Here is a 49,364-nt window from a genome sequence, read left to right on the forward strand (position 1 = left end):
GTCGTGTCGAGCGCGGCGTCATCAAGGTCGGCGAAGAGATCGAAATCGTCGGTATCGTCGACACCGTGAAGACCACCTGCACCGGCGTGGAAATGTTCCGCAAGCTGCTGGACCAAGGTCAAGCTGGCGACAACGTCGGCCTGCTGCTGCGCGGTACCAAGCGTGAAGACGTCCAGCGTGGCCAAGTGCTGGCCAAGCCGGGCTCGATCAAGCCGCACAATCACTTCACCGGCGAGATCTACGTGCTGTCGAAAGACGAAGGCGGTCGTCACACCCCGTTCTTCAACAACTACCGTCCGCAGTTCTACTTCCGTACCACCGACGTGACCGGCTCGATCGAGCTGCCGGCCGACAAAGAAATGGTGATGCCGGGCGATAACGTGTCGATCACCGTCAAGCTGATCGCCCCGATCGCGATGGAAGAAGGTCTGCGCTTCGCAATCCGCGAAGGTGGCCGTACCGTCGGCGCCGGCGTGGTTGCCAAGATCATCGCCTAAGCAGTAACAGCTTCACACCGGGAGGGACATTCCTGTTCCTCCCAACAATAGAGTATTGCGCGGTGCAGCCGCACCGCGTATAATGCTCGATTCAGCTAGCAGTTTTTGTAGGGGAGTAGCTCAATTGGCAGAGCGTCGGTCTCCAAAACCGAAGGTCGCGGGTTCGATTCCCTCCTCCCCTGCCACCGAATTCGGTGCCAGGCACCCGAAAGTAAATAAGTATGTCTAATCAATCCGTGCAAACCGTCAGCACCTCGAACGACAAGTTCAAGGTTGCGCTGGCAGTGGTTGCTACGATTGCAGGCGTGGTTGGCTTTTTCATTCTGAAAGGCCAGAACAAACCAGCTCTGGTGTGCGCAGGCGCACTCGTGGCTGGTTTGGTCGTTGCCGTCCTGCTGTTGTGGACTTCCGCTACCGGGCGCGACTTCCTGGGCTTCGCCAAAGAGTCTGTACGTGAAACGAAAAAGGTCGTCTGGCCGACCCGCAAGGAAGCGACCCAGATCACTGCCGTGGTATTCGGCTTTGTCCTGGTGATGGCGATTTTCCTGTGGGGCACGGATAAGATTCTTGAATTCCTGATGTACGACGTAATCCTGGGGTGGAAACGATAATGAGCGAAAACGCTGACAACGTGCCGGGTGAAGTCCCGGCGGCCGGCGTTCCGGCGGACGACGCTGCTGCGCCGCTGAGTACTCCGGTCAGCAACAAGCGCTGGTACGTCGTCCATGTCTACTCGGGCATGGAAAAGAGCGTCATGCGCGGCCTGACCGAGCGCATTGAACGCGCCGGCATGCAGGAACAGTTCGGCCAGATCCTGGTTCCGACCGAAGAAGTGGTCGAAGTCAAGAATGGCAGCAAATCGGTGTCCGAGCGCCGCTTCTTCCCGGGTTATGTGCTGGTCGAGATGGAAATGACCGACGAGTCCTGGCACCTCGTGAAGAACACGCCGAAAGTCACCGGCTTCATCGGCGGCAAGAGCAACAAGCCGACCCCGATCCCGGCCCGCGAAATCGACAAGATCATGCAGCAGGTGCAGGAAGGCGTCGAAAAGCCGAGGCCGAAAGTGCTGTACGAAGTGGGCGAGCAGGTGCGCATCAAGGAAGGCCCGTTCACCGACTTCAACGGCAACGTCGAAGAAGTCAACTACGAAAAATCGAAGGTGCGTGTCACTGTCACCATCTTCGGCCGCGCGACTCCGGTGGAACTGGAGTTCGGGCAGGTAGAGAAAGTCTAAAACGCCGAATCGGAGCGTCGCAGCAGCTAGGCGGAATCCGGTAAGAGGAGCTCCGCCTGATAAGTGGTACAGGTGGAGCGCTACCACTCAATCGAGAGATTAGGAGCCATCATGGCAAAGAAAATCATCGGTTTTATCAAGCTGCAAGTTCCGGCTGGTAAAGCAAACCCGTCCCCTCCGATCGGTCCGGCCCTCGGCCAGCGCGGTCTGAACATCATGGAATTCTGCAAGGCGTTCAACGCCAAGACCCAAGGCATGGAGCCGGGTATGCCGATTCCGGTGGTGATCACCGCCTTCGCGGACAAGTCCTTCACCTTCGAGATGAAGACCCCGCCGGCGACCTACCTGATCAAGAAGTTCTCGGGCGTCACCAAAGGTTCGGCCAAGCCGCATACCGACAAGGTCGGTACGCTGACCCGTGCCCAGGCTGAAGAAATCGCAAAAACCAAACAGCCGGACCTGACCGCTGCCGACCTGGACGCCGCTGTGCGCGTCATCGCCGGCTCGGCACGTTCGATGGGCATCACGGTGGAGGGTATCTAACATGGCTAAGCTGTCCAAGCGCGTCAAGGAAATGAAAGCCAAAGTGGATCGTAACAAGGTCTACGCTTTCGACAACGCTGTTGCAATCGTCAAAGAATTCGCTACCGCCAAGTTCAACGAGTCGATCGACGTCGCCGTCCAGCTGGGCGTGGACCCGAAGAAGTCGGACCAGGTCGTTCGCGGTTCCGTGGTGCTGCCGGCTGGTACCGGCAAGACCGTCCGCGTCGCTGTGTTCGCACAGGGCGACAAGGCCGAGCAGGCTAAAGCCGCCGGCGCCGACATCGTCGGCATGGAAGACCTGGCAGAGCGCGTGAAGGCCGGCGACATGCCGTTCGACATCGTGATCGCTTCGCCGGACACCATGCGTATCGTCGGTACCCTGGGTCAGATCCTGGGCCCGCGCGGCCTGATGCCGAACCCGAAGGTCGGCACCGTGACCCCGGACGTCGCCACCGCCGTCAAGAACGCCAAGGCCGGTCAGGTTCAGTACCGTACCGACAAGGCTGGTATCGTTCACGCCACCATCGGCCGCAAGTCGTTCTCGGACGAACAGCTGAAGACCAACCTGGTCGCGCTGATCGACGCCCTGAACAAGGCCAAGCCGGCAAGCTCGAAGGGTATCTACCTGCGCAAGGTAGCCCTGTCGTCGACCATGGGCGCTGGCGTTCGTGTCGATCAAGGCACCCTGGCTGCTTAATAGCAATGAATGTAGGTGGGCACCCCGTGCCCACCAATACGTAAAGAATTAGTCCCTGCGAAACACCGTAGGGCAGATCTTTGGGCTGGCAGCGCGAGCTGCCAGGCAATCAAAGACCGTTGGGCCGGATGCAGACGTTGAGCAAACGGTTAATACACCACCCAACGCAGATGGCGAACCCGAACAAGTTTTGTAGTCGATGCTATGTCGTACTTCTTAACTTCGGACGCCGTGTTCGAACCGATGCGGGGGATGTCCCCTCACATCATTTAAGGAGATTGACCGTGGGTCTTAATCTGAATGACAAAAAGGTCGTCGTCGAAGAAGTTAGCGCAAAAGTAGCAACTGCGCAAACCATCGTCGTCGCCGAGTACCGTGGCATCCAGGTTAGTGCTCTGACGAAACTCCGTGCAAGTGCTCGTTCGCAGGGCGTCTACCTGCGTGTTCTGAAGAACACGCTGGCTCGCCGCGCTGTGGAAGGCACCCAGTTCGCCTCCCTGGCCGACACCATGGTTGGTCCGCTGATCTACTCGATCTCGGACGACGCCGTGGCTGCAGCCAAGGTGCTCAGCGACTTCTCCAAGACCAACGACAAGCTCGTGGTCAAGGGTGGTAACTACGCTGGTAAGAACCTGGATGTCGCTGGCGTTACCGCGCTGGCAAGCATCCCGAGCCGTGAAGTCCTCATCGCCCAGCTGCTGGGCGTCATGCAGGCTCCGGTCTCCGGCTTTGCACGAGTTCTGGCTGCCGTGGCAGCACAAAAAGGCGAAGGTGCCGCACCGGCTGAAGAAGCCGCAGCGGAACCGGCAGCGGCTGAATAAGCCAAGCCTTTTTGCTCAAGTACTAACTACACACTAAATATTGGAGTTTCAAATGGCAATTAGCAAAGAAGAGTTCCTGGACGCAGTTGGCGCAATGTCGGTCATGGAACTGAACGACCTGGTCAAGGCTTTCGAAGAGAAGTTCGGCGTGTCGGCAGCTGCAATGTCGGCTCCGGCAGCTGGCGGCGGCGCTGCTGCTCCGGCAGCTGAAGAGCAGACCGAGTTCAACGTCGTGCTGACCGAAGTCGGCGCGAACAAGGTCGGCGTCATCAAGGCCGTCCGCGAAATCACCGGTCTGGGCCTGAAAGAAGCCAAAGACGTGGTCGACGGCGCACCGAAGACTGTCAAGGAAGCCCTGCCGAAAGCTGACGCTGAAGCCGCCAAGAAGAAGCTGGAAGAAGCTGGCGCCAAGGCCGAGCTCAAGTAATACATATGCAACGGGCGCCGGCAACGGCGCCCTGAGCCGGAGTCAAAGCTTGCAGACCCCCGCCGGAAGGTGGGGTATGCGGCTTTGGCTCTTTTGTCGTCCCTGCGGCAAACATGCGTCACCCCTGCAGTACATTGCATCACCAGTAGTACGGAAGTAATCGTAACACAGCAGTACCGGCTGTCATTTATCACTTGACGGAGCGTGGCGAGTTTTGAGGCCTTGCATGTGGTGCCTTAACCACTGGCAATTCCTGAAGTCTCATCCCTTTCTGTCACTCACGGAGTGTCCATGCACTACTCATTTACTGAGAAGAAACGCATTCGCAAGTCGTTCGCGAAGCGCGCCAACGTTCACAACGTTCCCTATCTCCTGGCAACTCAGCTGGAGTCTTACGAGAATTTCCTGCAGGCGGACGCTGGTCCCTCCGTCCGCAAGAACGAAGGCCTGCAATCGGCTTTCAGCTCCATCTTCCCGATCGTGTCGCACAACGGTTTTGCGCGCCTCGAGTTCCTCTCTTACGTGCTGGGTGACCCCGCTTTCGACGTTAAGGAATGCCAACAACGTGGCCTGACCTTCGCGTCGCCGCTGCGCGCGAAGGTGCGTCTGGTGATCCTGGACAAGGAATCCCCGACCAAGCCGGTCGTGAAGGAAATGAAGGAACAGGAAGTGTACATGGGCGAACTGCCGCTCATGACCGCCAACGGCTCGTTCGTGATCAATGGTACCGAGCGCGTCATCGTCTCGCAGCTGCACCGCTCGCCGGGCGTGTTCTTCGAGCACGACCGCGGCAAGACCCACTCGTCGGGCAAGCTGCTGTTCTCGGCACGTATCATTCCGTACCGCGGCTCGTGGCTGGACTTCGAGTTCGACCCGAAAGACATCCTGTTCTTCCGCGTCGACCGCCGCCGCAAGATGCCGGTGACGATCCTGCTGAAAGCCATCGGCATGACGCCGGAGCAGATCCTCGCCAACTTCTTTGTGTTCGACAACTTCAACCTGCGCTCGGAAGGCGCGGAACTGGAATTCGTGGCCGAGCGCCTGCGCGGCGAAGTCGCGCGCTTCGACATCGTCGATCCGAAGACCGGCAAGACGCTGGTGCAGAAGGACAAGCGCATCAATGCCAAGCATGTGCGTGACATCGAAGCCGCCGGCATCACCTATATCTCGGTGCCGGAAGACTACCTGGTCGGCCGCGTGCTGGCCACCAACGTCGTCGACGGCGATACCGGCGAGATCATCGCCAGCGCCAACGATGAGCTGACCGACGAGCTGCTGGGCAAGCTGCGCGACGCCAACATCGCGGCGATCCAGACCCTGTACACCAACGACCTGGACCAGGGCGCCTACATCTCGCAGACCCTGCGCACCGACGACACCGCCGACCAGACCGCCGCACGCGTGGCGATCTACCGCATGATGCGTCCTGGCGAGCCGCCGACCGAGGAATCGGTCGAGGCGCTGTTCAACGGCCTGTTCTACATGCCGGAACGCTACGACCTGTCGGCCGTCGGCCGCATGAAGTTCAACCGCCGCATCGGCCGTGACGAACTGGTCGGCGACATGACCCTGTCGAACGAAGACATCCTGGCCGTGATCAAAATCCTGGTCGAGCTGCGCAATGGCCGCGGCGAAGTCGACGACATCGACCACTTGGGTAATCGCCGCGTGCGTTGCGTGGGCGAACTGGCCGAAAACCAGTTCCGCGCCGGCCTCGTGCGTGTCGAGCGCGCCGTCAAGGAGCGCCTGGGCCAGGCCGAAGCCGACAACCTGATGCCGCACGACCTGATCAACAGCAAGCCGATCTCGGCCGCGATCCGCGAATTCTTCGGTTCGTCGCAGCTGTCGCAGTTCATGGACCAGACCAACCCGCTGTCGGAAATCACGCACAAGCGCCGTGTTTCCGCACTGGGCCCGGGCGGCCTGACCCGCGAGCGCGCCGGCTTCGAAGTGCGCGACGTGCACCCGACCCACTACGGCCGCGTGTGCCCGATCGAAACGCCTGAAGGCCCGAACATCGGCCTGATCAACTCGCTGGCACTGTACGCCCGCCTGAACGAATACGGCTTCCTGGAAACCCCGTACCGCAAGGTCGACGGTTCGAAAGTCACCGACAAGATCGAATACCTGTCGGCGATCGAAGAAGGCCGCTACATCATCGCCCAGGCAAACGCCGCGATCAACGAAGAAGGCCAGCTGGTCGACGAACTGGTGTCGGCACGTGAAGCCGGCGAAACCATCCTGGTTTCCCCAGAGCGTATCCAGTACATGGACGTGGCCCCGGGCCAGGTCGTGTCGGTCGCCGCTTCGCTGATTCCGTTCCTGGAGCACGACGACGCGAACCGTGCACTGATGGGCGCCAACATGCAGCGTCAGGCCGTGCCTTGCCTGCGTCCGGAGAAAGCCTTCGTCGGTACCGGCATCGAGCGCACCGTGGCGGTCGACTCGGGCACCACCGTGCAGGCGACCCGTGGCGGCCTGGTTGACTACGTCGACGCCGGCCGTGTGGTGATCCGCGTCAACGACGACGAGGCGCAAGCCGGCGAAGTCGGTGTGGACATCTACAACCTGATCAAGTACACCCGTTCGAACCAGAACACCAACATCAACCAGCGTCCGATCGTGAAAGTGGGCGATCGCGTCGCGCGCGGCGACGTCATCGCCGACGGCGCCTCGACCGACCTGGGCGAACTGGCACTGGGCCAGAACATGCTGGTGGCGTTCATGCCGTGGAACGGCTTGAACTTCGAGGACTCGATCCTCATCTCGGAGAATGTCGTCAAGGACGACCGCTACACCTCGATCCACATCGAGGAACTGTCGGTGGTTGCCCGCGACACCAAGCTGGGCCCTGAAGAAATCACCCGCGACATCTCGAACCTGGCAGAGAACCAACTGGCTCGCCTGGACGAGTCGGGCATCGTCTACATCGGCGCCGAAGTGCAGGCCGGCGACGTGCTGGTCGGTAAGGTCACCCCGAAAGGCGAGACCCAGCTGACTCCGGAAGAGAAGCTGCTGCGCGCGATCTTCGGCGAAAAGGCGTCCGACGTGAAGGACACCTCGCTGCGCGTGCCGTCGGGCATGGTCGGTACCGTGATCGACGTGCAAGTCTTCACCCGTGAAGGCATCGTCCGCGACAAGCGCGCCCAGCAGATCATCGACGACGAGCTGAAGCGTTTCCGCCTGGACCTGAACGACCAGCTGCGTATCGTGGAAGGCGACGCCTTCCAGCGTCTGGAACGCCTGCTGGTCAACAAGACCGTGAATGGCGGTCCGAAAAAGCTGGCCAAGGGCGCCGTGATCACCAAGGAATACCTGGCTGATCTCGACAAGTTCCACTGGTTCGACATCAGGCCAAGCGACGACGAAACCGCCAACGCACTGGAGGCGATGAAGGAGTCGATCAACGAGAAGCGTCACCAGTTCGACCTGGCCTTCGAAGAGAAGCGCAAGAAGCTGACCCAGGGCGACGAGCTGCAGCCCGGCGTGCAGAAGATGGTCAAGGTCTACCTGGCCGTCAAGCGCCGCCTGCAGTCGGGCGACAAGATGGCAGGCCGCCACGGTAACAAGGGTGTGGTCTCGCGTATCGTGCCGGTCGAAGACATGCCGTTCATGGCCGATGGTACCCCGGCCGACGTCGTGCTGAACCCGCTGGGCGTTCCGTCGCGTATGAACGTCGGCCAGATCCTCGAAACCCACCTCGGTTGGGCGGCGAAGGGCCTGGGCCTGCGTCTCGGCGAAATGATCAAGGCCAAGGCACAGACCGAGCAACTGCGCGCCTTCCTGGCCAAGATCTACAACGAGACCGGCAAGTCGGAAGACCTGGACAGCTTCAGCGACGAGGAAATCGTCGAACTGGCGTACAACCTGAGGAACGGCGTGCCGTTCGCGACTCCGGTGTTCGACGGTGCCCACGAAGACGAAATCCGCCGCATGCTGGACCTGGCGTTCCCGGACGAGATCGCGGCCCACCTGGGCATGACCCCGTCGAAGAACCAGGTCACGATGTACGACGGCCGCACCGGCGAAGCATTCGAGCGCAAGGTCACCGTCGGCTTCATGCACATGCTGAAGCTGCACCACCTGGTCGACGACAAGATGCACGCCCGTTCGACCGGCCCGTACTCGCTGGTGACGCAGCAGCCGCTGGGTGGTAAAGCCCAGTTCGGTGGCCAGCGCTTCGGTGAGATGGAGGTGTGGGCACTGGAAGCCTACGGCGCGTCGTACGTGCTGCAGGAAATGCTGACCGTCAAGTCGGACGACGTGAACGGCCGTACCAAGGTGTACGAGAACCTGGTCAAGGGCGACCACGTGATCGATGCCGGTATGCCGGAATCGTTCAACGTGCTGGTGAAAGAGATCCGTTCGCTGGGTATCGATATCGATCTCGAGCGGAACTAAGAGCCAGTACCCCGTCGCCCCCGCGAAGGCGGGGGTCCAAGCACTTGGGTCCCCGCCTCCGCGGGGACGACGACTGAAGTAAAGAATTCAATCACCCGGAGTGATAAATGAAAGCACTGCTCGATCTATTCAAGCAAGTTCAGCAAAACGAGAGCTTCGACGCCATCAAGATTGGCCTGGCGTCGCCCGAGAAAATCCGTTCGTGGTCGTACGGCGAAGTCAAGAAGCCGGAAACCATCAACTACCGCACCTTCAAGCCGGAGCGTGACGGCCTGTTCTGCGCCAAGATCTTTGGCCCGATCAAGGACTACGAATGCCTGTGCGGCAAGTACAAGCGCCTGAAGCACCGCGGCGTGATCTGCGAGAAGTGCGGCGTCGAAGTCACCCTGGCCAAGGTGCGCCGTGAGCGCATGGGCCACATCGAGCTGGCCTCGCCGGTCGCCCACATCTGGTTCCTGAAGTCGCTGCCATCGCGCCTGGGCATGGTCCTGGACATGACGCTGCGCGACATCGAGCGCGTCCTGTACTTCGAAGCATACGTCGTGACCGATCCGGGCATGACCCCGCTGAAGAAGTGCCAGATCATGTCGGAAGACGACTACGCCGCCAAGTACGAAGAGTACGGCGACGACTTCACCGCATTCATGGGCGCCGAAGGCATCCGTGAACTGCTGCGCTCGATCGACATCGACCGCGAAGCCGAAGCGCTGCGCGTCGAACTGAAAGAGTCGAAGTCGGAAGCGAAGATCAAGAAATACGCCAAGCGCCTGAAAGTGCTCGAGGCATTCCAGCGTTCGGGCATCAAGCCGGACTGGATGATCATGGAAGTGCTCCCGGTTCTGCCGCCGGAGCTGCGTCCGCTCGTCCCGCTGGACGGCGGCCGTTTCGCGACCTCCGACCTGAACGACCTGTATCGCCGCGTGATCAACCGTAATAACCGCCTGAAGCGCCTGATGGAACTGCGCGCTCCGGAAATCATTACGCGTAACGAGAAGCGCATGCTGCAGGAAGCAGTGGACTCGCTGCTGGACAACGGCCGTCGCGGCAAGGCGATGACCGGCGCCAACAAGCGTCCGCTGAAGTCGCTGGCCGAAATGATCAAGGGTAAGGGCGGCCGTTTCCGTCAGAACCTGCTGGGCAAGCGCGTCGACTACTCGGGCCGTTCGGTCATCGTGGTGGGTCCGCAGCTGAAACTGCACCAGTGCGGCCTGCCGAAGCTGATGGCCCTGGAACTGTTCAAACCGTTCATCTTCAACAAGCTGGAACTGATGGGTCTGGCAACGACCATCAAGGCTGCCAAGAAGCTGGTCGAGCAGCAGGAACCGGTGGTCTGGGACATCCTGGAAGAAGTCATCAAAGAGCATCCGGTCATGCTGAACCGTGCGCCGACCCTGCACCGTCTGGGTATCCAGGCGTTCGAGCCGGTGCTGATCGAAGGCAAGGCAATCCAGCTGCACCCGCTGGTCTGCGCGGCGTTCAACGCCGACTTCGACGGTGACCAGATGGCAGTCCACGTCCCGCTGTCGATCGAAGCACAGATGGAAGCCCGCACCCTGATGCTGGCCTCGAACAACATCCTGTTCCCGTCGAACGGCGAGCCGTCGATCGTCCCGTCGCAGGATATCGTGCTGGGTCTGTACTACGCGACCCGCGAAGCGATCAACGCCAAGGGCGAAGGCATGCTGTTCCCGGACGTGTCGGAAGTCCTCCGCGCGTACGACAACAAGGAAGTCGAGCTGGCGACCCGCATTACCGTGCGTATCGTCGAGTTCCCGAAGAACGAGCAGGGCGGTTTCGACCAGACCCTGACCCGCTACGAGACCACGGTCGGCCGTGCGATCCTGTCCGAGATCCTGCCGAAAGGCCTGCCGTTCTCGGTGCTGAACCGCGCGCTGAAGAAGAAGGAAATCTCGAAGCTGATCAACACGTCGTTCCGCAAGTGCGGCCTGCGTGCGACCGTCGTGTTTGCCGACAAGCTGATGCAGTCGGGCTTCCGCCTGGCGACCCGCGCCGGTATCTCGATCGCCGTCGACGACATGCTGATCCCGGACGTCAAGAAGGGCATGATCGCGACCGCCGAAGCGGAAGTGAAGCAGATCGAGCAGCAGTACGCCTCGGGTCTGGTCACCGCCGGCGAGCGTTACAACAAGGTCGTCGACATCTGGGGCAAGACCTCGGACGAAGTCGGCAAGGCCATGATGGACCAGCTGAAAGTGGAGCCGGTCGTCAAGCGCGACGGTACCCACGGCACCCAGGAATCGTTCAACGCGATTTACATGATGGCCGACTCGGGCGCCCGTGGTTCGGCAGCCCAGATCCGTCAGCTGGCCGGTATGCGCGGCCTGATGGCGAAGCCGGACGGCTCGATTATCGAGACGCCGATTACCGCGAACTTCCGCGAAGGCCTGAACGTTCTGCAGTACTTCATCTCGACGCACGGCGCCCGTAAGGGTCTGGCCGACACCGCGCTGAAGACCGCGAACTCGGGTTACCTGACCCGCCGCCTGGTCGACGTGACCCAGGACCTGGTGGTGATCGAGGACGATTGCGGCACCACCAACGGCACGCACATGAAGGCGATGGTCGAAGGCGGTGAAGTGATCGAGCCGCTGCGCGACCGTATCCTGGGCCGTGTGGCTGGTACCGACATCGTCAACCCGGAAACCCAGGAAACCCTGTTCGAAGCCGGCACGCTGCTGGACGAAGACATGGTCGAGGAGATCGAGCGCGTCGGTATCGACGAAGTGAAGGTCCGCACCCCGCTGAACTGCGACACCCGTTATGGCCTGTGCGCACGCTGCTACGGCCGTGACCTGGGCCGCGGCATGCTGGTGAACAGCGGCGAAGCCGTCGGTGTGGTGGCAGCGCAGTCGATCGGTGAGCCGGGTACCCAGCTGACCATGCGTACCTTCCACATCGGTGGTGCGGCATCGCGTGCAGCGGTGGCATCGTCGGTCGAAGCCAAGTCGAACGGCACGGTCCGCTTTACCGCGACCATGCGTTACGTCACCAACGGCAAGGGCGCCCAGATCGTCATTTCGCGTTCCGGCGAAGTGCTGATCACGGACGACCACGGCCGCGAGCGTGAGCGTCACAAGGTGCCGTACGGCGCGACCTTGGCCGTGCACGACGGCATGACTGTGAAAGCAGGCATGCCGCTGGCAACCTGGGACCCGCTGACCCGTCCGATCATCACGGAATACGGCGGCACGATCAAGTTCGAAAACGTGGAAGAGGGCGTCACCGTCGCTCGCCAGGTGGACGAAGTGACCGGCCTGTCGACCCTGGTGGCGATCGATCCGAAGCGCCGCGGTTCGGGCAAGACCCTGCGTCCGCAGGTCAAGCTGCTGAACGAAGAAGGCCAGGAAGTGAAGATCGCCGGCACCGAGCACGCCGTGACGATCGGCTTCCAGGTCGGCGCGCTGATCATGGTGAAGGACGGCCAGCAGGCATCGGTGGGTGAAGTGCTGGCACGTATCCCGACCGAGTCGCAGAAGACCCGTGACATTACCGGTGGTCTGCCGCGCGTTGCCGAGCTGTTCGAAGCCCGTTCGCCGAAAGATGCCGGCATGCTGGCGGAAGTCACCGGTACGGTCGCCTTCGGTAAGGAAACCAAGGGCAAGCAGCGCCTGGAAATCACCGACATGGACGGCAACAAGCACGAGTTCCTGATCACCAAGGACAAGCAAGTGCTGGTGCACGACGGCCAGGTGGTGAACAAGGGCGAGATGATCGTGGACGGCCCGGCCGATCCGCAAGACATCCTGCGCTTGCTGGGTATCGAAGCGCTGGCCCGCTACATCGTCGACGAAGTCCAGGACGTGTACCGTCTGCAGGGCGTGAAGATCAACGACAAGCACATCGAGGTGATCGTTCGCCAGATGCTGCGCCGTGTCCAGATCGTCGAAGCCGGCGACACCGACTACATCGTCGGCGAGCAGGTGGAGCGTTCGGAACTGCTGGAAGCGAACGACCGTATCGAAGCCGCAGGCAAGCTGCCGGCGACCTACGAGAACGTGCTGCTGGGTATTACCAAGGCATCGCTGTCGACCGACTCCTTCATCTCGGCCGCATCGTTCCAGGAAACCACCCGCGTGCTGACCGAAGCGGCGATCATGGGCAAGCGCGACGGTCTGCGCGGCCTGAAGGAAAACGTCATCGTCGGCCGCCTGATCCCTGGCGGTACCGGCCTGGCATTCCACCGCGCCCGCAAGGAAAAAGAGGCGTGGGAAGCGGAAGAGCGCCAGCAGCTGCTGCAGCAGGAGAAGGCCAACATGGCTGCCGAACTGCAGGCGATGGAAGACCAGCAGCAAGCTGCGGCTTCGGTCGAACAGCATCACGGCGACGGCGAGTAAGCTTCGCTTCAGCGTTTAGCCGCTTGAACGGCTGATGAGAACGGCACCTTCGGGTGCCGTTTTTTTATGTCTATTTACCCCTGGATCCAGGTGGGCTCATGATTGCCTTCTTCGGGCTTGACGGCCTTTGGTAGAGAGTGGATCCTGATCCAACTAGTCTGATCTCGATGGCGTCCGCTCCTTTAATGCCGCGCATGCCTGACAAACCTCGAATGGAAAATATGACCGAACAAACCGCACTGATCGTCATCGACATGCAGAAGGGCATGCGCAGCCCGGCTCTGCCGCCCCGGAATAACCTGCAAGCCGAAGACAATGCGGCTCGCCTGCTGGCTGCCTGGCGCGAGACGAGACAGCCTGTGGTCAATGTGCGCCACATCAGCCGATCCTCGGCCTCGGTATTCGCGCCCGGCCAAAGCGGCGTCGAATTCCAGGGGCGCTTCACTCCCTTGGCGCATGAGCACGTGGTCGAGAAGAACGTGCCGGATGCCTTCATCAATACGGGACTGGAACGCTGGCTGCACGCGCGCGGCATCCGCAAGCTCGTCATCGCCGGCGTGAGCACCGAGAACTCAATCGAGGCGAGCGCGCGCACGGCCGGCAACCTGGGCTTTTCGGCGATGGTCGCGGAGGACGCCTGCTTCACCTTCGGAAAGCAGGATTTCGGCGGTAACTGGCGCAGTGCCGACGAGGTGCACCTGATGGCGCTCGCCAACCTGCATGGCGAGTATGCAAGGGTGTTGTCCACCGAAGAGATTTTGCGTGAATGCCTGCGCTGAGCGCTATAAGCAAACACCATTTTTCCTGATCCGTAAAATCCAGTTTGCAGGACAATAAAATCCTATATACTGGACTTCATGGACATCAACCACCTCATCGCCCGCCGCCTGCGCGAACTGCGCGACGCCCAGGGACTCTCGCTCGCCGCCCTGGCCGAGCGCAGCGGCGTCAGCAAATCCAACATCTCGCTGATCGAGCGCGGTGAAAGCAGCGCCACCGCCACCGTGCTGGACAAGCTGAGCGCCGCCCTCGGCGTGACGGTCGCCTCGCTGTTCGAGAAGCCGGCCGAGGAGGCGCCGTCGCCCGTCTCGCGCCTTGACGACCAGCCGGTATGGACCGATCCCGGCTCCGGCTACGTGCGCCGCAACCTGTCCCCAAGCATTTACTCACCGATCCAGCTGGTCGAGGTCAGCTTCCCGGCCGGCCAGCGCGTCGCCTACGAAACCAGCGCGCGCGACGTCGACGTCCACCAGCAGGTGTGGATCATCGAGGGGACGATGGAAGTCAGCGTCGGCGACACGCGCTGGACGCTCGATGCCGGCGACTGCCTGGCCATGCGCCTCGACCAGCCGATTGCCTGGCACAACCCTGCGGCCAAGCCGGCGCGCTACCTGGTTGCGCTGGTCTCGCAAGCACACAAACCACCGAGGAGAGAGGCATGACGAAGCTTGTCAGCGTGCGCCTGCTGGGCGCCGATGAAGCCAAAGGACGCATCGGCCAGCTGGCCGAGGTGCTGCTCGATTGCGTCGAGGGCGGCGCCTCGGTGAGCTTCATGCTGCCGATGTCGCGCGAAAAGGCGCAGCGTTTCTGGGCGCAGGTGGCGGACAGCGTCGCGCGCGGCGAGCGTACCCTGATCGCGGCCGAGGATGATCAGGGCATCGTCGGCACCGTCCAGCTGATCACCGACATGCCGGAAAACCAGCCGCACCGCGCCGACATCGCCAAGCTGCTGGTGCACCGGCGCGCCCGCGGCGCCGGGATCGGCCGGCAGCTGATGGAAGCGGTCGAAGCGGCGGCGCGCGGGCAGGGCAGGAGCGTCCTGGTGCTCGATACCGCCAGCGCCACTGCGGAGCGGCTGTACGAGCGCCTGGGCTGGCAGCGCGCCGGCGTGGTGCCGGACTATGCGTTCATGCCCGATGGCGCGCTGTGTGCGACGACTTTCTTCTACAAGCGTCTCTGAAGCATCACGAGAACACTACGGCAGCTTCGTCATCAGCAGCTTTCTGAGCGAAGTGTCATTTGGATAGATGACATCGGTGATCCGTGGTCCATTACGTGTCGGCGCGGCTTGGCACTGCTTCGTAATGCGAGGGAAAGCTTGTCGACGTCGATCGATGGATCAGGCATATGGTCTCCTAACGCTGAATGTTGAGGAGTAGCCGCAGACCACTCTCCATTCTTCCTGCCTTAGCGTTTTCTTTTTAGCGTCCGCTCAAGCTTCCTAAGCTCAGGAACCGTCTGCCAGGCAGGTGCAACCGCTATTCCTCCCGTACACCCCCATCCATTTCAATGTCCTACACTATCCCCGCATTCCCCTGCCACCCGAAGCACCCTGAAAGGAGACGGTAATGAAGAACACGAACACCAAAACCGCCCTGCTGGCCTGCACCTTCGCCGCAGCCGCTGCCACCAGCATCAGCGCTCACGCCCAAACCCCAGCCCCAGCGGCATCCACCGACAAGCTGCAAGCCCCGATGACCCTCGTCACCCCGGCCGGCACCGGCAAGATGATCGGCACCGTGACGATCACGGCATCGCCGAACGGCCTGGTGTTCACGCCGGCCCTGACCGACCTGCCGGCCGGGCCGCACGGCTTCCACGTGCATGAAACCGGCAGCTGCGGCGTCAACCAGAAGGATGGGAAGACGGTGGCGGCCGGCGCCGCCGGCGGGCACTACGACCCGAACGGCACCAAGCAGCACCTCGGCCCCACCGGGAATGGCCACATGGGCGACCTGCCGCCGCTGGTGGTGGGCGGCGACGGCCGTGCCACCGTCGCGGTGACGGCGCCGCGCCTGACCAGGCTGGCCGACGTCAAGGGCAAGGCCCTGATGATCCACGCCGGCGGCGACAACTACGCCGACAAGCCGGCACCGCTGGGCGGCGGAGGCGAGCGCATTGCCTGCGGCGTGATCCAGTAAGCAAAACGCCACAGCAGCCGGGGTAATGTGAATATCGTGCAATACATGGATGCATTGATTTAACAATGCCTGCTATCATGGGTAGCTGAGCCGACCGTCCGGCTCTGTCCTGCTTGCGAATCACTATGCCCTGGCCATTCGATCCTGCCGCGCCCGACGACGTTCCGCTTGCCACCGTCAGCGAGATGGAGCTGCGCATGCGGCGCCACCCCTGGGAGACGACTGCCGTCGGCCCCGTCGCGGGCTGGCCGTTCAGCCTCAAGCTGGCGGTACGCACGCTGCTCGATTGCCGGCTGCCGATGTACCTGGCCTGGGGCGACGACTACACCCAGTTCTTCAACGACGCCTATGTTCCCATCCTTGGCGACAAGTTGGAGGGCGCGCTGGGCGGCGACGTGCGCGCTACCTGGTCCGAGGTCTGGCCGCTGATCGGCCCGATGTGGGCGCGCGTCAAACAGGGCGAACCGGCCGGCTCCGACAACCTGGCGCTGACGATCAAGCGCTACGGCTGGTTCGAGACCTGCTGGTTCAACTATTCGTATAGCCCGGTCTACAGCGAGGCGGGCAAGCCCGAGGGCGTGCTGGTCACCTTCGTCGAGACCACCCCGAACATGATGGCGGTGCGCCGCCAGGCCTTCCAGATCGAACTGGAGGACATCTTGCGCCGCGAGACCGACTGCGCGCTGCTGCTGGCGGCCGTCGGGTGCCAGCTGAGTATCCATGCGGCCGGCGCCACCGCCATCTACGCCGAGGTCGACCAGGCCGCGCAGTCGGCACTGATCCGCCAGCAGTGGTGCGGCGGTGCGCCGGTTCCGGACGCGCCGCGCATGGTGCCGCTCGAGATGCTGGGCTTCGGCTTGTCCTCGCCGCTGCGGCGCGGCGAAACCGTGCATGCGCCGGACCTGGCGGCGGACGCGCGCATCGACAGCGCCGCCTATCTGGCCCAGGGTATCGCGGCCGGCATGGCCGTGCCGCTGATGGATGGCGGCCGCCTGGAAGCCGTGATGGCGCTGCATTTTCCGACGGCGCAGCGCTGGGACGCCGAAGAGATCCGCATGCTGGAGGACAGCGCCCGCCGCACCTGGGAAGCGCTGCGCCGCATCCGCGCCGAGCAGGCGCTGCGCGAGGAAACCCGCGTGCTGGAGCTGATGAAGGACGCCACCGAGAAGCTGGCCTCGACCATCGACCTCGAGCCGCTGATGCAGGCGATCACCGATGCCGCCACCCAGCTCACGGGCGCGGAATTCGGCGCCTTCTTCCATAACAACACGGACGCCAACGGCGACGCTTACCTGCTCTACACCATGAGCGGCGCACCGCGCGAGGCGTTCCAGGGCTTCGCCCAGCCGCGTGCCACCCCGGTGTTCGGCCCGACCTTCCACGGCGGCGCCCCGGTGCGCAGCGACGACATCACCAAGGATCCGCGCTACGGCAGGATGGGGCCGCACCACGGCATGCCGCCCGGCCACCTGCCGGTGCGCAGCTATCTGGCGGCGTCCGTCGTGTCGCGCTCGGGCGAGGTGATCGGCGGCCTGTTCTTCGGCCATGCGATGCCGGGCATGTTCAGCGCGCGCATCGAGGAGCTGATCGGCACCTTCGCCGGCCAGGCCGCGATCGCGATCGACAACGCGCGCCTGTACGACATGGCCCAGAAGGCGGCCCAGGAACGCGAAAGCCTGCTGGCCAGCGAGCGCGCCGCGCGCGCCGAGGCCGAGCGCCACAACAAGATGAAGGACGAGTTCCTGGCGATGCTGGCGCACGAGCTGCGCAATCCGCTGGCGCCGATCACCAGCGCCGCCCAGCTGCTGCGCCTGCCGGAAGTGAACGAGGGACTGCGCCTGAAGGCCAGCAACATCATCTCGCGCCAGGTGCGCCACATGACCGAGCTGGTCGACGACCTGCTGGACGTTTCGCGCGTCACGCGTGGCCTGGTCAAGCTGGAGAGCGAGGTGCTGGACCTGAACAAGGTGGCGATGGCCGCCGTCGAGCAGGCCCGCCCGCACATCGAGGAGCGCCGGCACACCCTGATGGTCGACCTGCCCGCCGACCAGGTGCCGGTCGAGGGTGACCGCACGCGCCTGATCCAGGTGCTGGTCAACCTGCTCAACAACGCGGCCAAGTACACGCCGGCCGGCGGCAGGATCACGCTTGCCGTGACCCGTAACGGCGCATCGAGCGAGGTGCGCGTGTGCGACAACGGCAGCGGCATCGACGCCCAGCTGCTGCCCCACGTGTTCGACCTGTTCACCCAGGCCGACCGCGCGCCCGACCGCGCGCAGGGCGGGCTCGGGATCGGCCTGGCCCTGGTCAAGAGCATCGTGCGCATGCATGAGGGCAGCGTGTCCGCCCACAGCGGCGGCGCCCAGCAGGGCACGACCATGACGGTCACGCTGCCGCTCGCGCAGGCACGGGCGGGCGCGGCGCCGCGTCCGGCCGGCATCGCCGGCGAGATCCGCTCGCTGCTCATCACCATCGTCGACGACAACCTGGATGCCGGCCAGTCGCTGGCGGTGCTGCTGCGTGCCCACGGCCATGCGGTGCAGGTCTACGAAGACGCCTCGACCACGCTGCGCGCACCCGAGGTCGAGGGCACCGAGGTCTTCATCCTCGACATCGGCCTGCCCGACATGACCGGCTACGAACTGGCGCGCCGCCTGCGCCGCCAGCCCGGCCACGCCGGCGCCATGTTCGTGGCGCTGACCGGCTACGGCCAGGAGCGCGACCGCGAACTGTCGCGCCAGGCCGGCTTCGACCACCATCTGGTGAAGCCGGTCGATATCGCCAAGCTGACGCAGATCCTGGCAAAGGTATCACCCCCCGTCGTTCCCGCATCCACCCCCGTCGTCCCCGCATCCACCCCCGTCGTCCCCGCGCAGGCGGGGACCTAAGCAATGCCTGCATAGCGCCTCGGCTTGGGCCCCCGCCTGCGCGGGGGCGACGAGGAAGCACGGGGGGCGACGATCAAGCGCGGGAACGGCGACCGCTTCGATTACTTGCCCGCCGCGCGCGCCTTCGCAAACTGGTCGCCCGGCTGCCACGCCGGCATCGCAGGCGCATCCGCCACCATGCGGCCCAGGTTCAAGGTGTACTGCGCCTGCTGCACCATGCCGGACAGGTCCCAGTTCGGATCGTATTCGTCGTTGGCCTGGTGGTAGCGCGCGCCGTAGGCCTTGCGCTTGGCGTCGTTGGCCTCCTTGTCCTTTACCCAGTCGTGGCCGCCCGAGATCGAGAACGCCGGCACGCCGGCCTTGGCGAAGCTGAAGTGGTCGCTGCGGAAGTAGCCGCCGCCTAGGTCCGGATGGGCCGGCGCCACCGTCAGGTGCATCGCCTTCGCGGTACTGGCGGCAAGCCGGCCCAAGGTGCTGCGTTCGCTGCCCTGCACGCCGACGTCCTTGGCGGCGCCGACGAAATTCAGGCTGTCCAGGTTGAGCGCCGCCGCCGTTTTATTCAGGGGCCACAGCGGGCGGGCCGCATAGGCCGCGCTGCCCAGCAGGCCCTGTTCTTCGGCCGCGACCCACAGGAACATCTGGCTGCGCTTGGCCGGATGGCGCACCGCTTCCTGGGCCATCGCCAGCAGGCCGGCGCTGCCCGAGGCGTTGTCGACGGCGCCGTTATAGATGGTGTCGGCACCGTTGCTGGCGTCCCCTTGCATGCCCAGGTGATCCCAGTGGGCGCTGTAGATCACCAGTTCGTCCTTCAGCTTCGGGTCGGTGCCGGGCACGATGCCGGCCACGTTGAACTGCTCCAGCGTGCGTACCGCGGCGCGGGTCTGCCCCTGCACGCGGGCGTTCAGCGCGACCGGCTTGAAGGCTTTGTCTTCGGCGGCGGCGCGCAGCTGGTCGAGATCCTGGCCGGCGGCGGTAAACAGGGCGCGCGCGCTGGCGTCCGTCATCCAGCCCTGCATGCCGGTGCCGAGGTCGGCGTCGGCCAGCTGGAAGCGCTCGGCGGTCCAGCTGTTCTGCACCACGCTCCAGCCATACGAGGCCGAGGCGTCGGTGTGGATGAGGAGCACCCCGGCGGCGCCGCGGCGCGCGGCTTCCTCGAATTTATAGGTCCAGCGGCCGTAGTAGGTCAGGCCCTTGCCATTGAAGCGGTTCGGCTCGGCGGCGGTCGGGGCCGGGTCGTTGACCAGCATGACCAGCACCTTGCCCTTGACATCCAGGCCCTTGTAATCGTCCCAGCCGCCTTCTTCCGGCGCTTGAATCCCATAGCCGACGAACACCAGCTCGGCGTCCATGTCGTGCACCGGCCTGGCGTCGCCCGGCGCCCACACCCAGTCCTTGGCGAAGGCGAGCGGGAGCGGCTTGCCGCCCGCGACCAGGGCCACCGAGCTGTCATGCGGCTGCGCCTTCACGCCGGCGATCCGGACGCTCTGGCGGTAGCTGCCGTGCTTGGCCGGCAGCAGGCCGGCGGCCATGGCCTGGGTTTCGAGGTAGGTGACGGTCAGCTCACCGCCGCGCTGGCCGGTGCCGCGGCCTTCCATCGCGTCCGAGGACAGGAAGGCCAGGTGGGCGCGCAGCGGGGCTTCCTGGACGGTGGCGGTGGTGGCGCTTGCGGGCTTTGCGGCGTGGGCGGAAAAGGCCAGCGCCAGGCTGGCGGCGATGGCCGTGTGGGCGATCTTGTGCATGGGTTCCTGTGACGAGAATGGTGAGGAAGCGCGGCCATTCTAGCGGAATAAAAGCACGTCGGCGGAGATCGTGGTGCCGGTTTGCGGCAGCAGCCGCGGGCGCATCCCCGGCGGGCGCAGCGGCAGCTCGCGTTCGGGAATCCCCGGCATGCGCTCCTGGATGAAGACCATGAAGGACGGATCGCCGACCAGGTCGAAGGCGAAGCGCAGGTCGCGGTCTTGCATGCCGTGCAGGTCGAGCTTCCATCCTCGGTAGCGGCTCCCGGTCAGCACGCGGCCGTTGACGCTGGTCTTCAGGGAGTCGGCGCCGACCATGCGCAGCACGATCTCGGGCGCGCGGTTTTTCGAGCGCAGCAGGAATTCCACGTGGCGCACGCCGCCGCCACGCTGGTCCTTCTCGATGATCAGGTAGGGGTAGGCGATGCTGTCGTCGCGCTTGGCCGCCGCGTACCACACCGGAGGGGAACCGTCGCCGAACAGGTAGGGCAGCTGGTAGGGATGCAGGGTGTTGGGGAAGACCTGACGCGTCCAGTCGTCGAGCGGCACCGGCGGATACAGCCAGAAGGCTTGCCAGCTCGGGGTGTCCTTGAAGTACACCAGGCGGTTCGGCTGCGGCAGCTCGGGCGGCGTCGGGCTGCTGCGGTGGGCCAGCACCAGGCAGGCCAGGACGCCCAGCAGCAGCGGCCGCACCACCAGGCGCGCGCCCACCTCGGCCAGCAGCGGCCCGCACAGGGCCGGCAGGCAGCAGGCCAGGATCGATGGCAGCACCAGCCAGGCCGGCGACACCAACAGCAGGCTGTCGCGCGCCGCCGGCAGGATCAGCAGCGCGGCCGGCACGGCGGCCGGCAGCAGTACTGCCAGCCTGCGCGCGCGCGTCCATGCGCGTGCGCGGCGGCCGGACAGCGCCAGGTACGCCGCCTGCGCCGCCAGCAGCGGCCAAGCCAGCACATAGCTCGCGCCCGGCGCGAACCAGCTGGCGCCGAGCAGGGCGACGCTCAACGCGCACATCGCGCCCAGCGCCGCCGCGCCGGCGCCGATGCGCGCCTGCACGGTGCGCTGCACGGCGATGAAGACGGTGCTGGGGAGCAGTGTGAAAGCGAGCAGTTGCCAGCGCACGCCGGCCTCCAGGCCCGGCCCCTCGGCCAGCAGCCCGGCATCGTAGCGCGGGGCGAGGCCGGGCAGGGCATCGCGGCACAGCCAGGCGGCGAAGGTGGCCAGCGCCGCCGTCATGAGAAAGCCGAAGGCGCCATGCACGATGTCGGTGGCGTCGATGCCCTGGCGCTTGATGCCGGTACGGCAGGCGGCCGCGCACAGCAGGCAGGCCAGCAGGCTCGATGGCCACACCATCGGATAGGAATAATGCAGGATGCCCAGGCCGGGCAGGGCGAAGAAGACCTGGCCGCGCGCGTCGCGCATGCCGGGCTGCGGCAGGGAGGCGGAGCCGAAATGGCGCAGCAGGGCCAGCATGGTGTCGCCTTCGTGCTGCAGGCTGGCGGCGTCGAGGCGTTCGGGTAGGTCCCAGGCGCCGCCGCCGAGCGGCCCGGCGGTGGTGGCGAAATGCAGGACCGATACCGGCGCCGGCGCGCCGGATCCGGCCAGCAGCGCAGCGGCTTCGTGTTGCGGCAGCCGGGCGTACAGCTCGCCCATGAAGGACGAGCCCTGCGGATCGGGCGCCAGCTTCGCCCAGGCTGTCAGCGCGGCGCCGCCGGCGCGGTCGGCGCCGATCAGCTGCAGCGCGCCGCGGTTGCCGGGATTATCGAAGCGCAGCGCGATCCTGGCGCGTTTCGCCCACGGGTGCGACTGCACGAAGCCGCGCGTGCCCAGGGCCTGGCCGGCGTCGCCGTCGGTGAACACGACAATCAGGTCGTTGTCGAGCGGCGCACCGGCCTGCAGCACGCGCAGGGTTTCCAGCAGCGCCGCGCTGGAAGCGGCGCCGTCGGCCGCGCCCAGCGTGGCGCCGCCGGAATCGTAGTGGGCAAGCGCCAGCACAGCCGGCCTGCCGCCATGACCCGACACCACGCCCGGCTTCTTCACGACCACGTTGTGGACCTCGGCCAGGGTCACGCGCACGTTGGCGGTGAGGTCGGAGGATGCCGTCCGCACCATCGCGGTCTGCACTTCCGGCTCCAGGCCGAGCCCGCGCAACCGGGTCAGCAGGTAGTCGCGCGCCTGCACGTTGGCGCGGCTGGCGGTCGGACGCGGCGCCGCCGCCAGCGCGCGCACGTGGGCCTGGGCGCGGGCCACGGAAAAGCCGCCGGCGGAGGACGGGGCGCCGGGCGCGGACGGCATCGGAAAGTGGCGCGGGGCCAGTGCGAGCCAGGCCAGCAGCGCGCCGAGCAGGCATGCGGCGGCGAAGCCCTGGCGCCCGCTGGCGGCGGGTAGGGCGGATTCGTGGGGCATCGGTGTCTCCAGCGAAAAAAAAGCCCGCCAGGCCGAGGAGCGGAGGCGGGCAAAGAAGGGATCTATCTAGCCGATGGCAGGGCTCAATCCAGTTTCCAGACATAGGCCAGCTGGGCCCAGCCGGCGGCCGGCACGCCATTGTTCATGGCCGGCTTGAACTTGCACAGGCTGAGCGCATTGAGGGCGGCGCGGTCCAGCACGCGCGAACCGCTCGACTGCTCGATGCGCGCCGAACTCACGCGTCCGTCGGTGCCGACCAGCAGGGCCAGGGTCGTGATGCCGGTGTCGCCGTTGCGGGCCGCGCTGGCCGGATAGTCGGGCAGGGCGCAGCTGTTGGCGTCGGCGAACAGCGCGCTGTGCATCCGGCTGGTGTTGGCGCTCGTATTCGCCGCCGGCGGAGCTTCAGGTGTGGCCTGGGCCGGCGTGAAGGGGTTCGGTGAAGGAGCGGGCTCGGTGGTGCTGCGGACCGGCGCCGGCTCGGGTGGCGGGGCGACGGCCACTTCGACCTTCGGCACCACGATGTCCGGCGGCGCCAGCTGCTGCGCCGGCTTCGGCGCTTCGGGCGGCACAGGCGGCGCGGGGCGCTCCGGCTCGATCATCACCAGCACCTGCTCGGGCAGGCCGAGCGGGATCTTCCTGGTGTTCAGGCCGTGGACGAACAGGATGCCGAGCGCCACGTGCAAGCCGGCGATCAGCATGAACTTGGTGGCTTTGCTGCCATTGCCGTGTTGCGAGTAAGAGAAATGCATGGCCATCCTCCTTTGTTGTTGTCAGGCAGTGAAGCAAGCTGGCTAATCTGTGGAATAAATATATGCTATGTTATGGTAATCAGTAAAGCGAATTATTGGTAAATTTACTTCCACCTTCTACTCGGATCGCCTTCGTTGGCGTTGTCGTCCTTGTATGGAATAATCGCCCTATCCAGATACCAGGGAATGGCAAGCAAATGCAGAAAGAGCAAACACCGATCCGCGTCATGCTGGCGGACGACCACCCGATCGTGATGACCGGTTTCGCCATGTCGCTGGGCGCGCAGGGCATGGAAGTGGTGGGCCAGGCCAAGTCGCCCAGCGAGGCGGTGGCGATGTACGCCGAACAGAAACCGGACGTGGCGGTGCTCGACATCCGCTTCGGCACCGAGCTGACCGGCCTGGACGCCGCCCAGAACATCCTGAAGGCCGATCCGCAGGCGAAGATCGTGTTCCTCAGCCAGTTCGACCAGGACAGCCTGATCAAGGAAACCTACCGTCTCGGCGCACATGCCTTCGTGACCAAGGACTGCGACCCGGCCGACCTGGCCGAAGCGGTGCGCCAGGCGCACGCCGGCAAGCTGTACTTCCTGCCGCAGATCGCCGAGCGTCTGGCCAGCCTGGCGGTGCGCGGCGACGTCTCGCCGCAGTCGATGCTGGACGAGCGCAGCCTGGAGATCTTCAAGCTGATGGCCGAAGGCTTGACCAACAACGAGATCGCCGAGCGCCTCAACCTGTCGACCAAGACCATCAGCAATATCAGCCAGTCGGTGAAGGAAAAGCTGGGGGTGCACCGCCAGGCTTACATCACCAAGCTGGCGGTGAAGCACGGGCTGATCGAGCCTTGAGGGCAATGCTGAGGAACTTGGCTTCCCGCCTTCGCGGGAATGACGTGCCAGCGCCGTCCTCCCCGCCAGCGCCGTCCCCCCCGAGCAGGCGGGGACCCAAGTTGACCTTCTTGGCCAGCCTTTTTGCGGCGCTGACCCTCACCGCCCACGCCGCCAAACCCATCCAGGAACCCGTCCAGGGTTTCCGCTTCCAGTTCGTCACCGGCGACGACAGCGAACTCACCCGGCGCATCACCGAAGACTTGTACAAGCGCCTGCTGCCCATCTTTGCCGGCTTCCGTACCGAGCTGGCCCAGCGCCGCCGCATGCTGTACGTGGCGATCGGCCCGGCGGCCCTGCGCGAGGTGGCAGCGAAGCGCTGCGACTGCGTGGTGATCTCCGCCTTCACCTCGAGCCAGGTGTACCGCGCGATCATGGCCAGGGCCGCGCATGGGGGCGCGCATCCGGTCGCCAGCACCGCGGTCTACGCCGAGCCGGCCCCAAGCGACCAGCTGCGCCTGGCCGCGCTGCTGTACCGCCGCCCGGTGCGCGTGGCCGCCATCCTCGGTGCCGACACCGCCTTCCTGCGTCCGGTGCTGGAGGCAGATAAAGTCACGGTGCTGGACGCCGGCGGCGAGGACATCAACCGCCTGCTGAACCAGATCGCCCAGACCGACGTGCTGCTGGCCCTGCCCGACAGCGCCGTCTACACCACCGAGAGCATCCGCAACATCCTGCTCTCGACCTACCGCCACAAGCAGGGCGTGATCGGTTTCTCGAGCGACATGGTAAAGGCCGGCGCGCTCGCCACCACGTATTCCGGGATCGAGGACATCGACGCCCAGGTCGCCGAGATCGCCCGTGCCTACGTGGCCGGCGGCGAGCTGGCGCCGCCGCAGTTCCCGCACTACTTCCGCACCATCGTCAACGAGGGCGTGGCGCGCTCGCTCGACCTCTCGGTCGGCGACGCGGTGCGCGGCTTTTCCCGCCGACCGGCGGATTCCGCGCTGGCGCGCCGGCCATGATTCGCCACTTCTCTTTCTGGCGCGGCTGGAGCATCGGCCTGCGCATGGCCTTCATCACCATGCTGCCGGTGGCGCTGCTGTTCTCGTCCTTCGTCTGGTATTCCTGGTACTCGCACCGCGCCCAGGTCGACGAGGAGCTGGCCGAGCGCGGCCGCATCCTGGCGCGCGCGCTGGCCGAGACCAGCGAGTACAACGTCATTTCCGGCAACCTGTCCGACCTGCGCCTGACCATCAACGGCCTGGTGCAGTCGGACCGCAGCGTGTACCGCATCGACGTGGTCGACACCGGCGGCAAGAACGCCGTCAGCGTCGTCTCCGAACACCCGATCCAGGCCGAGGCGCGCTCGTGGGAAGCGCCGATCCGCAAGCAGGTGGTGTGGATCAACCTGTTCTCGGACAACGGCACGCCGCACGTTTCCGCCTCCAGCGATACCCGTCCGCCGACCCTGACCACCGAGGTAGTGGGGCGGGTGCGGGTGACGATGTCGCCGACCAGCATGCTGGCCAAGCAGCTGCGCCGCTTCCGCGTCGAGCTGGCGATGGCGGCGCTGGCCCTGGTTGCCAGCGGCCTGCTGGCCTACTTCCTGGCGCGCAGCCTGACGGTGCCGCTGCAGGAGGCGATCGCCGTGCTGCGTGCGATCCGCGGCGGCGACTACCGGGTCGAGCTGCCGGTCACCACCGGCGGCGAGGTCGGCGAGCTGCAGGCGTCGATCGGCGAGATGTCGGTGGCGCTCGACCGCTCCAAGCAGGACCTCGAGAACAAGGTGGCCGAGCGCACCCGCGACCTGCTGGCCTCGCGCAACGAGGCGCTGCGCGCCGACGCCGACAAGCGCAAGCTGATCCAGAAGGTCAACAACATCATCGAGGACGAGCGCAAGAGCATCGCGGTCGAGATCCACGACGAGCTGAACGCCTCGCTGATCGCGGTGCGCCTGGAATCGCAGACCATCCAGCAGCTGGCCGCGAAGGCCCCGCCCGGCCCGGAGGTGCAGCAGATCGGCACCAAGGCGCAGGCGATCACGAAACTGGCGCTCGACCTGTACGCCAACGGCCGGCGCCTGGTGCGCCGCCTGCGCCCGGAGGTGCTGGACATGCTGGGCCTGCACGGCGCGGTCGAGGAGATGGTCAGCCACTACCGTTCCAGCTCCGGCATCGACTTCGAATTCCATACCGAGGGCGACTTCTCGCGGCTCGGCAACGAGCTCGCGATTTCCGCCTACCGCATCGTCCAGGAGGCGCTGTCGAACATCATGAAGCACGCCAACGCCGGCGCCGCCCACGTCAGCCTAGTGCTGTCGGACGAGGACGAAGCCCTGCACATCGAGGTCGGCGACGACGGCGAAGGCTTCGATCCGGCCCTGGCCTCCGAAGGCATCGGCATCATCGGCATGCGCGAGCGCGTGTTCGCCCTCGGCGGCACGATCCAGGTGCGTTCCCGGCCCGGACGCGGCACCACGGTGGCGATCGCCCTGCCGCTGGGCAGCGCAACTGAGGTACATTAGCGGCTTCGCATCACCCATCACTCAAGACACCCTAGACGGCCATCATGTCCAATGAATTGAAGACGCCTTTCGAGAAGGGCAACCAGAACCAGACCACCACCTGGGCCGATTGCATCGCCTGGTACGAGGAACTCGCCAAGCGCTACCCGCGCGTGTTGCGCTTCAGCCAGATCGGCACCTCGGATGCCGGCGTGCCGATCCACGCGGGCGTGGTGTCCGCCGACGGCGTGTTCGACCGCTTCGAGATCAAGCGCGACAAGCGCCCGGTGTTCTTCAACAATAACGGCATCCATCCGGGCGAGCCGGAAGGCGTGGACGCCTGCATGGCGCTGGTGCGCGATTTCTGCCAGGAGCCCGAACGCCTGGCCGCGCTCGGCCGCACCGTGTTCATCTTCATCCCGCTGTACAACGTCGACGGCGCCTTCAACCGCAACAACAGCTCGCGCGTGAACCAGGACGGCCCCGAGCAGTTCGGCTTCCGCGGCAACAGCCGCCACCTCGACCTGAACCGCGACTTCGTCAAGTGCGATACCCTCACCGCGCGCGTGTTCAACGAGTTCTTCGGCGCCTGGGATCCGGACGTGATGGTCGACACCCACACCTCGAACGGCGCCGACTACAGCTACACCATGACCCTGATCCAGACCCAGGCCGACAAGCTGGGCGGAGAACTTGGCGCCTTCCTGCGCGACACCATGGTGCCGGCGATGTATGCCGAGATGGACAAGCGCGGCTGGCCGACCTGCCCGTACGTGAACCCGGTCAAGGACAGCCCGGACCACGGCATCGCCGATTTCCTGGAGACGCCGCGCTTCTCGACCGGCTACGCGGCCCTGCACCACACGATCGGCTTCATGCCCGAGACCCACATGCTGAAACCTTTCGCCGACCGCTATCATTCGATGCGCGCGCTGGTCGAAACGGCGCTCGGCTTCACGGTCGCCAACGGCGAGCAGATCGTGCAACTGCGCCGCGCCGCCAAGCAGCAGGGCCGCACCCGCCGCGAGTGGCCGATCCACTGGGCGATGGACGAAGCGAATCCTTCCAGCTTCCGCTTCAAGGGCTACGAGGCCAGGTATAAGCCCAGCGTGCTGGGCAACTACCAGCGCCTGTGGTACGACCGCAGCGCGCCGTTCGAGAAGGATATCCCATACTTCAACCGCTTCCCGGCCGACGTGGTGGTGTGGGCGCCGCGCGCCTACGTGGTGCCGCAGCAGTGGCGTGAAGTGATCGAGCGCCTGCAGTGGAACGGCGTGCGCATGGAGCGCGTGACGGCCGACCGCGAACAGGACGTGGCCTGCTACCACGTCAGGTCGGTCACCTCGCGCCCGCACCCCTACGAAGGCCACATGTTCCACGACGACGTGCAGCTCGAGCGCCGCTGCGCCAGCGTGAGCTTGCGCGCCGGCGACTACCTCGTGCCGTTGGACCAGGACAATGCCCGCTACGCGGTCGAGATGCTCGAACCGCTGGGCCACGACAGCTTCTTCCGCTGGGGCTTCTTCAACAGCGTGCTGGAAAAGAAGGAAGCGTATTCGGATTACGTGTTCGAGGACGAGGCCGAGAAGCTGCTGCGCGACGAGCCGGAACTGGCCGCCAGATTCGAGGACTGGAAACAGGCGCACCCGGAGCTGCTGGAAGACCAGGAAGCGGTGCTGGACTTCATCTTCGCCCACTGCGCGCGCTACCGCGAGCCGGAGTGGCGCCGCTATCCGGTGTTCATGATCGACTGAATTCCAGCCAACAGAAAGGATCACGATGAAGCACAAGACCATTGCGGCGCAAGCCGCTGCCATCGGCTGGCTGGCGCTGGCCGCGCAAGTGTCCGCCGCGCCCTCGGCCGGCCAGACCTATTTTGAACACAACTGCGCAAGCTGCCATACGGTCGATCCCAAGCTGGGTTCGCGCGCGGGCCCTGGCCTGTACAACGTGGTGGGCCGCAAGGCGGCTGGAGTAGCCGGCTATAACTATACCGATGCTTTAGCGAAGGCCGGCGCCGCCGGCAAGACCTGGACCCGCGAAGAGCTCGACGTTTTCCTGCGCGACCCGAGCAAGGACGTGCCGGGCACCGCGATGCCGATCGGGATTGCGGATGCCAAGGCGCGCGCCGCCGTGATCGGCTACCTGGCTTCCCAAAGCGGCAAGCCGGCAGCGGCGGCGGAGGCTGCAGCCCCGAAGACCGCCGGCGGCGACAAGAGCGGCGCCTGGCTTGACGACAAGCCGGGCGACCTGCACCACCTCAGCATCGACAAGCTGGCGGCACCGTTCGCCAGCGAGAGCGCCGGCAACGGCCCGAAGGTCGCCGCGCGGCCGGACGGCGCGCTGCCGGCGGTGCCGAAGGGTTTTACAGTGTCCGTGTTTGCCGGCGAGACCGGCAAGGCGCGCTTGGCGCTGCGCGCGCCGAACGGCGACATCATCGTCTCCGAGGCCAGCAAGGGCCAGGTCAGCATCCTGCGGCCGGGCGCCAACGGCGACAAGGCGGAGTCAAGCAGCGTGTTCGCCACCGGCCTGTCGCGTCCCTACGGCCTGGCCCTGTGGCCGTCCGGCGCGAACCCTAAATACCTGTACGTCGCCAACGTCAACTCGGTGGTGCGCTTCCCGTACACGGTCGGCGACCTGAAGGCGAAGGGCGAGCCGGAAACCGTGGTCGAGAAGATCGCCGACACCGGCGGCGGCCACGTCACCCGTACGCTGGCGTTTTCGAAGGACGACAAGACGATGCTGCTGTCGGTCGGCTCGGCCACCAACATCGCATCGAGCATCGGACCCAAGCCGCCCGAGGCGCTGGCGCAGTGGGAAGGCAAGCACGGCCTGGGCGCCGCCTGGGGCGAGGAGACCGACCGCGCGGCGGTGCTGGCGTTCGACGCGGACGGGAAAAACCGCCGTCCGTTCGCCAACGGCCTGCGCAACTGCGTCGGCATGCTGGTGTACCCGCAAACCGGCGACCTGTTCTGCAGCGTGAACGAGCGCGACGAGCTGGGCGACAACCTGCCGCCGGATTATGTGACGCGCGTAAAACAGGGTGGCTTCTACGGCTGGCCGTGGTACTACCTGGGCGCGCACGAAGACCCGCGCCTGAAGGGCATCCGCCCCGACCTGAAGGACAAGGTGACGGTGCCGGACACCCTGATCCAGGCGCATTCGGCGCCGCTGGGCATGGTGGTCTACCAGGCCCCGGCGGGTGCGAAGCACGCCTTCCCGAAGGAGTACGAGGGCGACATCTTCCTGGCCCTGCACGGCTCCTGGAACCGCGGCACCCGTACCGGCTACAAGGTGGTCCGCGTGATGATGAAGAACGGCGTGCCGACCGGCCAGTACCAGGACTTCATGACCGGCATGGTGCTGAGCGACCGCGACGTCTGGGGCCGTCCGGCCGCGGTGACGGTGGCGGCGGACGGGGCCTTGCTGGTGGTTGACGATGCCGGCGGCGTGGTGTGGCGCGTGGCACCGGAAAAATAGCAACGTCGTCCCCGCGGAGGCGGGGACCCAAGTTTGCTGGCTTACCGATAACGCTTACAGAACTTGGATTCCCGCCTGCGCGGGAACGACGTAGGTGTTTATTTGGATTCGGCAATCCACCGATCGACCTTCTTCTCCAGCAGCGCCAGCGGCAGCGTGCCTTCGCCGAGCACGATCTCGTGGAACTTCGGCAGGCTGAATTTCGGCCCCAACGCGGATTCCGCGCGGCGGCGCAGTTCCTGGATCTTCAGGGAGCCGATCTTGTAGCCCAGCGCCTGGCCCGGCCAGGCCATGTAGCGTTCGGTCTCGCTGCGCGCGATCGATTCCGGATAGCCCAGGGTCTCGCGCATGTACTGGATCGACTGCTCGCGGGTCCAGCCTTTCGCGTGCATGCCGGTATCGACCACCAGGCGCACCGCGCGCAGCATCTCGTCGTTCAGGTGGCCGAAATAATCTTCCGGCTTATCGAACAGGCCCATCTCCTTGCCGAGGGTCTCTGCGTACAGCGCCCAGCCTTCGGTGAAGGCATTGTTGCCGCCGAACTTGCGGAAGTTCGGCAGGTCCAGCTCCTGCATCAGGGCGATGTGGAAGTGGTGGCCCGGCTGGCCTTCGTGCAGGAACAGCGTCACCATGCCGGTGCTGCCGTACTGGGTCGGATCGTTCACCACCGACCAGAACACGCCCGGACGCGAGCCGTCCACCGCCGGCGGCGTGTAGTGGTCCGAGGCCGTCGCGCGCGACAGTTCCGGCTCCAGGCGCAGGTCGAGCGGGGTCTTCGGACGCAGCGTGAACAGTGCCGGCAACTTCGTCCTGAGCTGGGCGTCCAGCTTGCGGTAGACGGCGATGACTTCCTGGTCGGTCTTGAAGGGCTTGTACTTCGGCTGTTCCAGCACCCAGGTCGGCAGGCCGGCGGCCGGGCCGTTGTAGCCCATCTGCGGGCCGATGCGCGCGTACTCGCCCTGGATGCGCGCCACTTCCTTCAGGCCGATCTGGTGGATCTGCTCCGGTTGCAGGTCGGTGGTGGTCTGGCTCGCCACGCGCGCCAGGTACCAGTCCATGCCGTTCGGCAGGGCGTTCCAGCCGGTGCTGGTGCGGCAGGCCGGGATGTATTCCTTCTCCAGGAAGGCGGCCAGGCGGGCCAGCGCCGGATTCAGCTTGGCCTCGATGGCGCTGCGGTAGCCGGCGCTCAGCTTCTTCCTGTCGGCGTCCGAGAACTTGGCGGGCAGGTTCCTGATCGGGGTGTAGTAGATGCTGTCTTCCGGCTTATTCGCCACCAGCTGCTTGAACTGGGGCAGGGCCGACAGCATGACCGCCTTCGGCTGCACCACGCCGCGCTGCATCCCTTCGCGCATGTTGGCGATTGCCTGGTCGATCCACGGGCCGAGCTGGTTCAGGCGGCTCAGGTAGGCCTGGTAATCCTTCACGCTCGCCAGCGGCTGGGCGCCTTCGCCGCCGGCGTAGTTCGCCAGCGTCACGGGCAGGCTGTCCATCTGGTTGATCGGCAGCAGGTTCTCGGGGAAGGGCTCGAAGCGCAGCGCCGTCGCCAGCTCGTAGTCGAGGATGTCGTAGCTGGTCTGGTCGCGCTGCGCCAGGGCGTCGCGGCGGATCGCGTGCAGGCGCTTCAGGTAATTCTTGTAGCGCGCGAATTGGGCAGCGCGGTTCTTCGGCGCGATCGACATGCCGATCTGGTCGGCGAAGCGGTTGTCGCCGCTCTCGCCGGCCGAGACCGGGTCGAAGCGCGCCAGCGCATCGTAGTACTCGTCGGCCAGCTTGTTCAGGCGCTGCGATTCGGCGTTGGTGCCGGCCACGGCAGTCTTGGCGGCGGCCGGCTTGGCTTCGAGGGCGCCGGCGGGCGCGCAGGCGAGCATGGCGGCGCATGCGATCGCGCCCAGCTTCAGGATGTGTTTCATGTGTCGTTGAATGTGCGGTGGTAAAAACAAGGCGGCGACAAGGATACGCCTTGCGCCGCCCGCGGCCCAGTCTTTACGGGGCTTTATTAATAGCTTGCCAGCGGAGACAAGGCACCGCCCTTGAAGGTATATACCGTCACCGCGGTCTTCTTCAGGTTGCCGCTCGGGTCATAGCCATAGGTTCCGGCCACGCCCTGGTAGCTCATCGTGTGCAGGGCCCTGCCCACCGCGGCCGCGTCGACCGTGTTGGCGCTCTTGATGGCCTGGGCGATGAACATGGTCTGGTCGTAGAAGGCCGGCGCGTAGACGTCCGGGTCGCGCTGGAAGCGCTGCTTGTAGCGCGTCTTGAAGGCCGGGCCGCCGGGCTGCTTGTCGAGCATGGCGCCGGCTTGCGCGCACAGCACGTTCTCGCCGACGGCATCGCCGCCCAGCTTGGCCATCTCGGGGCTGCACAGGGTGTCGCCGCCGAGCAGGCGGACATTGCTCAGGCCGAGCTGCTTCATCTGGCGCGCCATCGGTGCTCCCTGCGGCGCATAGCCGCCGAAGAAGATCGCGTCGACCTTCTTCGCGCGGAAGGCGGTCAGGATCGAGGAGAAGTCGCTGGCCTTGTCGTTGGTGAACTCGCGGCCGGCCACGCTCAGGCCCGAGGCGCGCGCTTGCTTCGCGAATTCGTCGGCGATGCCCTGGCCGAAGGCGGTACGGTCGTCGATCACGCCGACGGTCTTGATCTTCAGTTCCTTCGCCGCATAGGCCGCCATCGATCCGCCGACCTGGTTGTCGCTGGCGACGATGCGGAACACGTTCGGGTAGCGCGACTGGGTGATCTTCGGATTGGTGCCGACCGTCGACATCAGGATGCCGGCGTCGTTGTAGACGCGCGATGCGGGGATGGCGACGCCCGAGTTGTACGGGCCGAGCACGAATTTCACGCCGGCGTCGGCGAATTTCTGGGCCACGTTCACGCCGGCCTTGGGGTCGCCCTGGTCGTCTTCGGACATCAGTTCGAAACGCAGCAGCTTGCCGCCCACCTTGAGCTTCTGCGCGTTGAGTTCCTCGACCGCCAGGCGTACGCCGTTTTCATTGTCCTTGCCGGCAAACGCGTTCGCGCCCGACAGCGGTCCGCTCACGCCAATGCGCACCAGCTGCTCCTGGGCGGAAGCGCTCAGCGCCGTCAGACCGGCGGCGAGCGCCAGCGCCAGCGGCGCGATCTTGAATTTCGATGGCATTCACAGTCTCCGTTATGTTCTAACGGGCGCCATCATCGCATGATTCACTTCAGGCGGCGAGCCCGTGCGAAATCAGTTCCAGCGGCAGCGCCGTGGTGCACTTGATCTGCTCCATCGAGAAGGCCGAGGAGACGCCGGCCAGCTGGGCGGTCTTGATCAGCTTCTTGTAGAAGCGGTCGTAGCCTTCGATGTCGGTGGTGACCACCTTCAGCAGGTAATCGATCTCGCCGCTCATGCGGTGGAATTCGAGCACTTCGGGCAGGGTAACCACGGCCGAGGCGAAGCGTTCCAACCACTTCTCGTCGTGTTCCTTGGCGCGCACGCTGACGAAGACCGTCACCGGCAGGCCGACCTTGTTGCGGTTGATGATGCTGACCCGGCTCTCGATGTATCCCTCTTCTTCCAGACGCTTGACGCGCTTCCAGCAGGGAGTGCTGGACAGCCCGACTTTCTCGCTCAGCCCGGAAATCGACAGGGTGGCGTCCGCTTGCAGAGCGGCAAGAATCGCGCAATCGTATTTGTCGAGAGAGATCATTTTCTTATGCAGTAAGAATCAGAATGTCAGTTCTTATTTTAGAGGAAAACAAAGGAATTTTAGTACATCTTATTCTGCCTCAGTCCGTAACATATTACTCAACTATGGCAGCTTGTGTGCATATTATTTTTTGTTTTTAGCAATTTTTACGGCATTTTATTCATGAGCCACGATATCTACCTCGACGCCAACGCCACCTCGCCCGTGCTGCCCGCCGCAGCCAGCGCCGCCCTCGAGGCGATGCAGGCCTGTTTCGGCAATCCGAGCAGCAGCCATGCGACCGGCCTGCGCGCCAAGGCCATGCTCGACGGCGTGCGCGTGCGCGCGCGCCGCGTGCTCGGCGCCGGCACCGGCCGGGTGCTGTTCACCAGTGGCGCCACCGAAGGCATCCAGACCGCGGTGCTGTCGGCGCTGTGCGCGGTACGCGAGCGCCGCGCCGCCGGCGAGGAATGCGGCGACCTGCTGATCTACGGCGCCACCGAGCACAAGGCGGTGTCGGAAAGCCTGGCACACTGGAACCGCCTGCTCGGGACCGGGCTGACCCTGTGCGCGCTGCCGGTCGACGGCGCCGGCCGGCATCGCCTGGATCTGCTGCGCGAGCTGGCCCCGCGCGCGGCAATGGTCTGCACCATGGCCGCCAACAACGAGACCGGCACGGTTTCCGACCTGGACGGCATCGCCGGCGTGCTGCGCGAATGCGCCCCGCGCGTCTACTGGATGGTCGACTGCGTGCAGGCGCTCGGCAAGCTGCCGCTGGATCTGGCCGGCTCGCGCATCGACTACGCGCCGTTCTCCGGCCACAAATTGTATGCGCCGAAGGGCATCGGCATGCTCTACGTGAGGGACGGCGCGCCGTACACGCCCCTGATCATCGGCGGCGGCCAGGAAGCGGGCCAGCGTTCCGGCACCGAAAACATGGCCGGCATCGCGGCGCTGGGCGCGGTGCTGGCCGCGCTGGAACAGGGAGACAGCTTCCGCACGCACGCCGAACTGGCGGCGATGCGCGCACGCCTGGCGGAAAGCTTGGTTGAGGCCTTCCCCGGCATCGTGTTCAACGCGCCCTTCGAGCTGACGCTGCCGACCACCCTGAACTTCGCGGTGCCGGACATGGCGAGCAAGGACCTGCTCGACCTGTTCGATGCCGCCGGCGTGCGCGTCAGCGCGGGCTCGGCCTGTTCGGCGGCGAAAGCCGCGCCCAGCTATGTGCTGGAGGCGATGGGCCTGCCGGCGTGGCGCACCAGCGGCGCGGTGCGCCTGTCTTTCGGGCCGCTCGCGACCGACGCTTTCATCGATGAAGCCTGTGCGCGGATCCGCCGCTGCGGCCGGGCGGCGCGCCATCCGGCTCTGGCACCGTCGACGTTCAGCGGCGACAGGAGCGGCCTGCTGCAGGTGAGTGCCGGCGGGCGCCACGGCTGGATCCTGTTCGATGCCGACGCCGCTACCTGCGTGGCGATCGATCCACCGGCCGGCATGGCGGCGCGGATCGCGGCCCAGGTCCGGGGCAGCGGCCTGCGCATGCTGGCGGTGCTGGGCACGGACGCCGATCCGGCCGGTGCCGAAGCCCGCGCCGCGCTGCGCGCAGCCCTCGGCCTGGACACCCATGCAGCGGACACGCTCGGCTGGCCGCGCGCCGGCGCCGGCGTTGGCTCCATCACGCTGGGCGATGGCAGCGCCGCCCCGGCGATCGCGATCGGCGATGAGGTGCTGGTAAGGCTGGCAGGCGGAGATGGCCGCGGCGCCGTGTTCCTGGCCGGCCGCGCCCGCGACGGCAAGCTGGGGCCGGCGGCGGTGCGCCTGGCCTTTACCGGCGGGCTCATGATCGGCGAGGCAGCGCCGCATGGCCTGGCGCGCCTGGTCGACGGCGGGTCGGTGCTGTGCCATGGCCTTGACGCCGGCGGCGCGCCCTGCACCACGGCGCAGGGGCTGCGTACGGCGCCGGCGGGGCCGCTGCAGCAGCTGCAGCCGGAGCGGCTCGATGCCTTCCTGCGCGCGCACGAGGACGCGCTGCTGGTCGACGTGCGCGAAGCCTGCGAGCTCGAAGCGGGCACGGCGCACCTGCACGGCATCGAAGCGCAGGCGGTGCCGCTGTCGCGCCTGGCCGAACACCTCGGCCACTTCCTGGCGGCGCCGCGGCGCCCGCTGGTATTCGTCTGCCGCAGCGGCAACCGCAGCGCGCGGGCGGCGCTGTGCCTGCAGCGCCTGGGCCATGCGCAAGCCTGGAGCCTGGCCGGCGGCCTGGCCCTCGCCCCGGCCGCATAAGAAAGTCCGCGGGGCGGCAGCGTCGCCTGCCGCGCATTGCGCCGGCGGGGCTTTGGCGCGAATACGACAAGTAGCTGCCGGCCGTGGCGGCTTCCAGCTACACTAGCGTTATCCCGTCATTACAATAACCCCCCTTACTAAAAATCGAGAAAACGATGAGCGAACGTACAAGCGTCGCGGCCCTGGCCGCGTTCGGATTGTTGACTGTGGCCGCCAGTACGGCGCTGCCGGCCTATGCCGCCGACTGGAGCGACACGGCGATCAGCTGGCGCTACGGGCAGCGCTTCCGCGAGCCCTTCAACCCGGCCGACATCAAGAAGAACATCTTCGCGCTGACCCACGCCAGCGGCTACAAGTACGGCTCGAACTACTTCAACGTCGACCTGCTGCAGTCCGACAGCAATGACCCCGGCTCGCTGAACCAGACCGAAGGCGCGCAGGAAGCCTATATCGTCTACCGCCACACGCTCGACATCGGCGCGCTGCGCGGCGCGCCCATCGCCTACGGTCCCGTGAAGGGCCTGGGCCTGGTGCTGGGCTTCGACTGGAACACCAAGAACGACGTCGGCTACAACTCGCGCAAGCGCATGCTGGTCCTGGGACCGACCCTGATGTGGGATGTGCCCGGCTTCCTCAGCACCGGCATCCTCCTGATCCGCGAGAGCAATGCGCCGAGCGGCGCCTTCCCGCCGATTTCCCAGGTGCGCAGCCGTTATACCTACGACTACCACCCGATGCTGTCGGCCAGCTGGGGCATCCCGGTCCCGAACAGCTGGGCTGGCGGGTACGGCGCCGGCTGGTCCTTCGAGGGCTACCTGAACTATATTGCCGCCAAGGGCAGGGACGAGGTCGGTAACCCGACCGGCGCCGAGACCAACCTCGACATGCAGCTGATGTACGACCTCGGCAGCCGTTTCGGCCAGCCGAAGAACCGCTTCCGCGTCGGCGTCGAATACCAGTTCTGGAACAACAAGTTCGGCAACACGGCGGCCACGACCGGCAACCGCGGCCAGCGCGCCAGCACGCCGATGGTTCGCGCCGAATACCACTTCTGATCAGTCTATGTTTTTGTCAATTAAATAATAATAAATTGACATCATCATGAGCCGGTGATCAAGATGGGGGAATGATGCAATTGCAAAAATTGCATCATGAAAACCTCATCCCTTTCCCCATCCCCGGCCTGGTCCCGCTGCCTCATCCTGGCAGCGGCCAGCTTTTGCAAGCTTGCCGCCGCGGTTCCTGTCCCGCACGAGCACCAGGAGTTCGAGGCGATGCTCGATGCGCCCTACCACGGCGAAGGCCGCGGCCTTGATGCGCGCACCTTTACACTGTCCTTCGATTACCCGGGCCTGCGCGGACACCGCAAGCTGCGCTGGCACCTCGCATTGGTGGCGCCGGGCGGTCGGGAGGTCGCGCGCTGGCAGGGCGGGACCCTGTCCGGCCGGCCGGTCGACGTACCGGTGCGCTGGCCGGGGCGGCTGGGGAACAGGTTGGCGAACCGGCGGCCCGCACCCGGCGTGTACCGGGTGCGCCTGCGCGCCGCAGCGGGCAGCGAAGAGGTCGAGCAATCCTGGGACATCGCCGTCGGCAGCCCGCCGGTGCCCGCACTGCCGGCCTTCGCTCCGCTGCCCGGCCGGCACACCGTCCTGCAGGCTGCGCCGGCGGCGGGCGCGCTGCCGTACACCGTCTATTACGGCAACCTGCACAGCCAGACCCGCGACAGCGACGGCGGCGGCGCCCTCGATGATTGCCGCGGCGCGCAGGACCCGCAGACCGCGCCCTTCGGCCCGGACGCCGCCTTTCCCTACGCCCGCGCGCATGGCCTGGACATGCTGATGGTCTCCGAGCACAACCACATGTATGACGGCTCGGACGGCACCCGCGCCGATGCCGATCCGGCCGCCGCCAGGGCGCTGTACCAGGCCGGCCTGCAAACGGCACGGGACTTCAACGAACAGCACCGCGACTTCCTGGCCCTGTACGGCATGGAGTGGGGCGTGATCAGCAACGGCGGCCACCTGAACATCTTCAACAGCGACCAGCTGCTGGGCTGGGAAAGGAACGGCAAGGGTGAACTGCTGGCCGACACCGCCACCGCGCGCAGCGACTACGGCGCGCTGTACACGCTGATGCGCAAGCAGGGCTGGATCGGCCAGTTCAATCACCCTTCGCTGAACGACCAGTTCAAGGTGGATGGGGTGCCGCTGGCTTACACGGCGGACGGCGACGAAACGATGGCGCTGTGCGAGGTGATGAACACGTCGGCCTTTTCGGCCAACGACAAGGAAGCGGAAACCCGGCGCAGCAACTTCGAGGCGGCCTGCAACAAGCTGCTGGAAGCGGGCTACCATGTGGCCTTCAGCAGCAACCAGGACAACCATTGCGCCAACTGGGGCGCCTCGTACACCAACCGCACCGCGGTGCTGGTGCCGAACGGCGAGCCGCTGACCCGTGACAGCTTCGTCGCCGCGGTCCGCGCGCGGCGCGTGTTCGCGACCATGGACAAGGAATCGCAGCTGGTGTTTACCGCGAACGGACACTTGATGGGCGAGCGCTTCGACAACCGTGGCGCGCTCCAGCTGTCCGTGCAGTTCGCGAACGGCGCCGGGCGGCGCGCGGCGGCCATCGCGATCATGGAAGGGGTGCCGGGCCGGAACGGCGCGGTGAGCCAATTAACGCTTGATGCGTCGTCGACTGTCACGCCGGCGCCGGGCCAGCATTTCTACTATGTGAAGCTGACCCAGGACGACGGCAAGGTATTGTGGTCGGCGCCGGTGTGGGTCAACCAGCTGGCGGAAGAGCAGCCTTAGAGGCTTGGCGCATCAAAAGCCGAGCGCATCAAAAGCCGAGCGCATCAAAAGCCGAGATTTCTGCCGAGGCCGAACAAGGTGGCCAAGCCCAACACCAGGAAGATCAGGGCCGCGATGCCGTGCACGAGCCTCAAGGGCACGCGCCCGGCGATGCGGTCGCCGAAGTACACGGCCGGCACGTTCGCCAGCATCATGCCCAGCGTGGTGCCGGCCACCACCGCTACCGCACTGGAATAGCGCGCAGCCAGCGCCACCGTCGCGACCTGGGTCTTGTCCCCCATCTCGGCCAGGAAGAAGGCGATCACCGTGGTCAAAAAGACGCCGAAGCGCGCCGGCGCCGCTTCTTCCGCATCGATGTCGTCCGGGACCATGACCCAGGCGGCCATGCCGATGAAGGCCAGGCCCAGCACCCAGCGCATCACGTCGGGGCCGAGCAGCTTGCCGACCAGTGCCCCGACCGCGGCGGCGAAGGCGTGGTTGGCGATGGTGGCGGCAAAGATGCCGAACACGATGGGCAGCGGACGGCGGAAGCGCGCGGCGAGCAGGAAGGCCAGCAGCTGGGTCTTGTCGCCGATTTCGGCGAGGGCGACGATGCCGGTGGAAACGAGGAAGGCGTCCATGTGAAGCGACAGGGCGGGAAAAGCAAAGGCGCGATCATAGCAGAGGCGGGCGCTTTCTAGCATGCATTGAAAATGCTATCCTGCTGGCGCCTGCTTATTCAGCTCAGTCTCCAAGGAATCCCACAGTGCACTCCATGAACCGCATCGCAGCAGCCCTCCTGATCGCATTCTCCGGCGCCGCCCTGGCGCAGGCTCCGGCTCCGGCCGCTGTCCCGGTGTCGACCGCCGCGGTGCCGACCGCCGCGGTATCGACCGCCGCGGCAGCGCCCCAGCTCTCCTACCTCGGCAGCGACGTCGAACGCGTCATGAAGCTGTTCGACGTGCCGGGTATCGCCATCGCCATCGTGAAGGACGGCCAGGTGCTGACTGCGCGCGGCTTCGGCGTGCGCAAGCTGGGCGCGCCCGACAAGGTCGACGGCAAGACCCTGTTCGAAGTTGCCTCGAACTCGAAGGCCTTCACCGCCGCCGCGCTGGCGATGCTGGTCGACGAGGGCAAGCTGGCCTGGGACGATCCGGTCACCAAGCACTTGCCGGATTTTCAAATGTACGACGCGTATGTCACCCACGAGATGACGGTGCGCGACCTGCTGACCCACCGCAGCGGCCTGGGCCTGGGCGCGGGCGACCTGCTGTGGTGGCCGACCACCAGCTTCTCGACCGACGAGATCATCCACAAGCTGCGCTATATCGCACCGAGCACCAGCTTCCGCAGCAGCTACGCCTACGATAACCTGCTGTACATCGTGGCCGGCAAGATCGTCGCCGCGAAGTCCGGCAAGACCTGGGGCGAGACCATCCGCGAGCGCATCCTGACGCCGGTCGGCATGGCCGGCACCACCACCAGCCTGGCGGAAAACGCCGGCAATCCGAACGTCGCCAACGCCCACAGCAAGATCAACGAGAAGATCGCCGCCGTGAAGGCGATGCCGGTGCCGAACGCGGTCGGCGCGGTCGGCATCAACACCAACGCCGAGGACATCGCACGCTGGATGAACGTGCTGCTGGCGGGAGGCAAGCTGCCCGCAGGGGCCGGGACAAGTGCGGACGGCAAGGAAGCACGCCTGTTCAGCGCCAAGCAGGCGCGCGAGCTGTGGACCGCGCAGACGCCGATGCGCACCGGCGAACCGAACGCCAAGCTGGCCGGTACCAAGGCCAACTTCGCCGCCTATGGCCTGGGCTTCCAGTTGCGCGACTATCACGGCCGCCTGCTGGCCCTGCACAGCGGCGCGCTGCAGGGCTTTTATTCAAAAGTGGTACTGGTGCCGGAAGAGAAGCTTGGCATCGCCATCCTCACCAACGCCGAAAGCGGCGGCTCCTTGAACGCGCTGCAGTGGCAGCTGCTGGGGCGCCTGGTGGACAAGGATGACAAGACCGACTGGATCGGCGCCGTCGCGTCGGTCGAGGAAGAGATGCACGCCAAGGAAAAGGCGCGCCTGGCCAAGACCGGCGCCGCGCGCGCGGCGAAATCCCAGCCTTCGCTGCCGCCCGCATCCTACGACGGCGACTACCAGGATCCGTGGTACGGCATCGCCACCATCAAGCACGTGGGTGGCAGGCAGGTGCTGTCGCTGTCGCGCACGCCGGACCTGACCGGGGAACTGGAGCACTTCCAGCACGACACCTTCATCGTGCGCTGGAAGGAGCGCAACTTCAACGCCGACGCCTACGTGAGCTTCGCGCTGAACCCGGACGGCAGCATCGAGCGCATGAAGATGCAGCCGATCTCCACCGAGACCGACTTCAGCTACGACTTCCAGGATCTGAACTTCACGCCCGTGAAGAAGTGACGAGCTAGATAGGCGGCACCGGATTGAAGCCTGAAACCGCCCGGTACTTGCCGCTGCCGTAGCGCAGCACCTGGCGCTGGTCGATCGCGACCGGCGGCGCCAGGTGGGCTTCGGCGCGGCTCATCGCGCCCTGGTAGTGGATGACGAGGTCGCCCGGCTGGCCGCGCGAGGCCTCGATGGTCCAGCCGCTCTCGATGGCGTAGCAGTCATGGCTGTCGGTGTGGGCGCCCTCGGGCAAGTGCGAGGAGACCGGAACCGGTTCCGGCGTATGCGGCTTCACCAGCGGCTGCAGGCGGCGCGCGCAGTCGGCCGCGCTGTCGGCATTCAAGCCGGACAGTGCCATCTCGACCGCCGGCTCGCGCCGCACGGCGCCTTTCTCCACTTCGTACAGCGCCATCCAGGTGCCGCAATACCCGTCCCAGCAGCTTCCGTATTCGATGCCGATGCCCTGGCGCTGCTCCGACAGCGTGACCGCGCGCACGTTCGCCGTGCCGTGGAAGCCGCGCCAGGCAAACACTCCCTGGCGCCCGGCCACGACCCAGGCGGTGCCACGCTGCTCGAACCGGTAGGACGCCAGGGCCATCGGCGTCAGCTGGCTGACCGCCGGCTTGCCGTCCTCTCCGGCCGGCGCCAGGCCGGCGACCAGCATGACGCGCCCGGGGGCCAGGCGCAGCACCAGCTTGGGTTCGGCGATCACGCGCGCCGGTCCGGCGCTCCAGCCGTCGCGGCCGGCACCCGGCGCAGGGCCGGGCAGGGACACGGTCTGCACGCGCGCGGCCGTGCTGTCGGCCCAGCCCGGAAAGGCCAGGGCCATCAGCTGTGCCGGCGCCGGCAGCGCGGCGGATGCGGCGGACATATGCGAAGGCGTGGCGCCGGCGCCCAGCACCGACGCTGCTGCGAGGGCGGCGCACAGCCGGGTGGTCCGCTGCTGCAAATGGGGCATATTCAGATCTTCTTGCCGTTCCAGATTTCCATCATGTCCGGCGAGCCCTGCGAACGGATTCCGTTGTCGGACAGGATGTTCTCGGTGGCGTCCAGCATCTCCTTGCGCGGCAGGACCATGGTCTCGCCTTCGCGCTGGGCGAAGCGCAGCACCAGCAGGTCGTCCTTCAGGTCGCGCAGCAGGGCCACCAGATGGCGCAGGCTGCGCACCGGCACGCCGTTCACCGACTCGACCACCGAACCGAAGCGGTTGCTGTAGCCCGCCGTCAGCTTGTGCGGGAAGAACGGCGAGCTGATGACCACCAGCTCCTCGTGCTGGGCGTCCGGCGCGTCGCCGCGGCGCGTCACCAGCGGGCTGGCGTTGAAGCTGAAGGCGTTCAGCGCCGCCGCATTCGTGTTCATGAAGGCCAGGTATTCCGTGGTGGCGCGCGAGAACACGATTGGGCCATACACGAAATAGGACGGGTAGCCGCCGTTCAGGTCGGGAATCAGGAGCTGGCGCGGGCCGCCGGCCGGCACCTGCACCTGCAGGGTCTTGCCGCCGCGGACCACGGTCAGCGGCACCTTGCCGTCCTTCGCGACCTGCTGCACGCGGTACTGGAAGCGCACGCGCAGGTTCGGGCCCAGCTTGACCATGCCCTGGTTATCGACCGGATAGTCGCCAATGCGGGTGATGAGGTCCCATTCCTTCAGCGGATAGGCAGGGTCGGTGCTGTGGGGGCGGTGCACGATCGCGCCCTCGACCGACTTGTCGAGCTTGAGGTACTGGCGCAGGACCGGGTTTTCCAGCGTCTGGATGGAGTCTAGCAGCAGCGGCTTGCCGTCGTAGCGGCCGTCCGCGATGTCGCTCAGGAACAGTTCGACCTCCTCGTTCGGGATCACGTAGCCGATGTTCTGGGCATTCGCGACGCCGGAGAAGGCCAGACCGATCATGCGGTCGCCGGCGATCACCGGACCGCCGCTGTTGCCGGGGTTGATCGGCGCGTCGATCTGGACCCGCAGGCCGGCGTTGCCGAAGCCGTAGGGGACGAATTCGACGCGCGAGACGATGCCCTTGGTGATCGACAGCGAGCTGCCGCCGACCGGATAGCCGTAGGCGAACACCTGCTCGCGCACGTCCGGCAGCACGCTGGCGCGCGGCAGCGCCGGATGCTTGTCGAAGAAGGATTCGTCGTCGAGCTTGAGCACGGCGAGGTCCATGCCGCGCGCCACCGCCACCACCGTGGCCCCGACCTTGTCGCCGTCCTCGCTGGCCTGCACCTGCACCTGGCTGGCATAGCCCACCACGTGGGCATTCGTGAGAATGCGCTTGCCCTCGATGATCACGCCGGAACCGGTGACGTCCTGCGGCGTGGCCTTGGTCCACGGCTTGTACGGGTCGGGCCGGCGCAGCGTCGAAAAGATCTTGACGACCGAACGTTCGACGCGGGACGAGATGGCGGGCGCGGTCGGCGCAGCCTTGGCATCCTTGTCCTGGGCCTGGGCGGCGAGGCTGGCGGCAGCGAGCAGGGCTGTGGCAGCGATACGAGAAAATGTCATGCGTTTCTTTAACTTAAAAAATTGCTGGTTGACTATACACCGGGCGGCCCCATAAAAGTTCACAAATATTCACCAGTGCGTCACATTGTTGGTTTTACGAACTTGAGCGTCATGCGGTCGCTCTCGCCGATGGCCTGGTACTTCGCGCGGTCTTCGTCGCGGTTGGCGAAGGTCGGCGGCAGCGCCCACACGCCGCCCTTGTGGTCGGCATTGTCCTTCGGGTTGGCGTTGATCTCGGATTTGCCGGCCAGCTTGAAGCCTGCGCTCTCGGCCATCTTGATCACATACGACTCGTGGATGTAGCCGCTGGAAGCCTTGGCGTCCTGCGGCATGGATTCCGGCAGGCGGTGATCGGTCACGCCCAGCACGCCGCCCGGCTTCAGGCTCGTGTAGATGGCCTTGAACATGTCCTTGACCTTGTCGTCGCCCAGCTCGACGAAGTTGTGCACGTTGCGGAAGGTGAGCACCATGTCAACGCTGTTTGGCGCGGCGAAGTTGTAGATGGCCTTTGGCGGATTGAAGCCGCCCCGCACGACCTTGTCATACACCGCCGGGTTGGACTCCAGCATCGTCTTGGAGATGAGGCCGCCGCCGATCAGCTTGCCGTCCTGGCGCAGGTAGGGTGCCAGGATCTCGGTGTACCAGCCGCCTTCCGGCAGCAATTCGACCACCGTCATGCTCGGCTTGATGCCGAAGAAGCTCAGGGTCTCGTACGGGTGGCGATACGCATCGCGCGCCACGTTGGCGGCGCTGCGGTGGCTGCCGGCAATCGCCGCGCGCAGTTGCGTGTCGTCGGCCTGCGCGGTGCCGGCCAGGCCGGCCGCAAGCAAGGTAGCGAGGATGAATCGTTTCATGTTCGGGTCTCCAGGATCGGTGGGTGCCGGCGCCATGCCGGTTCTGCTGGCGATCATCGGCCAGTCGATAATTGTCGTCAAGTAAAGATTGCATATACATCAAATGCGTCCGCGCGGACACTGTCCGGACACGCCGCGGACACGTGCAAGCCGGACACTGGACGGCTCCCGCATCCGCAAACATGGCCTCAAGCGCTTGGCATAAAGATTGCCTATTCAAAAACTTTGCTTGCTGATATGGTTCAGCAGCACAAGACAAAGTAGAAGCGCAGCATAACAAGAGCGGTCCGTCCGCCGGGCCACTGTCCACCTCAGGAGACGTCAATGGAACGCCGTACTTTCCTCAACATCAGCGGCCTGGCTTTCGGCTCGATGCTGGTGCCCGTATTCGGCCGCGCGATCGCCGCCGAAGAGCTGCTCAACCCGATGCCGGCCGCCGCCAAGAAGATGTTGGCCGACACCGCGCTGGGGGCCGCCACCAAGGCCGGCGCCAGCTATTGCGACGTGCGCATCGGCCGCTACCTCAACCAGTACGTGATCACCCGCGACCTGAACGTCGAGAACGTGGTCAACACCGAGTCGGCCGGCATCGGCGTGCGCGTGGTCTGCAACGGCGCCTACGGCTTCGCCGCCACCAACGACATGAGCCCGGACGGCGTGGCCGGCGCGGCGCGCCAGGCGGTGGCGATCGCCAAGGCGAACGCCAGGCTGCAGTCCGAGCCGGTGCGGCTCGCACCGGTCAAGGGCATGGGCGAGGTGTCGTGGGCCACGCCGGTGGTCAAGGACTGGCGTACGGTGCCGATCAAGGAAAAGGCCGAGCTGCTGATCGCCGCCAACAAGGCCGGCATGGACGGCGGCGCCAACTTCATGCAGTCGATGCTGTTCCAGGTGAACCAGCAGAAGTACTTCGCGTCCACCGACGGCTCCTACATCGACCAGGACATCCAGCGCCTGTGGGCGCCGCTGACCGCCACCGCGGTCGACAAGGCGACGGGTAAATTCCGTTCGCGCCAGGGCTTGTCGGCGCCGGTCGGCATGGGCTACGAATACCTGGCCGGGCGCAAGGAAGACAAGATCAAGGCCGCCGGCGGCGTCGCCACGCTGTACACGAAATCCTATGACATCGTCGAGGACGCGCGCGCCGCGGGCCGCGACGCCAAGCGCAAGCTGAGCGCCAAGAGCGTCGCGCCGGGCAAGTATGACCTGATGCTCTCGCCCGAACACCTGTGGCTGACGATCCACGAATCGGTCGGCCACCCGACGGAACTGGACCGCGTGCTGGGCTACGAGGCCAACTACGCCGGCACCAGCTTCGCCACCCTCGACAAGTGGGAGTCGAAGAAATTCAACTACGGATCAAAGCTGGTGAACATCGTGGCCGACAAGACCACCCCGGGCTCGCTCGGCAACGTCGGCTACGACGACGAAGGCGTCCAGTGCAAGCGCTGGGACATCATCAAGGACGGCGTGCTGGTCAGCTACCAGGCCACGCGCGACCAGGCCCACATCATCGGCAAGACCGAATCGGACGGCTGCTCGTACGCGGACAGCTGGAGCAACGTGCAGTTCCAGCGCATGCCGAACGTGTCGCTCCAGGCGGGCACGAAGAAGATGACCCCGGACGAGATGGTCAAGGACATCAAGAAGGGCATCTACATCGTCGGCGACGGTTCGTTCTCGATCGACCAGCAGCGCTACAACTTCCAGTTCGGCGGCCAGCTGTTTTATGAGATCAACAACGGCAAGATCGGCCAGATGCTGGAAGACGTGGCCTACCAGTCGAACACCCAGGACTTCTGGAATGCCTGCACCGCGCTGTGCGACGAGCGCGACTGGCGCATGGGCGGCTCCTTCTTCGACGGCAAGGGCCAGCCTCCGCAGATTTCCATCGTGTCGCACGGCGCCTCGACCGCGCGCTTCAACGGCATCAACGTCATCAACACCGCCCGCAAGATCGGCTAAGGCAGGGAGCACACCATGACCATCCTGACCCAGGAACAAACCAAGCATATTTGTGACCGCGTGCTGTCGCTGTCCAAGGCCGACGAATGCAGCGTGACCGTGGAAGGCAGCCGCAAGGGCAACATCCGCTTCGCGCGCAACGCGGTCTCCACCGCCGGCCTGGCGGAAGACACCGGCATCGCCGTGCAGGTCGCCTTCGGCAAGCGCCAGGGCACCGCCACCATCAACGAGTTCGACGACAAGTCGCTGGAAAAAGTCGTGCGCCGCGCCGAAGACCTGGCCAGGCTGGCGCCGGAAAATCCGGAGTTCATGCCGGCCGTCGCCAAGCAGAACTACCGCGCGTCCGAGACCTTCAGCAAGAAGACCGCCGCGATCGATCCGGAATTCCGCGCCCAGTCCGCGGCCTATGCGATCGAAGCCTGCCGCAAGCAGAAGCTGGTGGCCGCCGGCTTCTTCAACGACAGCACCTCGTTCACCTCGGTCGCGAATTCGAACGGCGTGTTCGGCCACCAGATTGAAACCGGCCTGGACTTCACCTGCACGGTCCGCACCGAAGACGGCCGCGGCTCCGGCTGGGTCAAGCGTTCGGCCACCGACGCTGCGAAATTCGATCCGCGCGAAGCGGCCGACGTGGCGATCGAGAAGGCACTGCGCTCGGTAGACTCCCGGGCGCTGGAGCCGGGCCGCTACACCGTGATCCTGGAGCCGGCCGCGACCTCCGAACTGCTCGGCTTCATGCTGTTCGGCTTCGACGCGCGCCAGACCGACGAGGGCCGCAGCTTCCTGTCGAAGAAGGGCGGCGCCTCGCGCCTGGGCGACAAGCTGTTCGACAGCCAGGTCAACATCTGGGCCGATCCCTGGAATCCGGACGTTCCGGTGCTGCCGTGGGATAACCAGAACCTGATCGCGCGCGAACGCATGGACATCATCAAGGACGGCAAGGTCAATGCCCTGAACTACTCGCAGTACTGGGCCAAGAAGAAGGGCGTGAAGCCGACCGCGACGCCGGGCAACATCATCATGGCCGGCACGGATAAATCGACCGCGGACCTGATCGCCAGCACCAAGAAGGGCATCCTGGTGACCCGCACTTGGTACATCCGCATGGTCGACCCGCAGTCGGTGCTGCTGACCGGCCTGACCCGCGACGGCACTTTCTACATCGAGAACGGCAAGATCAAGTACCCGATCAAGAACTTCCGTTTCAACGAGAGTCCGGTGACCATGCTGAACAACATCGAGGAGATCGGCAAGCCGGTCATCATCGGCGGCGACGAGGTGCCGTTCCAGATGGCGATTCCGCCGATGAAGGTACGCGATTTCAATTTCACGTCGCTGTCGGACGCGGTGTAAAAAGTAATACGTCGTCCCTGCGCAGGCGGGGGCCTAAGTTCTGCATGGGCTGACGAAACGCATACAAACTTAGGTTCCCGTCTTCGCGGGAACGACGGGTATTCTTGGAGATTCAATGGAACGCCGTACCTTCCTGACCCTCGCCGCCGGTACCGCCGGCGCCATGCTGGTCCCCGTCTTCGGCAACGCCATCGCCGCCGAAGAGCTGCAAAGCACGATGGCCCTGAGCTTGAAGAAGGCGCTCGCCGATGCCGCCCTGAACGCGGCCACCAAGGCCGGCGCCAGCTATTGCGACGTGCGCATCGGGCGCTACCTGAACCAGTTCATCAGCACCCGCGACCTGACGGTCCAGAGCGTGACGAACACCGAGTCGAGCGGCATCGGCGTGCGCGTGATCGCCGATGGCGCCTACGGCTTCGCCGCGACCAACGCGATGAATCCGGATGCCGTCGCCAACGCCGCGCGCCAGGCAGTGGCGATCGCCCGCGCCAACGCCAGGCTGCAGACCGAGCCGGTGCAGCTCGCCCCGGTCAAGGGAGTCGGAGACGTCGCCTGGGCCACGCCCATCAAGAAGGATTGGCGCGCGGTGCCCGTCAAGGACAAGGCCGAGATGCTGATCGCCGCCAACAAGGCGGGCCTGGACGCCGGCGCCAGCTTCATGACGGCCAACCTGTTCCAGGTGAACCAGCAGAAGTACTTCGCCTCCACCGACGGCTCGTACATCGACCAGGACATCCACCGCCTGTGGGCGCCGCTCACCGCCACCGCCGTCGACAAGGCGACCGGCAAATTCCGTTCGCGCGCCGGGCTGGCGCCGCCGGTCGGCATGGGCTACGAATACTTCGATGCGCGCCCCGAACACAAGATCCGCGCCGCCGGCGGCGTCACCACCCTGTACAAGGGCGGCTACGACATCGTCGAGGAAGCGCGCAACGCCGGCAGGCAGGCGCGCGAGAAGCTGGGCGCCAAGAGCGTCGAGCCGGGCAAGTACGACCTCGTGATCGCGCCGGAAAACCTGTTCCTGACGATCCACGAATCGGTCGGCCACCCGACGGAGCTGGACCGCGTGCTGGGCTACG

36 protein-coding genes and 1 tRNA gene are annotated in these 49,364 nt (G+C 65.5%); 27 read left to right on the forward strand and 10 right to left on the reverse strand.

Translation table 11 applies throughout. From position 1 onward, the window contains the following. The 15 genes from ACI48D_RS21960 to ACI48D_RS22030 all read left to right on the forward strand — a co-directional run. Positions 1-497, forward strand: a 497-nt coding sequence (locus tag ACI48D_RS21960; protein ID WP_435571136.1) for an EF-Tu/IF-2/RF-3 family GTPase, incomplete at its 5' end; no start/stop codon positions are given. A 109-nt stretch (positions 498-606) separates the two neighbouring features. Continuing rightward, positions 607-682 (forward strand) — tRNA-Trp (locus tag ACI48D_RS21965). Between the two features lie 36 nt (positions 683-718). After that, positions 719-1,108 (forward strand): preprotein translocase subunit SecE, encoded by a 390-nt coding sequence (gene secE / locus ACI48D_RS21970; protein ID WP_435573368.1) that lies wholly within the window; start codon positions 719-721, stop codon positions 1,106-1,108. After that, on the forward strand, positions 1,108-1,731 hold the full coding sequence (gene nusG, locus ACI48D_RS21975; RefSeq protein WP_435573369.1) for a transcription termination/antitermination protein NusG: 624 nt from the start codon (positions 1,108-1,110) through the stop codon (positions 1,729-1,731). Before secE ends, nusG begins: the two co-directional genes overlap by 1 nt. A 111-nt stretch (positions 1,732-1,842) precedes the next feature. Next, entirely contained in the window at positions 1,843-2,274 is a 432-nt protein-coding gene (gene rplK / locus ACI48D_RS21980) for a 50S ribosomal protein L11 (protein WP_435573370.1), read from the forward strand. A 1-nt stretch (position 2,275) separates the two neighbouring features. Continuing rightward, on the forward strand, positions 2,276-2,971 hold the full coding sequence (gene rplA, locus ACI48D_RS21985; RefSeq protein ID WP_435573371.1) for a 50S ribosomal protein L1: 696 nt from the start codon (positions 2,276-2,278) through the stop codon (positions 2,969-2,971). Positions 2,972-3,255: 284 nt separating this feature from the next. Beyond that, positions 3,256-3,792, forward strand: a complete 537-nt coding sequence (rplJ, locus tag ACI48D_RS21990; protein ID WP_435573372.1) for a 50S ribosomal protein L10 — start codon at positions 3,256-3,258, stop codon at positions 3,790-3,792. Between the two features lie 52 nt (positions 3,793-3,844). Next, positions 3,845-4,219: a 50S ribosomal protein L7/L12 gene (rplL, locus tag ACI48D_RS21995; protein WP_141835858.1), complete on the forward strand. Its 375-nt coding sequence runs from the start codon at positions 3,845-3,847 to the stop codon at positions 4,217-4,219. Between the two features lie 291 nt (positions 4,220-4,510). After that, positions 4,511-8,620: a DNA-directed RNA polymerase subunit beta gene (rpoB, locus tag ACI48D_RS22000; protein ID WP_435573373.1), complete on the forward strand. Its 4,110-nt coding sequence runs from the start codon at positions 4,511-4,513 to the stop codon at positions 8,618-8,620. 107 nt (positions 8,621-8,727) lie between these two features. Continuing rightward, positions 8,728-12,975, forward strand: a complete 4,248-nt coding sequence (gene rpoC / locus ACI48D_RS22005) for a DNA-directed RNA polymerase subunit beta' (protein WP_435573374.1) — start codon at positions 8,728-8,730, stop codon at positions 12,973-12,975. A 221-nt stretch (positions 12,976-13,196) separates the two neighbouring features. After that, positions 13,197-13,754 (forward strand): cysteine hydrolase family protein, encoded by a 558-nt coding sequence (locus ACI48D_RS22010; protein ID WP_435573375.1) that lies wholly within the window; start codon positions 13,197-13,199, stop codon positions 13,752-13,754. A 78-nt stretch (positions 13,755-13,832) separates the two neighbouring features. After that, complete coding sequence (locus tag ACI48D_RS22015) at positions 13,833-14,417, forward strand: helix-turn-helix domain-containing protein (RefSeq protein WP_435573376.1); 585 nt, start codon at positions 13,833-13,835, stop codon at positions 14,415-14,417. After that, positions 14,414-14,935: an N-acetyltransferase family protein gene (locus ACI48D_RS22020; RefSeq protein ID WP_435573377.1), complete on the forward strand. Its 522-nt coding sequence runs from the start codon at positions 14,414-14,416 to the stop codon at positions 14,933-14,935. The genes ACI48D_RS22015 and ACI48D_RS22020 overlap by 4 nt, the downstream gene beginning before the upstream one ends. A gap of 388 nt (positions 14,936-15,323) precedes the next feature. After that, a complete protein-coding gene (gene sodC / locus ACI48D_RS22025) occupies positions 15,324-15,896 on the forward strand; it encodes a superoxide dismutase [Cu-Zn] SodC (protein WP_435573378.1) in 573 nt (190 codons plus the stop codon). A 125-nt stretch (positions 15,897-16,021) separates the two neighbouring features. Beyond that, positions 16,022-18,784, forward strand: coding sequence for a GAF domain-containing protein (locus ACI48D_RS22030; RefSeq protein WP_435573379.1), 2,763 nt, complete (start codon positions 16,022-16,024; stop codon positions 18,782-18,784). Positions 18,785-18,885: 101 nt separating this feature from the next. Here the strand turns inward: ACI48D_RS22030 and ACI48D_RS22035 are convergent, their stop codons facing one another. The 3 genes from ACI48D_RS22035 to ACI48D_RS22045 all read right to left on the reverse strand — a co-directional run bounded on the left by ACI48D_RS22035 (position 18,886) and on the right by ACI48D_RS22045 (position 23,672). Further along, a complete protein-coding gene (locus ACI48D_RS22035; protein ID WP_435573380.1) occupies positions 18,886-20,523 on the reverse strand; it encodes a M28 family peptidase in 1,638 nt (545 codons plus the stop codon). Positions 20,524-20,562: 39 nt separating this feature from the next. Beyond that, positions 20,563-22,923 (reverse strand): M28 family peptidase, encoded by a 2,361-nt coding sequence (locus ACI48D_RS22040; protein WP_435573381.1) that lies wholly within the window; start codon positions 22,921-22,923, stop codon positions 20,563-20,565. An 83-nt stretch (positions 22,924-23,006) separates the two neighbouring features. Continuing rightward, complete coding sequence (locus ACI48D_RS22045) at positions 23,007-23,672, reverse strand: energy transducer TonB (protein WP_435573382.1); 666 nt, start codon at positions 23,670-23,672, stop codon at positions 23,007-23,009. Between the two features lie 197 nt (positions 23,673-23,869). Here ACI48D_RS22045 and ACI48D_RS22050 point away from each other — a divergent pair, with 197 nt between their 5' ends. The 5 genes from ACI48D_RS22050 (at position 23,870) to ACI48D_RS22070 (ending at position 30,485) form a co-directional block, all read left to right on the forward strand. Further along, positions 23,870-24,520 carry a response regulator gene (locus tag ACI48D_RS22050; protein ID WP_435573383.1) on the forward strand — a complete coding sequence of 217 codons (651 nt, stop codon included), beginning with the start codon at positions 23,870-23,872 and terminating at the stop codon, positions 24,518-24,520. Between the two features lie 110 nt (positions 24,521-24,630). After that, positions 24,631-25,524 carry a hypothetical protein gene (locus ACI48D_RS22055; protein ID WP_435573384.1) on the forward strand — a complete coding sequence of 298 codons (894 nt, stop codon included), beginning with the start codon at positions 24,631-24,633 and terminating at the stop codon, positions 25,522-25,524. Continuing rightward, positions 25,521-27,026, forward strand: a complete 1,506-nt coding sequence (locus tag ACI48D_RS22060) for a HAMP domain-containing sensor histidine kinase (RefSeq protein WP_435573385.1) — start codon at positions 25,521-25,523, stop codon at positions 27,024-27,026. Before ACI48D_RS22055 ends, ACI48D_RS22060 begins: the two co-directional genes overlap by 4 nt. Positions 27,027-27,070: 44 nt before the next feature. Further along, on the forward strand, positions 27,071-28,759 hold the full coding sequence (locus ACI48D_RS22065) for a M14 family zinc carboxypeptidase (RefSeq protein ID WP_435573386.1): 1,689 nt from the start codon (positions 27,071-27,073) through the stop codon (positions 28,757-28,759). Between the two features lie 25 nt (positions 28,760-28,784). After that, the gene (locus ACI48D_RS22070) at positions 28,785-30,485 is read left to right on the forward strand and encodes a PQQ-dependent sugar dehydrogenase (RefSeq protein ID WP_435573387.1); all 1,701 of its coding nucleotides are present in this window, start codon (positions 28,785-28,787) and stop codon (positions 30,483-30,485) included. A gap of 98 nt (positions 30,486-30,583) precedes the next feature. On the opposite strand, the gene ACI48D_RS22075 is transcribed toward ACI48D_RS22070, so the two are convergent. The 3 genes from ACI48D_RS22075 to ACI48D_RS22085 all read right to left on the reverse strand — a co-directional run bounded on the left by ACI48D_RS22075 (position 30,584) and on the right by ACI48D_RS22085 (position 34,156). Beyond that, entirely contained in the window at positions 30,584-32,395 is a 1,812-nt protein-coding gene (locus tag ACI48D_RS22075; RefSeq protein WP_435573388.1) for a DUF885 domain-containing protein, read from the reverse strand. Positions 32,396-32,481: 86 nt separating this feature from the next. Beyond that, positions 32,482-33,621, reverse strand: a complete 1,140-nt coding sequence (locus ACI48D_RS22080) for a branched-chain amino acid ABC transporter substrate-binding protein (RefSeq protein ID WP_435573389.1) — start codon at positions 33,619-33,621, stop codon at positions 32,482-32,484. A 49-nt stretch (positions 33,622-33,670) separates the two neighbouring features. Next, a complete protein-coding gene (locus tag ACI48D_RS22085; RefSeq protein ID WP_435573390.1) occupies positions 33,671-34,156 on the reverse strand; it encodes an Lrp/AsnC family transcriptional regulator in 486 nt (161 codons plus the stop codon). 162 nt (positions 34,157-34,318) lie between these two features. On the opposite strand from ACI48D_RS22085, the gene ACI48D_RS22090 reads away from it, so the two are divergent. The 3 genes from ACI48D_RS22090 (at position 34,319) to ACI48D_RS22100 (ending at position 39,228) form a co-directional block, all read left to right on the forward strand. Beyond that, positions 34,319-36,415 (forward strand): aminotransferase class V-fold PLP-dependent enzyme, encoded by a 2,097-nt coding sequence (locus ACI48D_RS22090; RefSeq protein WP_435573391.1) that lies wholly within the window; start codon positions 34,319-34,321, stop codon positions 36,413-36,415. A gap of 155 nt (positions 36,416-36,570) precedes the next feature. Next, entirely contained in the window at positions 36,571-37,470 is a 900-nt protein-coding gene (locus ACI48D_RS22095) for an outer envelope protein (RefSeq protein ID WP_435573392.1), read from the forward strand. Between the two features lie 96 nt (positions 37,471-37,566). Continuing rightward, entirely contained in the window at positions 37,567-39,228 is a 1,662-nt protein-coding gene (locus ACI48D_RS22100; RefSeq protein WP_435573393.1) for a CehA/McbA family metallohydrolase, read from the forward strand. 44 nt (positions 39,229-39,272) lie between these two features. Here ACI48D_RS22100 and ACI48D_RS22105 read toward each other — a convergent pair whose 3' ends face one another. Then, entirely contained in the window at positions 39,273-39,848 is a 576-nt protein-coding gene (locus tag ACI48D_RS22105; RefSeq protein WP_435573394.1) for a TMEM165/GDT1 family protein, read from the reverse strand. 134 nt (positions 39,849-39,982) lie between these two features. Between ACI48D_RS22105 and ACI48D_RS22110 the strand changes: the two genes are divergently transcribed. Then, entirely contained in the window at positions 39,983-41,635 is a 1,653-nt protein-coding gene (locus ACI48D_RS22110) for a serine hydrolase (RefSeq protein WP_435573401.1), read from the forward strand. 4 nt (positions 41,636-41,639) lie between these two features. Here ACI48D_RS22110 and ACI48D_RS22115 read toward each other — a convergent pair whose 3' ends face one another. The 3 genes from ACI48D_RS22115 to ACI48D_RS22125 form a co-directional block, all read right to left on the reverse strand. Continuing rightward, on the reverse strand, positions 41,640-42,578 hold the full coding sequence (locus tag ACI48D_RS22115) for a hypothetical protein (RefSeq protein ID WP_435573395.1): 939 nt from the start codon (positions 42,576-42,578) through the stop codon (positions 41,640-41,642). 2 nt (positions 42,579-42,580) lie between these two features. Continuing rightward, positions 42,581-44,116 carry a trypsin-like peptidase domain-containing protein gene (locus tag ACI48D_RS22120; RefSeq protein WP_435573396.1) on the reverse strand — a complete coding sequence of 512 codons (1,536 nt, stop codon included), beginning with the start codon at positions 44,114-44,116 and terminating at the stop codon, positions 42,581-42,583. Positions 44,117-44,196: 80 nt separating this feature from the next. Beyond that, entirely contained in the window at positions 44,197-44,970 is a 774-nt protein-coding gene (locus ACI48D_RS22125) for a class I SAM-dependent methyltransferase (protein WP_435573397.1), read from the reverse strand. A gap of 324 nt (positions 44,971-45,294) precedes the next feature. On the opposite strand from ACI48D_RS22125, the gene ACI48D_RS22130 reads away from it, so the two are divergent. The 3 genes from ACI48D_RS22130 to ACI48D_RS22140 all read left to right on the forward strand — a co-directional run. Next, positions 45,295-46,932 carry a TldD/PmbA family protein gene (locus ACI48D_RS22130; protein ID WP_435573398.1) on the forward strand — a complete coding sequence of 546 codons (1,638 nt, stop codon included), beginning with the start codon at positions 45,295-45,297 and terminating at the stop codon, positions 46,930-46,932. Between the two features lie 15 nt (positions 46,933-46,947). Further along, positions 46,948-48,285 carry a TldD/PmbA family protein gene (locus ACI48D_RS22135; RefSeq protein ID WP_435573399.1) on the forward strand — a complete coding sequence of 446 codons (1,338 nt, stop codon included), beginning with the start codon at positions 46,948-46,950 and terminating at the stop codon, positions 48,283-48,285. A gap of 115 nt (positions 48,286-48,400) precedes the next feature. Then, on the forward strand, positions 48,401-49,364 hold a 964-nt coding region (locus ACI48D_RS22140; RefSeq protein WP_435573400.1), incomplete at its 3' end, for a TldD/PmbA family protein.

Source organism: Massilia sp. LXY-6 (genome assembly GCF_051233485.1).
In the GTDB taxonomy this organism is placed as follows: domain Bacteria; phylum Pseudomonadota; class Gammaproteobacteria; order Burkholderiales; family Burkholderiaceae_D; genus Telluria.

Bases quoted from the DNA above. Each gene is read 5' to 3' on its own strand.
- secE (WP_435573368.1), top strand. From the start codon at position 719: ATGTCTAATCAATCCGTGCAAACCGTCAGCACCTCGAACGACAAGTTC.
- nusG (WP_435573369.1), top strand. From the start codon at position 1,108: ATGAGCGAAAACGCTGACAACGTGCCGGGTGAAGTCCCGGCGGCCGGC.
- rplK (WP_435573370.1), top strand. From the start codon at position 1,843: ATGGCAAAGAAAATCATCGGTTTTATCAAGCTGCAAGTTCCGGCTGGT.
- rplA (WP_435573371.1), top strand. From the start codon at position 2,276: ATGGCTAAGCTGTCCAAGCGCGTCAAGGAAATGAAAGCCAAAGTGGAT.
- rplL (WP_141835858.1), top strand. From the start codon at position 3,845: ATGGCAATTAGCAAAGAAGAGTTCCTGGACGCAGTTGGCGCAATGTCG.
- rpoB (WP_435573373.1), top strand. From the start codon at position 4,511: ATGCACTACTCATTTACTGAGAAGAAACGCATTCGCAAGTCGTTCGCG.
- rpoC (WP_435573374.1), top strand. From the start codon at position 8,728: ATGAAAGCACTGCTCGATCTATTCAAGCAAGTTCAGCAAAACGAGAGC.
- ACI48D_RS22010 (WP_435573375.1), top strand. From the start codon at position 13,197: ATGACCGAACAAACCGCACTGATCGTCATCGACATGCAGAAGGGCATG.
- ACI48D_RS22015 (WP_435573376.1), top strand. From the start codon at position 13,833: ATGGACATCAACCACCTCATCGCCCGCCGCCTGCGCGAACTGCGCGAC.
- ACI48D_RS22020 (WP_435573377.1), top strand. From the start codon at position 14,414: ATGACGAAGCTTGTCAGCGTGCGCCTGCTGGGCGCCGATGAAGCCAAA.
- sodC (WP_435573378.1), top strand. From the start codon at position 15,324: ATGAAGAACACGAACACCAAAACCGCCCTGCTGGCCTGCACCTTCGCC.
- ACI48D_RS22030 (WP_435573379.1), top strand. From the start codon at position 16,022: ATGCCCTGGCCATTCGATCCTGCCGCGCCCGACGACGTTCCGCTTGCC.
- ACI48D_RS22035 (WP_435573380.1), bottom strand. From the start codon at position 20,523: ATGCACAAGATCGCCCACACGGCCATCGCCGCCAGCCTGGCGCTGGCC.
- ACI48D_RS22040 (WP_435573381.1), bottom strand. From the start codon at position 22,923: ATGCCCCACGAATCCGCCCTACCCGCCGCCAGCGGGCGCCAGGGCTTC.
- ACI48D_RS22045 (WP_435573382.1), bottom strand. From the start codon at position 23,672: ATGCATTTCTCTTACTCGCAACACGGCAATGGCAGCAAAGCCACCAAG.
- ACI48D_RS22050 (WP_435573383.1), top strand. From the start codon at position 23,870: ATGCAGAAAGAGCAAACACCGATCCGCGTCATGCTGGCGGACGACCAC.
- ACI48D_RS22060 (WP_435573385.1), top strand. From the start codon at position 25,521: ATGATTCGCCACTTCTCTTTCTGGCGCGGCTGGAGCATCGGCCTGCGC.
- ACI48D_RS22065 (WP_435573386.1), top strand. From the start codon at position 27,071: ATGTCCAATGAATTGAAGACGCCTTTCGAGAAGGGCAACCAGAACCAG.
- ACI48D_RS22070 (WP_435573387.1), top strand. From the start codon at position 28,785: ATGAAGCACAAGACCATTGCGGCGCAAGCCGCTGCCATCGGCTGGCTG.
- ACI48D_RS22075 (WP_435573388.1), bottom strand. From the start codon at position 32,395: ATGAAACACATCCTGAAGCTGGGCGCGATCGCATGCGCCGCCATGCTC.
- ACI48D_RS22080 (WP_435573389.1), bottom strand. From the start codon at position 33,621: ATGCCATCGAAATTCAAGATCGCGCCGCTGGCGCTGGCGCTCGCCGCC.
- ACI48D_RS22085 (WP_435573390.1), bottom strand. From the start codon at position 34,156: ATGATCTCTCTCGACAAATACGATTGCGCGATTCTTGCCGCTCTGCAA.
- ACI48D_RS22090 (WP_435573391.1), top strand. From the start codon at position 34,319: ATGAGCCACGATATCTACCTCGACGCCAACGCCACCTCGCCCGTGCTG.
- ACI48D_RS22095 (WP_435573392.1), top strand. From the start codon at position 36,571: ATGAGCGAACGTACAAGCGTCGCGGCCCTGGCCGCGTTCGGATTGTTG.
- ACI48D_RS22100 (WP_435573393.1), top strand. From the start codon at position 37,567: ATGAAAACCTCATCCCTTTCCCCATCCCCGGCCTGGTCCCGCTGCCTC.
- ACI48D_RS22105 (WP_435573394.1), bottom strand. From the start codon at position 39,848: ATGGACGCCTTCCTCGTTTCCACCGGCATCGTCGCCCTCGCCGAAATC.
- ACI48D_RS22110 (WP_435573401.1), top strand. From the start codon at position 39,983: ATGAACCGCATCGCAGCAGCCCTCCTGATCGCATTCTCCGGCGCCGCC.
- ACI48D_RS22115 (WP_435573395.1), bottom strand. From the start codon at position 42,578: ATGCCCCATTTGCAGCAGCGGACCACCCGGCTGTGCGCCGCCCTCGCA.
- ACI48D_RS22120 (WP_435573396.1), bottom strand. From the start codon at position 44,116: ATGACATTTTCTCGTATCGCTGCCACAGCCCTGCTCGCTGCCGCCAGC.
- ACI48D_RS22125 (WP_435573397.1), bottom strand. From the start codon at position 44,970: ATGAAACGATTCATCCTCGCTACCTTGCTTGCGGCCGGCCTGGCCGGC.
- ACI48D_RS22130 (WP_435573398.1), top strand. From the start codon at position 45,295: ATGGAACGCCGTACTTTCCTCAACATCAGCGGCCTGGCTTTCGGCTCG.
- ACI48D_RS22135 (WP_435573399.1), top strand. From the start codon at position 46,948: ATGACCATCCTGACCCAGGAACAAACCAAGCATATTTGTGACCGCGTG.